General features: G+C 72.5%; 55 protein-coding genes and 2 riboswitches (2 of these 57 running past the window's edge). Of the genes, 36 read left to right on the top strand and 19 right to left on the bottom strand.

The window, feature by feature from the left end:
* Both IEX22_RS08710 and IEX22_RS08705 read right to left on the bottom strand, forming a co-directional pair.
* Positions 1-403, bottom strand: the 5' portion of a protein-coding gene (locus tag IEX22_RS08710) for a MarR family winged helix-turn-helix transcriptional regulator (RefSeq protein WP_188667944.1). 107 nt of this gene lie to the left of the window's left edge; only the first 403 of its 510 coding nucleotides appear in the window; the start codon lies at positions 401-403; the stop codon falls past the left edge of the window.
* The gene (locus IEX22_RS08705) at positions 369-2,207 is read right to left on the bottom strand and encodes an AMP-binding protein (RefSeq protein WP_188667943.1); all 1,839 of its coding nucleotides are present in this window, start codon (positions 2,205-2,207) and stop codon (positions 369-371) included. The genes IEX22_RS08710 and IEX22_RS08705 overlap by 35 nt, the downstream gene beginning before the upstream one ends.
* Positions 2,208-2,351: 144 nt before the next feature.
* Here IEX22_RS08705 and IEX22_RS08700 point away from each other — a divergent pair, with 144 nt between their 5' ends.
* A complete protein-coding gene (locus IEX22_RS08700) occupies positions 2,352-3,590 on the top strand; it encodes an acyl-CoA dehydrogenase family protein (RefSeq protein WP_438816612.1) in 1,239 nt (412 codons plus the stop codon).
* A 229-nt stretch (positions 3,591-3,819) separates the two neighbouring features.
* Positions 3,820-4,749: a phosphodiesterase gene (locus tag IEX22_RS08695; protein WP_188667941.1), complete on the top strand. Its 930-nt coding sequence runs from the start codon at positions 3,820-3,822 to the stop codon at positions 4,747-4,749.
* On the opposite strand, the gene IEX22_RS08690 is transcribed toward IEX22_RS08695, so the two are convergent.
* The gene (locus IEX22_RS08690) at positions 4,738-6,186 is read right to left on the bottom strand and encodes a stealth family protein (protein ID WP_306464436.1); all 1,449 of its coding nucleotides are present in this window, start codon (positions 6,184-6,186) and stop codon (positions 4,738-4,740) included. The two genes, IEX22_RS08695 and IEX22_RS08690, sit on opposite strands and share 12 nt — an antisense overlap.
* A gap of 284 nt (positions 6,187-6,470) precedes the next feature.
* Here IEX22_RS08690 and pyrE point away from each other — a divergent pair, with 284 nt between their 5' ends.
* Together pyrE and IEX22_RS08680 are read left to right on the top strand one after the other, a co-directional pair.
* Positions 6,471-7,043: an orotate phosphoribosyltransferase gene (gene pyrE / locus IEX22_RS08685; RefSeq protein ID WP_188667940.1), complete on the top strand. Its 573-nt coding sequence runs from the start codon at positions 6,471-6,473 to the stop codon at positions 7,041-7,043.
* A gap of 3 nt (positions 7,044-7,046) precedes the next feature.
* Entirely contained in the window at positions 7,047-8,072 is a 1,026-nt protein-coding gene (locus IEX22_RS08680) for an alpha/beta hydrolase (protein WP_188667939.1), read from the top strand.
* 30 nt (positions 8,073-8,102) lie between these two features.
* Here the strand turns inward: IEX22_RS08680 and IEX22_RS08675 are convergent, their stop codons facing one another.
* Positions 8,103-8,843, bottom strand: coding sequence for an HAD-IIA family hydrolase (locus tag IEX22_RS08675; RefSeq protein ID WP_229659893.1), 741 nt, complete (start codon positions 8,841-8,843; stop codon positions 8,103-8,105).
* Positions 8,844-9,028: 185 nt separating this feature from the next.
* Here IEX22_RS08675 and uxaC point away from each other — a divergent pair, with 185 nt between their 5' ends.
* From uxaC to IEX22_RS08620, 11 genes are all read left to right on the top strand, one after another.
* The gene (gene uxaC / locus IEX22_RS08670) at positions 9,029-10,438 is read left to right on the top strand and encodes a glucuronate isomerase (RefSeq protein ID WP_188667937.1); all 1,410 of its coding nucleotides are present in this window, start codon (positions 9,029-9,031) and stop codon (positions 10,436-10,438) included.
* Positions 10,435-11,856, top strand: a complete 1,422-nt coding sequence (locus IEX22_RS08665) for a mannitol dehydrogenase family protein (protein ID WP_188667936.1) — start codon at positions 10,435-10,437, stop codon at positions 11,854-11,856. Before uxaC ends, IEX22_RS08665 begins: the two co-directional genes overlap by 4 nt.
* Positions 11,857-11,987: 131 nt before the next feature.
* Positions 11,988-12,824, top strand: a complete 837-nt coding sequence (locus IEX22_RS08660; RefSeq protein WP_188667935.1) for a sugar phosphate isomerase/epimerase family protein — start codon at positions 11,988-11,990, stop codon at positions 12,822-12,824.
* Positions 12,817-13,881: a Gfo/Idh/MocA family protein gene (locus tag IEX22_RS08655; RefSeq protein WP_268236871.1), complete on the top strand. Its 1,065-nt coding sequence runs from the start codon at positions 12,817-12,819 to the stop codon at positions 13,879-13,881. Before IEX22_RS08660 ends, IEX22_RS08655 begins: the two co-directional genes overlap by 8 nt.
* Before the next feature lie 188 nt (positions 13,882-14,069).
* Positions 14,070-15,596 (top strand): ABC transporter substrate-binding protein, encoded by a 1,527-nt coding sequence (locus IEX22_RS08650; protein ID WP_188667934.1) that lies wholly within the window; start codon positions 14,070-14,072, stop codon positions 15,594-15,596.
* A 92-nt stretch (positions 15,597-15,688) separates the two neighbouring features.
* Positions 15,689-16,630: an ABC transporter permease gene (locus IEX22_RS08645; RefSeq protein ID WP_188667933.1), complete on the top strand. Its 942-nt coding sequence runs from the start codon at positions 15,689-15,691 to the stop codon at positions 16,628-16,630.
* Positions 16,627-18,492: a dipeptide/oligopeptide/nickel ABC transporter permease/ATP-binding protein gene (locus tag IEX22_RS08640; protein WP_188667932.1), complete on the top strand. Its 1,866-nt coding sequence runs from the start codon at positions 16,627-16,629 to the stop codon at positions 18,490-18,492. Before IEX22_RS08645 ends, IEX22_RS08640 begins: the two co-directional genes overlap by 4 nt.
* Positions 18,492-19,352, top strand: coding sequence for an ATP-binding cassette domain-containing protein (locus IEX22_RS08635; RefSeq protein ID WP_188667931.1), 861 nt, complete (start codon positions 18,492-18,494; stop codon positions 19,350-19,352). Before IEX22_RS08640 ends, IEX22_RS08635 begins: the two co-directional genes overlap by 1 nt.
* A gap of 47 nt (positions 19,353-19,399) precedes the next feature.
* A complete protein-coding gene (locus IEX22_RS08630; protein WP_229659883.1) occupies positions 19,400-20,284 on the top strand; it encodes a sugar phosphate isomerase/epimerase family protein in 885 nt (294 codons plus the stop codon).
* A gap of 27 nt (positions 20,285-20,311) precedes the next feature.
* A complete protein-coding gene (locus IEX22_RS08625; protein WP_188667930.1) occupies positions 20,312-21,517 on the top strand; it encodes a Gfo/Idh/MocA family protein in 1,206 nt (401 codons plus the stop codon).
* 104 nt (positions 21,518-21,621) lie between these two features.
* Positions 21,622-22,317 (top strand): TrmH family RNA methyltransferase, encoded by a 696-nt coding sequence (locus IEX22_RS08620; RefSeq protein ID WP_188667929.1) that lies wholly within the window; start codon positions 21,622-21,624, stop codon positions 22,315-22,317.
* A gap of 196 nt (positions 22,318-22,513) precedes the next feature.
* On the opposite strand, the gene IEX22_RS16020 is transcribed toward IEX22_RS08620, so the two are convergent.
* Entirely contained in the window at positions 22,514-22,636 is a 123-nt protein-coding gene (locus IEX22_RS16020; RefSeq protein ID WP_268236870.1) for a hypothetical protein, read from the bottom strand.
* A 281-nt stretch (positions 22,637-22,917) separates the two neighbouring features.
* Between IEX22_RS16020 and fbaA the strand changes: the two genes are divergently transcribed.
* The 4 genes from fbaA (at position 22,918) to ald (ending at position 26,039) form a co-directional block, all read left to right on the top strand.
* A complete protein-coding gene (fbaA, locus tag IEX22_RS08615; RefSeq protein WP_188667928.1) occupies positions 22,918-23,937 on the top strand; it encodes a class II fructose-bisphosphate aldolase in 1,020 nt (339 codons plus the stop codon).
* A gap of 101 nt (positions 23,938-24,038) precedes the next feature.
* On the top strand, positions 24,039-24,479 hold the full coding sequence (locus tag IEX22_RS08610) for a DUF3151 domain-containing protein (RefSeq protein ID WP_188667927.1): 441 nt from the start codon (positions 24,039-24,041) through the stop codon (positions 24,477-24,479).
* A 3-nt stretch (positions 24,480-24,482) separates the two neighbouring features.
* On the top strand, positions 24,483-24,797 hold the full coding sequence (locus IEX22_RS08605; protein WP_188667926.1) for a TfoX/Sxy family protein: 315 nt from the start codon (positions 24,483-24,485) through the stop codon (positions 24,795-24,797).
* A gap of 126 nt (positions 24,798-24,923) precedes the next feature.
* Positions 24,924-26,039: an alanine dehydrogenase gene (gene ald / locus IEX22_RS08600; RefSeq protein ID WP_188667925.1), complete on the top strand. Its 1,116-nt coding sequence runs from the start codon at positions 24,924-24,926 to the stop codon at positions 26,037-26,039.
* Here the strand turns inward: ald and IEX22_RS08595 are convergent.
* Positions 26,018-26,653 carry a MarR family winged helix-turn-helix transcriptional regulator gene (locus IEX22_RS08595; RefSeq protein WP_188667924.1) on the bottom strand — a complete coding sequence of 212 codons (636 nt, stop codon included), beginning with the start codon at positions 26,651-26,653 and terminating at the stop codon, positions 26,018-26,020. The genes ald and IEX22_RS08595 overlap by 22 nt on opposite strands.
* A 136-nt stretch (positions 26,654-26,789) precedes the next feature.
* On the opposite strand from IEX22_RS08595, the gene IEX22_RS08590 reads away from it, so the two are divergent.
* On the top strand, positions 26,790-27,470 hold the full coding sequence (locus IEX22_RS08590; protein ID WP_188667923.1) for a hypothetical protein: 681 nt from the start codon (positions 26,790-26,792) through the stop codon (positions 27,468-27,470).
* Between the two features lie 5 nt (positions 27,471-27,475).
* Here IEX22_RS08590 and IEX22_RS08585 read toward each other — a convergent pair whose 3' ends face one another.
* Entirely contained in the window at positions 27,476-28,357 is an 882-nt protein-coding gene (locus IEX22_RS08585) for an AraC family transcriptional regulator (RefSeq protein WP_188667922.1), read from the bottom strand.
* Between the two features lie 84 nt (positions 28,358-28,441).
* Between IEX22_RS08585 and IEX22_RS08580 the strand changes: the two genes are divergently transcribed.
* A complete protein-coding gene (locus IEX22_RS08580) occupies positions 28,442-28,987 on the top strand; it encodes a VOC family protein (RefSeq protein WP_188667921.1) in 546 nt (181 codons plus the stop codon).
* 149 nt (positions 28,988-29,136) lie between these two features.
* On the opposite strand, the gene IEX22_RS08575 is transcribed toward IEX22_RS08580, so the two are convergent.
* Positions 29,137-29,787, bottom strand: a complete 651-nt coding sequence (locus IEX22_RS08575) for a hypothetical protein (RefSeq protein ID WP_188667920.1) — start codon at positions 29,785-29,787, stop codon at positions 29,137-29,139.
* A gap of 58 nt (positions 29,788-29,845) precedes the next feature.
* On the opposite strand from IEX22_RS08575, the gene IEX22_RS08570 reads away from it, so the two are divergent.
* Positions 29,846-31,168, top strand: a complete 1,323-nt coding sequence (locus IEX22_RS08570; RefSeq protein WP_306464435.1) for a kynureninase — start codon at positions 29,846-29,848, stop codon at positions 31,166-31,168.
* 85 nt (positions 31,169-31,253) lie between these two features.
* On the opposite strand, the gene IEX22_RS08565 is transcribed toward IEX22_RS08570, so the two are convergent.
* The 3 genes from IEX22_RS08565 to IEX22_RS08555 are packed head-to-tail and all read right to left on the bottom strand — an operon-like array spanning position 31,254 to position 33,643.
* Positions 31,254-32,048 (bottom strand): alpha/beta hydrolase family protein, encoded by a 795-nt coding sequence (locus IEX22_RS08565; protein ID WP_229659882.1) that lies wholly within the window; start codon positions 32,046-32,048, stop codon positions 31,254-31,256.
* On the bottom strand, positions 32,045-32,707 hold the full coding sequence (locus IEX22_RS08560; protein WP_188667918.1) for an HAD family hydrolase: 663 nt from the start codon (positions 32,705-32,707) through the stop codon (positions 32,045-32,047). The genes IEX22_RS08565 and IEX22_RS08560 overlap by 4 nt, the downstream gene beginning before the upstream one ends.
* A 39-nt stretch (positions 32,708-32,746) precedes the next feature.
* The gene (locus IEX22_RS08555; RefSeq protein WP_188667917.1) at positions 32,747-33,643 is read right to left on the bottom strand and encodes a DUF72 domain-containing protein; all 897 of its coding nucleotides are present in this window, start codon (positions 33,641-33,643) and stop codon (positions 32,747-32,749) included.
* A 70-nt stretch (positions 33,644-33,713) separates the two neighbouring features.
* On the opposite strand from IEX22_RS08555, the gene IEX22_RS08550 reads away from it, so the two are divergent.
* The 6 genes from IEX22_RS08550 (at position 33,714) to IEX22_RS16015 (ending at position 39,875) form a co-directional block, all read left to right on the top strand.
* A complete protein-coding gene (locus tag IEX22_RS08550; RefSeq protein WP_188667916.1) occupies positions 33,714-34,343 on the top strand; it encodes a thymidine kinase in 630 nt (209 codons plus the stop codon).
* 174 nt (positions 34,344-34,517) lie between these two features.
* The gene (locus IEX22_RS08545; RefSeq protein ID WP_188667915.1) at positions 34,518-35,804 is read left to right on the top strand and encodes an adenylosuccinate synthase; all 1,287 of its coding nucleotides are present in this window, start codon (positions 34,518-34,520) and stop codon (positions 35,802-35,804) included.
* A gap of 264 nt (positions 35,805-36,068) precedes the next feature.
* The gene (locus IEX22_RS08540; RefSeq protein ID WP_188667914.1) at positions 36,069-36,803 is read left to right on the top strand and encodes a DUF5058 family protein; all 735 of its coding nucleotides are present in this window, start codon (positions 36,069-36,071) and stop codon (positions 36,801-36,803) included.
* A 56-nt stretch (positions 36,804-36,859) separates the two neighbouring features.
* Entirely contained in the window at positions 36,860-37,591 is a 732-nt protein-coding gene (locus IEX22_RS08535; protein ID WP_188667913.1) for a hypothetical protein, read from the top strand.
* A gap of 33 nt (positions 37,592-37,624) precedes the next feature.
* Positions 37,625-38,872, top strand: coding sequence for an amidohydrolase (locus tag IEX22_RS08530; protein WP_188667912.1), 1,248 nt, complete (start codon positions 37,625-37,627; stop codon positions 38,870-38,872).
* A gap of 4 nt (positions 38,873-38,876) precedes the next feature.
* On the top strand, positions 38,877-39,875 hold the full coding sequence (locus tag IEX22_RS16015) for an Lrp/AsnC family transcriptional regulator (RefSeq protein ID WP_188667911.1): 999 nt from the start codon (positions 38,877-38,879) through the stop codon (positions 39,873-39,875).
* Positions 39,876-39,933: 58 nt separating this feature from the next.
* Here the strand turns inward: IEX22_RS16015 and IEX22_RS08520 are convergent, their stop codons facing one another.
* Entirely contained in the window at positions 39,934-40,776 is an 843-nt protein-coding gene (locus tag IEX22_RS08520) for an aldo/keto reductase (protein WP_188667910.1), read from the bottom strand.
* 144 nt (positions 40,777-40,920) lie between these two features.
* Between IEX22_RS08520 and IEX22_RS08515 the strand changes: the two genes are divergently transcribed.
* A complete protein-coding gene (locus tag IEX22_RS08515) occupies positions 40,921-41,736 on the top strand; it encodes a carbon-nitrogen hydrolase family protein (protein WP_188667909.1) in 816 nt (271 codons plus the stop codon).
* A gap of 2 nt (positions 41,737-41,738) precedes the next feature.
* Positions 41,739-42,413 carry a DUF1990 domain-containing protein gene (locus IEX22_RS08510; RefSeq protein WP_229659881.1) on the top strand — a complete coding sequence of 225 codons (675 nt, stop codon included), beginning with the start codon at positions 41,739-41,741 and terminating at the stop codon, positions 42,411-42,413.
* A 2-nt stretch (positions 42,414-42,415) separates the two neighbouring features.
* Here IEX22_RS08510 and IEX22_RS08505 read toward each other — a convergent pair whose 3' ends face one another.
* Both IEX22_RS08505 and IEX22_RS08500 read right to left on the bottom strand, forming a co-directional pair.
* Positions 42,416-42,949: a GNAT family N-acetyltransferase gene (locus IEX22_RS08505; protein WP_188667908.1), complete on the bottom strand. Its 534-nt coding sequence runs from the start codon at positions 42,947-42,949 to the stop codon at positions 42,416-42,418.
* A 93-nt stretch (positions 42,950-43,042) separates the two neighbouring features.
* Complete coding sequence (locus tag IEX22_RS08500) at positions 43,043-44,458, bottom strand: MFS transporter (RefSeq protein WP_229659880.1); 1,416 nt, start codon at positions 44,456-44,458, stop codon at positions 43,043-43,045.
* On the opposite strand from IEX22_RS08500, the gene IEX22_RS15830 reads away from it, so the two are divergent.
* Positions 44,369-44,884 carry a helix-turn-helix domain-containing protein gene (locus IEX22_RS15830; RefSeq protein ID WP_368855331.1) on the top strand — a complete coding sequence of 172 codons (516 nt, stop codon included), beginning with the start codon at positions 44,369-44,371 and terminating at the stop codon, positions 44,882-44,884. The genes IEX22_RS08500 and IEX22_RS15830 overlap by 90 nt on opposite strands.
* 45 nt (positions 44,885-44,929) lie before the next feature.
* Here IEX22_RS15830 and IEX22_RS08490 read toward each other — a convergent pair whose 3' ends face one another.
* From IEX22_RS08490 to IEX22_RS08475, 4 genes are all read right to left on the bottom strand, one after another.
* Positions 44,930-45,439 (bottom strand): CoA-binding protein, encoded by a 510-nt coding sequence (locus IEX22_RS08490; protein ID WP_188667906.1) that lies wholly within the window; start codon positions 45,437-45,439, stop codon positions 44,930-44,932.
* Positions 45,436-46,827 (bottom strand): O-acetylhomoserine aminocarboxypropyltransferase/cysteine synthase family protein, encoded by a 1,392-nt coding sequence (locus tag IEX22_RS08485; protein WP_188667905.1) that lies wholly within the window; start codon positions 46,825-46,827, stop codon positions 45,436-45,438. Before IEX22_RS08485 ends, IEX22_RS08490 begins: the two co-directional genes overlap by 4 nt.
* A 3-nt stretch (positions 46,828-46,830) precedes the next feature.
* Positions 46,831-48,000, bottom strand: a complete 1,170-nt coding sequence (sfnG, locus tag IEX22_RS08480) for a dimethylsulfone monooxygenase SfnG (protein WP_188667904.1) — start codon at positions 47,998-48,000, stop codon at positions 46,831-46,833.
* Positions 48,001-48,102: 102 nt separating this feature from the next.
* A riboswitch (SAM riboswitch) is annotated at positions 48,103-48,203 on the bottom strand.
* A gap of 77 nt (positions 48,204-48,280) precedes the next feature.
* Positions 48,281-48,706 (bottom strand): CoA-binding protein, encoded by a 426-nt coding sequence (locus IEX22_RS08475; protein WP_188667903.1) that lies wholly within the window; start codon positions 48,704-48,706, stop codon positions 48,281-48,283.
* Between the two features lie 122 nt (positions 48,707-48,828).
* Positions 48,829-48,921, top strand: a riboswitch (SAM riboswitch).
* A gap of 9 nt (positions 48,922-48,930) precedes the next feature.
* Between IEX22_RS08475 and IEX22_RS08470 the strand changes: the two genes are divergently transcribed.
* From IEX22_RS08470 to IEX22_RS08455, 4 genes are all read left to right on the top strand, one after another.
* Positions 48,931-49,782, top strand: coding sequence for an ABC transporter ATP-binding protein (locus IEX22_RS08470; protein ID WP_188667902.1), 852 nt, complete (start codon positions 48,931-48,933; stop codon positions 49,780-49,782).
* A gap of 115 nt (positions 49,783-49,897) precedes the next feature.
* On the top strand, positions 49,898-50,965 hold the full coding sequence (locus IEX22_RS08465) for an aliphatic sulfonate ABC transporter substrate-binding protein (RefSeq protein ID WP_188667901.1): 1,068 nt from the start codon (positions 49,898-49,900) through the stop codon (positions 50,963-50,965).
* Entirely contained in the window at positions 50,962-51,813 is an 852-nt protein-coding gene (locus IEX22_RS08460) for an ABC transporter permease (RefSeq protein WP_188667900.1), read from the top strand. Before IEX22_RS08465 ends, IEX22_RS08460 begins: the two co-directional genes overlap by 4 nt.
* A gap of 17 nt (positions 51,814-51,830) precedes the next feature.
* Positions 51,831-53,993, top strand: coding sequence for an AMP-binding protein (locus tag IEX22_RS08455; protein WP_188667952.1), 2,163 nt, complete (start codon positions 51,831-51,833; stop codon positions 53,991-53,993).
* On the opposite strand, the gene cls is transcribed toward IEX22_RS08455, so the two are convergent.
* Entirely contained in the window at positions 53,974-55,446 is a 1,473-nt protein-coding gene (cls, locus tag IEX22_RS08450; protein ID WP_229659887.1) for a cardiolipin synthase, read from the bottom strand. The genes IEX22_RS08455 and cls overlap by 20 nt on opposite strands.
* A gap of 118 nt (positions 55,447-55,564) precedes the next feature.
* On the opposite strand from cls, the gene IEX22_RS08445 reads away from it, so the two are divergent.
* Positions 55,565-56,628, top strand: partial view of an alpha-amylase family glycosyl hydrolase gene (locus IEX22_RS08445; protein ID WP_229659878.1) — the 5' end (the start) only. It continues 1,432 nt past the right edge of the window; only the first 1,064 of its 2,496 coding nucleotides appear in the window; the start codon lies at positions 55,565-55,567; the stop codon falls past the right edge of the window.

Genomic DNA, 56,628 nt, shown 5'->3' with positions numbered 1-56,628 from the left:
TCAGTGCGTCGGTGGCGCGCCGGGCCAGGTCCCGGCCGTCGGGCGTCAGCCGTACCAGGGTCGTCCGCCGGTCCATCGGGTGCGGTGCCCGGTCCACCAGGCCCGCGGCCTGCAGCCGGTCGACGGCGTTGGTGACGGACGTCGGGTGCACCTGCAGCAGCGAACTGGCCCGGCTCATCGGCAGCTCCCCGCGCCGGGTGAACGCGAGCAGGGTCAACAGTTCGTACCGGGCGAAGGTCAGCGCGAACGGCCGCAGCACGCCCTCGATCCGCAGCATCAGCAGCTGCTGGGTCCGCATGATGGCGGTGACCGCGGCCATCGGTGCGGCCTGCTGCTCCCAGCCGCGCCGCTGCCAGTTGCGTTGCGCCTCAGCGATCGGATCCCGCGGCAGCGGCTGATCCATCCTCGCCCCCTCCGCCGGGCCCCGGGCCGCCGCCGGTGCCTCGACCGGCCCCGCGCAGGGACGGGAAGTCCGTGTCGGTGTACTCGATCCCCAGCCCCTCCGGCGGTGTCGCCCGGGCGCCGGGCCCGTGCCGCGCCACCTCGGCGTCCCGCAGCTCGACCCGCCGGATCTTGCCGGAGATCGTCTTGGGCAGCTCGGCGAACTCGAGCCGCCGGATCCGCTTGTACGGGGCCAGGTGCTCCCGGCAGTACCGCAGGATGTCCTCGGCCAGCTCGGGTCCGGGCTCCCGCCCCGCGACCAGGACGACGAAGGCCTTGGGCACCGAGAGCCGCAGCTCGTCGGGGGAGGGCACGACCGCCGCCTCCGCCACCGCCGGGTGCTCGATCAGCACGCTCTCCAGCTCGAAGGGGCTGAGCCGGTAGTCGCTGGACTTGAAGACGTCGTCGCTGCGGCCGACGTAGGTCAGCACCCCGCGCTCGTCCCGGGAGGCGATGTCCCCCGAGTGGTAGTAGCCGTCCCGGAACGCCTCGGCGGTGCGCTCGGGGTCGTCGTGGTAGCCGCGCATCAGCCCCACCGGCCGCGGATCCAGGCGCAGGCACAGCTCGCCCTCGTCGGCCTCCGCCCCGGTGGCCGGGTCCAGCAGGACGACGTCGTAGCCCGGCATCGGGCGTCCCATCGCGCCGATGGTCAGCCGCTGGCCGGGGGCGTTGGCCACCTGCACCGTCGTCTCGGTCTGGCCGAACCCGTCGCGGATGGTCTGCCCCCAGACGGCCGCCACCCGGTCGATCACCTCGGCGTTGAGCGGCTCCCCGGCGGAGACGAGCTTGCGCGGCGGGGTGGGCAGCCGACTCAGGTCGGCCTGGATGAGGTAGCGCCACACGGTGGGCGGTGCGCAGAAGCTCGTCACGCCGTGCCGTTCCATGCTGGCCATCAGGGCGGCCGGGTCGAACCGCGCGTAGTTGTGGACGAAGACGGTGGCCTCGGCGATCCACGGCGCGAACACGTTGGACCACGCGTGCTTCCCCCAGCCGGGCGAGGCCACGTTCAGGTGCACGTCCCCGGGCTCGAGCCCGATCCAGAACATGGTCGACAGATGCCCCACCGGGTAGGAGGTGTGGGTGTGTTCCACCAGCTTCGCCTGCGACGTCGTGCCGGAGGTGAAGTAGAGCAGCAGCAGCTCGTCGGCGTCCGTCGGCCCGTCGGGGGTGAAGACCTCGGGCGCGGAGCGGGCGTCCGCGTAGTCGAGGCGCCCGGGCGGCACCGCGCCGCCGACCTGGACCACACGGTAGTCCCCGGGCACGTCGTCGAACTTGTCCGCGTCCTGCTGCACGCCGCTGCCGACGGCGTCACCGGCGGCGACGGCCCACCGGGCGCCGCCCCGCTCCACCCGGTCCCGCAGGTCCGCCGGACCCATCTGCGTGGTCGTGGGGATGAGGACGACGCCGAGCTTGATGCCGGCGAGCATCAACTCCCACAGCTCGACCCGATTGCCGAGCATGAGGATCATCCGGTCCCCACGCCGCACGCCCTGCTCCCGCAGCCACGTCGCCACCTGCGCGGACCGCCGGGACAGGTCGGCCCACGTGTGCCGCGAGGCCGCGCCGTCCTCCTCGACCAGCACGAGCGCATCGGTGTCACCCCGGGGGCCGGCGGCGATCACGTCGAACCAGTCGAGTGCGAAGTTGAAGTGCTCGAACCGGGGCCACGTGAACTCCGCGACGGCGGCGTCCGCGTCCTCGCGCAGCTCGATGAGGCGATCCCGCGCGGCGCGGAAACGCGCGGCGACGTCGGGTTCTGAGGGCATCGCAACCTCCGACCGATGGGCACTCGTGATTCAGATCACATCGGACTATACTTGGACATCCAACCATGTGGAAGTCTCGATCAGACTCCCGCTGACGTGGCCGTACCCCCGTCTCCACACCGAGGAGCCCGCCCCGTGCGCCCGATCGCCTCCCCCGTCGTCCCCCCGTTCCCCGCCTCCGGCGCCGGATCCGCAGCCCCTCCCGCGGCCGGCCCGGTCCCGTCGGACGGGCTGCTGCCCCTGGACGTGCTCGACGTCGCCGGCGCGCTGCCCGCGGACGAGCAGGCGCGGCTGGCCGAGGCCACCGGCTGGCTGCAGGAGCGGGTGCGGCCGGCGAGCATCGGGCCGTGGCAGCGCGACGAGTTCCCCCGCGACCTGATCGCCGAGTTCGGGGAGCGCGGCTACGGGAACCTGGGCCTGCGGCCGGGCAGCCGCCTCTTCACCGGGCTGCTGCACGCGCAGCTGGCCCGCGCCGACGTCTCCCTCTCGTCCGTCGTCGGCATCCACAACGAGCTGATCGTCGGCATGATCGAGGCACTCGGATCCACCGAACAGAGGGAGCGGTTCCTCCCGGAGCTGTCGCGGTTCGCGACGTTCGGCTCCTTCGCGCTGACCGAGCCGGACCACGGCTCGGACATCGCCGGCGGCCTGGCCACGACGGCTCGGCGCGACGGCGACGACTGGGTGATCTCGGGCGCGAAGCGGTGGATCGGGCTCGGCACCGTCGCCGACATCATCCTCACCTGGGCCCGCGACGAGGCCGACGGCGTGATCAAGGCGTTCATCGTCGAGACCGACCGGCCCGGTTTCGCCGCCGCGAAGATCGAGCACAAGACCGGCCTGCGGATCATGCAGAACGCGGACCTGACGTTCGACGCCGTGCGGGTGCCGGAGGCGAACCGGCTGCCCGGGGCGCGGGGCTTCGCCGCCGCGAACCGGCTGCTGTGCGATTCCCGCGCCTGGGTCGGCTGGCAGGCCGTCGGCGCGCAGCTGGCCGCCGTCGACATCGCCCGCCGGTACGCCCTGGACCGGCAGCAGTTCGGCCGGCCCCTCGGCGGCTTCCAGCTCGTCCAGGCCGCGCTCGCGGAGATGTTCGGCAACCTCACGCTCAGCCTCGGCCTGATGACCCAGCTCGCCCGCACCCAGGAGGAGGGGCGGCTGACCATGCCGCAGGCGGCGCTGGCGAAATCGACTCTCACCCGGCTCGCGCGGCAGACCGTGTCCGCCGGCCGCACCCTGCTCGGCGGCAACGGGATCCTCAGCGACCACGAGCTGGCCAAGGTGGCCGCCGACGTCGAGGTGCTGCACACCTACGAGGGCACGTACGAGATCAACACGTTGATCGTGGGTCGGGCCGCGACCGGGTTGTCCGCGTTCGTCTGAGCCCCGCTCCGTTTCGAGCCGGCCCGGCCGCGGACCCGTCGGGCGCCGTCATGTCGTCTCATCCCTCACATCACGAGGCGTTCACTGGACATTCACGGCGCGGCCGCTTCAGACTTGTTGACTGGTGTCGTTACCGACCGGTCGGTCGCCCTCGTGTCACGATCATTCCGTCGGCCGGGTTCACCGACCCGGGCACACCAGGCATGCATTCTCACGAGAGAGCCGACCGATGACCACGATCCGGTCCGAACACCCCGACCCGTCCTACTTCCTGCTGCACGTCAGCGACACCCACCTGCGCGCCGAGGGCCGCGTCGGCGGCGTGCTCGACGCCGAGGAGCGCACTCGGGGGGTGTTCGAGCAGATCCGCACGGCCGGGGGTTCCCCCGACGCCATCGTGGTCACCGGCGACCTGGCCGACCACGGCGAGGCCGGCGCCTACACGGCGCTGCGGGAACTGGTGGATCCGGTCGCCACCAGCCTGGGTACCCGGATGATCTGGGTGATGGGCAACCACGACGACCGGGCCAACCTGCGGGAGCACCTGCGCGGCGAGCCCCGCACCGGGGACCCCCTCGACGAGGTGCACTGGATCGGCGGGCTGCGGATCATCGTGCTGGACACCACCGTGCCCGGCTACCACCACGGCGAGCTCTCCGACGCGCAGCTGACCTGGCTCGCCGACGAACTGACCGTGCCGGCGCCGGACGGCACCCTACTGGCCATGCATCACCCGCCGGTGCCGTGCGTGCAGGACCTCGCCGCCCTCGTCGAGCTGCGCGGGCAGTCGCGGCTCGCCGACGTCGTGCGCGGGACGGACATCGTCTCGATCCTCGCCGGGCACCTGCACTACTCGACCACCGCGACCTTCGCCGGCATCCCCGTCTCGGTGGCCTCCGCGACCTGCTACACGCAGGATCTCACCCGCCCGGTGGACACCGAGAGCGGCATCCGGCCGACGATGGGTCGGGACGCCGCCCAGAGCTACAACATGGTCCACGTCTACCCGGACACGGTGCTGCACACGGTGGTGCCCGCCGCCGGGGGCGACCTGGTCGGCGAGCGCGTGGACGCCGAGGAGGTGGCCCGCCGGCTCAGCGCCGCCGGGCACGAGGTCAGCACCACCCCCACGACGCGGCGGTTGGCCTCAGCTCTCTGAGGTCGGGTCCGACACCCGGGTCCGCTCCCACGGGGCCGGGATCGGGAAGTACCGGGTCAGGAAGTCGGTCACCCGCTCCTGCCGTTCGGCGGCGCTCACCTCCGGGAACGAGCCGTCGTTGAGGCAGAAGAAGTCCTGGTTGCGCTTGCGCAGCAGCTTGTCCAGCTTGTTCAGCCCGCTGGGCACCGTGGTGTCCACGTACTTGACCTTCGCGCCCACCTTCGTCACGGCCCGCCCGGTCAGCAGCGCGTAGTAGTGGTACAGCGAGTTGGTGACCGAGATGTTGTCCTTGGCCCGGAACCGGCTCGCCGCCGTCTCCGCGAACTCGGCGCTGAACTCGTGCTCCATCTCCCGCAGCACGCTCTTGCGTAGCGGTGCGGCCGTGTGTTCCAGGTGCCGGGTGGTGATCCGGCCGAACTTCTCGTAGAGCAGTCGCCGGTTCACCCGGGCGGCGTTCTCGAACCCCGAGCGGTCCAGGTGGTTGTCGCCGAGTCCGATCCGGGTGCTCGCCTCGATGAACTTCGTGATCCCGCCGGGGGAGAAGAACATGTCGGGGCTGACCGGCCGGCCGAAGAACATGTCGTCGTTGGAGTAGAGGAAGTGCTCGCTCAGCCCCTCGATGTTCTGCAGCTGCGCCTCGATCGCCTGCGAGTTGAACACCGGCAGCACCGAGGCGTCGGCGAAGTGGTCGGCGGCCCGGACGACGGTGATGTCCGGGTGCTCGGGGTCCAGCCAGTCCGGCAGCGCCGAGTCCGTGCACAGGAAGACGCGGCGGATCCACGGGGCGAACATGTGCACGGAGCGCAGCGCATACCGCAGCTCGTCGATCTGCCGGTACCGGGCCTCCGCGTCGTCGCCCTCGCCCATCACGACGCCGGGCAGGTAGGACGCCCGGCGGGCCAGCAACTCCGTGTCCGAGCCGTTCACCCAGGAGAAGACGATGTCGATCGGGAAGTCGATGTCCGTCGCGTGATCGGCGAACATGTTCTCGATCGTGGGCCACGTCCGGCCGAACCGTTCGACGGTGCCGCGGGTCGCCTCGTCGGCGGGCAGCGAGCGCCGGGTGACCGAGTTCTCGATCGGCAGCTGGAGGGTCTCGCCCTCCCACTTCCACAGTTCGATCTGGACGCCGGTCTCGTGGCCGTAGAGCAGGCCGCCGTGCAGGACGACGCGAGGCCGATAGAGCCGGAACATCCGGGCCCGGGTGCTCTCGGTCAGCTTGCCGTCCGCGACCAGCAGGGACCGGTTCTTGCGGGCGTCGACGGTCACCGAGTAGAAGGGCTCGTCCTCGCACGCCGCGACGAGGGCCGCGCGCAGCTTCCGCCGCTCCGTCCACGGCACCGCGATCACCGGCCGTGCGTCGTTGCCGCGCACGAGCAGGAACGAGATGCCCGCCCGGTCCAGGGCGTCCCGGACGAACAGCAGGTCCTCGACCATCGCCTCGTGGGGCGTCAGTCCCTCGTTGACCAGGGCGTACCCGCGGACGCTGTGCACGACGTCGGGACGATCGGACAGTCGCCGTCCCGCCGCCGCGGACGTCACCTCCTGGACCGCGGTCAGGAACGTCTCGTCCTCCGCGGTCGCATGGTAGACGTCGTTCGGGGTGACGGTGGGATTCACGGCTGCCTTTCCTGGACGGTCTCGCCGCCATGATAGGTCCTCCGGTCGCCTCCTGGCCGGGCGGGCCGGGCGGGACGGGGGCGCTGGCTAGACTGGCGTGCATGAGCGCTGCCCCTTCCCTCGACGACGCCCGCGCGCGCCTGCAGGAGCTGATCAGCGAGCTGGCCGTGGTGCGCGGCCGGGTGACGCTGGCCAGCGGGATGGAGGCCGACTACTACATCGACCTGCGCCGCGTCACCCTGCACCACGAGGCGTCGCCCCTGGTGGGCCGCGTACTGCTGGACCTGATGGACCGCAACGGGCTGGGCGACGTCGACGTCGTCGGCGGCCTGACCATGGGGGCGGACCCGGTGGCGACCGCCATCATGCACGTCGCCGCCGCGCAGGGCCGGCAGATCGACGCCTGCGTCGTGCGCAAGGCGCAGAAGTCGTACGGCATGAGCCGGCAGGTGGAGGGGCCCGACGTCGCCGGCCGCCGCGTCGTCGTCGTCGAGGACACCTCGACGACGGGCGGCTCCGCCCTGACGGCCGTCGAGGCGCTGACCGCCGCGGGGGCCGAGGTCGCCGCGGTGCTCGTGATCGTGGACCGGAACACGGGCGCCCGGGAGCGGATCGAGCACACGGCGCAGGTGCCGTGCCTGGCGGCCTTCAGCAAGGACGATCTCGGGTTGTAGGCCGTGGACGGTCTGCCGGACCTCACGCGGACCGCGGAGCAGCTGCGGTTCATCAGCCGGATGCGGACGACCACCCGGCGCTCCTTCCTGCGGGCCGCGGCCGTCGGCGCGGTGCTCGCCGCGGATCTCGGCATCACCGGGCGGATCGCCCACGAACGGTCGACCCACACCGTGCAGGGCGTCGGCGCACCCGACGCCGACGCGCTGCATCCCGAGACCAGCTGGCTCGTCCTGCCCGGCTTCAAGCTGAGCTGGGAGGAGAGCCAGTGGGTGTTGGCCTCCCTCGCCCCGGCGATGGTCCGTCGCGGACGGCTCGCGTGGGCCGGCTACTCCAACGAGGGGCTCGAGATCGCCGCCCTGACCCGCGCCACGCTCGCGTACGCCGACGAGCGGGGCATCACGTCCATGCTGCTCTACGGGCACAGCTTCGGGGGCATGGTCGCCGTCCAGCTCGCCGTCCGCCTGCGCCGCGCGGGGCTGACGGTGCCACTGATCGTGCTCGACTCGACACCGCACAGCCGGCTGGACGTGCTCAACGCCCGGTGGTTCGACGGGCTCGTCTACTCGTACGAGCTCGGGTACGCGATCCCGTCCACGGTGCGCGCGGCCATGGAGTTCGGGGAGCGGGTGGCGAACAAGAACGAACGCACCTGGCGGCAGATCGCGGACCAGACCGCCGCGCAGCTGAGCCCCACCGCGCCCTCGAGCATGCTGATCCAGTCCGAGTCCGCCTACATCTACAACTACGACGTCGGCGTCTTCGCCCACGACCTCGGCTCCACCGCGGTGGGGTACCTGGGCAACGCCGGCGACGACACCGTGGACGCGGTCAACGCGGCCGCCGGCTGGGCCGAGGCGCTCCCGCGGAATCTCGTGCCACCGCTGATCTCCACGGCCGGGGCACGACCGACGCACGCCAGCCCTCAGTGGAACCCCCTGCTCTACCAGCGGGCGCTGGACCGGCTGTGCTGGCAGTGCCTGCCCGTCCCGCGGGCGGTCGGCACGGCCGGCGGCCCGGCGCCGCCCTGAGGCGCGGCCCTGACCCGCCGCCGAGCCGGGTCAGAGGTCCGTCAGCAGCGTGGAGACGTCCTCGTAGACCAGGCTCGGGCGGAACGGGAAGGTGTTGATGTCGGCGCGGGTCGTGATGCCGCTGAGCACGAGGACGGTCAGCAGCCCGGCCTCCATGCCGGCGATGATGTCGGTGTCCATCCGATCGCCGATCATCGCCGTCGTCTCGGAGTGCGCCTCGATCCGGTTCATCGCCGACCGGAACATCATCGGATTCGGTTTGCCCACGATGTACGGCTGGCGGCCGGTGGCCTGGGAGATCAGCGCCGCCACCGAGCCCGTCGCCGGCAGTACCCCCTGCGGGGAGGGGCCGGTGACGTCCGGGTTCGTGGCGATGAACTTCGCGCCGTCCATGATCAGCCGGATCGCCGAGGTGATCGCCTCGAACGAATAGGTGCGGGTCTCGCCGAGCACCACGTAGTCCGGGTCGCTGTCGGTGAGGATGAAACCGGCCTCGTGCAACGCCGTCGTCAGCCCCGCCTCGCCGATCACGAACGCCCGTCCGCCCGGGGCCTGGTTGGCGAGGAACTGGGCGGTCGCCAGGGCCGAGGTCCAGATGTTCTCCTCCGGCACGGCCAGGCCCGACCACGACAGCCGGGCCGCGAGGTCCCGCGGTGTGAAGATGGAGTTGTTCGTCAGCACGAGGAACCGGCGAGACGTGTCGACCCACCGTTCGATCAGCTCGGCGGCACCCGGGATCGCCTGGTTCTCGTGCACCAGCACGCCGTCCATGTCGGTGAGCCAGCACTCGATGTCCTGGGGTCTTCTGATGGCGACCTCCTGGCGGTGATCGGAGCGGTGACAAGGGCGGACATGCCGATCCTCCCACCGATCGCCCGGGCTGGCGAGGGCCGCCGATGTGATGCAACTCATGGCAACAGGTTGCCGCCGCGTCGGGCCGCTCGGACGATGATGGCATGCCCTCCTCCATCGCGAACCACCCCGACCGGCTGTTCCCGGCGGACCCCGGTGTCCGCGAGGTGGCTCGTCGCCTCCACGCCGCGGTGGAGTCGCTGCCCGTCATCTCGCCGCACGGCCACGTGGAGGCCGCCGTCATCGCCGACGACGCCGCCTTCCCGGACCCGACCGCCATGCTGATCAGCCCCGACCACTACGTCACCCGCCTGCTGCACGCCGCCGGTGTGCCGCTGGATCAGCTGCGCGTGGGCGGCACCGACGCCGCCGGCCCGCGCGAGGCGTGGCGCATCTTCTGCCGGCACTGGCCGCTGTTCGACGGCACCGCGTCGGGCTACTGGCTGCGGCAGGAGTTCGTCGACGTGTTCGGCGTGGACGATCTCGACCTGCGCGAGGAGACGGCCGACGCCGTCTACGACGCCATCGCCGCGACGATCAGCGGCCCCGGGTTCCGGCCCCGCGCCCTGATGGACCAGTTCGGCATCGAGGTCCTCGCCACCACCGACGACCCGCTCGCCGACCTGGCCGCTCACGACCGACTCGCCGCCGACCCGTCGTTCACCCCCCGGGTGCTGCCGACGTTCCGGCCCGACGCCTACACCAAGTTCTGGGCCGACGGGTTCGCCGCCAACGCGGACCGACTGATCCAGGCCGCCGGCGACGGCGCCACCGGGTACGCCGGCTACCGGGCGTCGCTGGCGAACCGCCGCCGCTACTTCGCCGAGCACGGCGCCGTCTCCTCCGACCACGGCACCCATACCGCCGACACCCTGAAACTGGGCGACGCCGAGGCGGCCGCCCTGTTCGCCAAGGGTATGGCGGGAACGGCCACGCGGGCCGAGGCGCTCGCCTTCGAGGCCCACATGATCTACCAGCAGGCCGCGATGGCCGTCGACGACGGCCTGGTGATGACCCTGCACGCCGGGGTGCACCGCAACACGCACCCGGCCACGCTCGCCCGGTTCGGCCCCGACACCGGGCACGACATCCCGTTCGCGGTCGACTTCGCCACCGGCCTGCAGCCGCTGCTCGCCGACTTCGGCACGGCCGAGGGCTTCCACGTCATCCCGTTCACCATCGACGAGACCGTGTTCTCCCGCGAGATCGCGCCGCTGGCCGGGTTCTACCCGGCGGTGTTCATCGGCGCCCCGTGGTGGTTCCTCGACGCCCCCGACGCCATGCTGCGGTTCCGGTCCGCGGTGACCGAGACGGCGGGCTTCTCCCGCTCGTCCGGCTTCATCGACGACACCCGGGCCTTCTGCTCCATCCCGGCCCGGCACGACGCGTCCCGGCGGGTCGAGGCCGCCTTCCTGGCCCGGCTCGTCGCCGAGCACCGGGTCACCGAGGAGCGGGCGCTCGAGATCATCGTCGACCTGGTCGACGCGTCCCCGCGACGGGCGTTCAAGCTGTGAGCGCCGCCGACGCGCGGCCCCGCCCCCTGACCGCCGCCACCGCCGGCGTCGGGCCCCGGCCGCCCGTTCGCCTCGTCCACCTCGGGCTCGGTGCGTTCCACCGCGCCCACCAGGCCTGGTACACGGAGCAGGCCGCCGACGAGTGGGGCATCGCGGCGTTCACCGGTCGCAGCCCCGAGGCCGCCGAGCAGCTCACCTCCCAGGACGGTCTCTACACCCTGGTCGAGCGCGCCGCCGACGGAGACCGGCACCAGCTGATCACCGCCCTCGTCGAGGCTCACGACGGTGCGGATCTGCGGACCCTCACCGGCCTGCTCGCGAGCCCCGACGTCGCCGTCGTCACCCTGACCATCACCGAGGCCGGCTACCGGCTCGCCCGCGCGGGCGACGATCCGCTCCTGAACGCCGAGGACCCGGTCGTCGCGGCGGACGTCGCCGCCCTGCGCGCGGGGGTGGCCCGGCCCGAGGAGATCGACGGCAGCCGCGTGCTGACGGCGGCCGGGCGGCTCGTCGCCGTGCTCGCCGCCCGGCGGGCCGCCGGCGGTGGACCGCTGGCCGTCGTCTCCTGCGACAACCTGCCGGCCAACGACGCCGCGGCGCGGGCCGCGCTGCTCGGCACGGCGCGCCGGGTCGACGAGGACCTCGCCGACTGGATCGAGCGGACCGTCGCGTTCGTGGGCACCTCCATCGACCGGATCACCCCGCGCACCACCGACGCCGATCGGGAGGCCGTCGCGGCCGCCACCGGGTTCGCCGACGTCTCCCCGGTGATCACCGAGCCGTTCTCCTCGTGGATCCTCGCCGGTGACTTCCCGGCCGGGCGGCCCGCCTGGGAGCGGGCCGGGGCCGTGTTCGTCGAGGACCTGGAGCCGTTCGAGCGGCGCAAGCTCTGGCTGCTCAACGGCGCGCACACGCTGATGGCCTACGCCGGGCCGCTGCGCGGACACGCGACGGTGGCGCAGGCGCTAGCCGACCCGACGGTCGCCGGCTGGGTCGAGGAGTTCTGGGACGCGGCGGCGCGGCATCTGACGACGCCCGGACTGGACGTCCCCGCGTACCGCCAGGCCCTGCGGGACCGGTTCGCCAACCCGCGGATCGCCCACCACCTGGCCCAGATCGGCAACGACGGGTCCCTCAAGCTGGCCGCCCGCGCCCTGCCGGTGTACCGGGCCGAGCGCGACGCCGGCCGGGACGGGACGGCCGCGCTCCGGCCGGTCGCCGCCTGGATGGACCGGATGACCGCACAGCTGGCGGACGGCACCCCGATCACCGATCCGGCGGCCGACCGGATCACCGCGGCGGCCGGGACCGGGGGGGAAGACACGGCGGCCCTGCTCGCCGTCGTCGACGCGACCCTCGCCCGGGACGCCGATGCGGTGGCCGCTGTCGCCGCTCTGCGCGGGACACTCACCGCCTGACCCCCCGCGGACCCCTCCCGCCAGGTCGTCAATAGATGTTCCATCCGGGCCCGAATCGGCCCGTTCGTGTGCATCTATTGACGACCTGGCGGTGGGGACCCGCGCACACCCCCGTCAGAAAGGCAGGACCCATGACCACCACCTGGACGCTCACGGGATTCGGGGACGAGGTCGACCCCGACCCGCGGCTGCAGGCCGCCGTGCTGCTCGCCCTCGGCGCGAGCCACCTCGAGGTCCGCTCCGCCTGGGGGACCAACGTCGCCGACTTCGACGAGGAGACCACCGCCCGGCTGAGGACGATCCTCGACGAGCAGGGCCTCGCGGTCTCCGCCGTCGCCTCACCCATCGGCAAGGTGCCGGCCGCCGCCCCCGCCGCGGACGAACTCGACCGGCTGCGCCGCGTCATCCGCACCACCCGCGCCCTCGGCGCCCGGTACATCCGGATCTTCTCCTTCTACCCCGCCGACGGGCAGCCGCCCGCGGACATCCGCGACGCCGTCGTGGAGCGGCTGGCGCTCTTCGCCGCGGAGGCGGAGGCCGCGGGCGTCGTGCTGGTGCACGAGAACGAGAAGGGCATCTTCGGCGACGTGCCGGAGCGGATCGCCGACATCATGAGCACCGTCGACTCGCCCGCTCTGCGGGTCGCCTGGGACAACGCGAACTTCGTGCAGGTGGGGGTACGCCCGTTCACCGACGGGTATGCGCTGCTGCGGCCCTGGCTCGAGTACCTGCAGGTCAAGGACGCCGTGGCCGAGTCCGGCACGGTGGTGCCCGCCGGCGAGGGCGACGGCGAGCTGGCCGCGACCATCGAGGCGCTCGCCGCCGACGGGTACACCGGCTTCGCCTCCCTCGAGCCCCACCTGGCGGAGGGGCACGAGTTCGGCGGCTTCTCCGGACCGGCCGCCTACGGGCAGGCGGCTCGCGCCTTCCGCCGGATCGCCGAGGGCGCGGGCGTGCGCCTTGTCTGACCCCGGACGGTCTGACCCCGGACGGTCTGACCCCGGACCGAGCCGCCGCACCGCCGTCGTCGGCTGCGGCGACGTCTCCGCCGTCCACCTCGACGCGCTCGCGGCCATGCCCGACGTCGAGCTCACCGCGGTCGTCGACGTCGACGCCCGCCGGGCCCGGGCGGTCGCCGACGCCTGGCCCCATGGCCGGCCGGCGGTCGTGACCGACCTGGCGCGTCTGTTCGACGGGCCGGATCCCGCCCCCGACGTCGTGCACATCACCACCCCGCACGCCGATCACGTCCCGCTCGCGCTGACCGCGCTCGCGGCCGGCGTCGACGTGCTGCTGGAGAAGCCGCTCGCGAGCACCCTCGCCGACGGGGAACGGCTGGCCGCGGCCGCGGACGCCTCCACCGCCCGGCTCGGGATCTGCTTCCAGAACCGCTACAACGCCACCTCCCGGGCCATGCGGGCCGTGCTCGACGCCGGGGACCTCGGCGAGGTGATCGGCGCCGGGGCGACCGTGCGCTGGCACCGCGACGCCGCCTACTACGCGTCCCGGCCCTGGCGCGGCACGTGGGCCGGCTCCGGCGGCGGCGTCCTGATGAACCAGGCCATCCACACCCTGGACCTGCTGCTCTGGTTGCTCGGTGACGCGGAGGAGGTCACGGGATCCGCGGGGCAACGCGCGCTCGGCGGCGTGATCGAGGTCGAGGACACCGCCGACCTGAACCTCCGCCACGCCGGCGGCGTGCGATCCACCCTGTTCGCCACCAATGCCGCCTCCCTGAACCACCCCGTGAGCCTGGAGGTCCAGGGCACCCGCGGTCGGATGGTCCTGAACGGCGACCTGACCGTGCTGCCCGACGACGGCGACCCGGTGACCGTCACCGAGACCCTGCCCGGCGACGTCGGACGCAGCTACTGGGGCGCCTCCCACGCGGCCCTGATCCGCGACTTCCACGCCGGGCACGGCTCGGGCGAGCCGTTCTGGATCGACGCCGCCGAGGCCCTCAAGCCGCTGCGCGCGATCACGGCGGTGTATGCCCAGACGTACCCCGCCGGCGCCTGGGTCTGACCGGCGGCACCGCCGATCGAGCGCGGCGGCGGCGGTTGCGTTCACGAGTGAAGGCAACTGCTGGCAACCGATAGGTGCACCACGGTTGCGGCCGTAGCTTCGATTTCAACCTGCACATGTGCCCCAGCTCACAACGGGGTGACGGGCGCGACGGCAGGCCCCATCACCGTTCGAGGGAGACAAAGATGATGAGGTTTCGTCGACGCGCCGCCGTGGCGGCCGCGGTCACGGCCGGCGCCCTGGCGCTGAGCGCCTGCGGCGGAGGCAGCAACGCCTCCACCGCCGCGGGGGGAGCGAAGACCCTGACGATCGGGTCGTACACCGACGCCACGCCGTGGGACCCGGCCATGGCCCACGTCGGCCACTTCCTGCCGCTGTACCAGGCCGCGTACGACACGCTGATCCGGCGTGACCCGGACGGCAAGCTCCAGCCGATGCTGGCGACCGACTGGGCGTGGAGCAAGGGCAACACCGTCCTGACCCTGAACCTGCGCAAGGGCGTCACCTTCAAGGACGGCGCCGCGTTCGACGGCGCCGCGGTCAAGGCGAACTTCGACCACTTCAAGAAGGCCAACGGCCCGCAGGGCGCCACCGTGAAGAACGTGGGCTCCGTGGCCGTCGTCGACGCCGACACCGTCGAGTACCGGCTCACCGCGCCGGACCCGGCCCTGCCGATCTACCTGAGCAACGCCGCCGGCCTGATGGGCAGCCCCCAGGCCCTGGGCACCGACGCGATCACGTCCGAGCCGGACGGCACCGGGCCGTACGTGATGGACAAGGCCGCGACCGTCACCGGCTCGCAGTACACCTTCAAGAAGCGCGAGGGCTACTGGGCTCCCGAGCTGCAGAAGTTCGACACGGTCACCTTCAAGTACATGCCGGACACGACGGCGCGCCTGAACGCCCTCGTCTCCGGCCAGGTCGACGCCGCACTGCTGGACCCCAAGTCCGAGGCGCAGGCCAAGTCCGCCAACCTGGTCGAGACCAGCAAGCAGGTCGACTGGCAGGGCCTGCTCCTGCTGGACAAGGCCGGCAAGCAGGTGAAGGCGCTCGCGGAACCGAAGGTGCGGCAGGCGATGAACTACGCCATCGACCGCAAGGGCCTGCTCGACGCCATGCTGCTCGGTCGCGGCACGGTCACCAGCCAGGTGTTCGGCGCGTCCACCGCGGCCTACGACAAGGACCTCGACGGGTACTACACCTACGACCCGGCGAAGGCGAAGAAGCTGCTCGCCGAGGCGGGCTACCCGAACGGCTTCTCCCTCTCCATGCCGGTCAGCTCCGCGTTCGACCCGGTGGTGTTCTCCACCATCACCCAGCAGCTGGGCGAGGTGGGCATCACCGTCAAGCAGGAGAGCGTCCAGGACAGCGACTACCGCAACAAGGTGCTCGCCGGTCAGTTCCCGATGGCGTTCTACGGCATCTTCCAGCCCGAGCCCTGGATCGCGATCAACCACCACGTCGGCCCCAACGCCGCCTTCAACCCGGGCAAGTACACCGACGCGACCGCCCAGGCGCTGATCGGCCGGGTGCAGAAGGGCGGAGCCGACGGCGACGCCGCGGCCAAGGAACTCGACCGGTACGTGACCGAGCAGGCCTGGTTCGTGCCGTTCTTCCGGGTGGACCAGGTGTACTTCAACCGCCCGACGATCACGGTCCAGCAGCAGATCCAGCAGGCCGTGCCGTCGCTCTACAACTACGCGCCGGCCAGCTGACGCCGACCCGTGCTGTCCGTGGCCGTGGCGGCCCCCGTTCCCCCCGGGGAGCAGCGGGGCCGCCACGGACCCCGACCGTGAGGTAACCACCCATGCTCACCTTCATCCTGCGACGGCTCGCGGCCGGTCTGGTCCTGCTGCTGACCATCACCACGCTGACCTACGTGCTGCTGTACATCTCGGGCACGAACATCGCCCGCAACATCCTGGGCGAGTTCGCCACTCCCGAGCAGATCGCGGCGAAGCAGGCCGAGCTCGGCCTCGACCAGCCGCTGATCACCCGCTACCTGGACTGGCTGGGCGGCGCCTTCTCCGGCGACCTCGGCCGCTCCTGGTTCACCGGCGAACCCGTGCTGCAGGCCCTGTCCAACCGGCTGCCCGTGACCCTGACGATCGTCTTCGTGGCGCTGGTCGTCGCGGCCGTCATCGCCGCCGCGCTCGGCATCGCCGCGGCGGTGTACCGCGGCTGGGTGGACCGATTCGTCCAGTTCCTCTCCCTCGCGGGGGACGCCCTGCCCAGCTTCGTCGTCGCGATCGTGCTCGTCACGACCCTCGCCATCCAGGCGAAGCTCTTCCCGGCCACGGGCTTCGTCCCGTTCGCCACCAACCCCGGCCTGTGGCTCGCCTCGATCGCCCTGCCGGTGGCCGCCCTCGTCTTCCAGCTGACGGCGTCCGCGGCCCAGCAGTTCCGCAGCGCAATCATCGACGTCCGGCGCCGCGACTTCGTCCGCACCCTGCGCAGCCGGGGCCTCGGCGAGCGCGAGGTGCTCACCCGCCACGTCCTGCGCAGCGCCGCACCGCCGGCGCTGACGATCCTGTCCCTGAACTTCGTGGCGCTGCTGGGCGGCTCCATCACCATCGAGCAGATCTTCGCGCTGCCGGGCATCGGGCCCCTGGCGATCGGCTCCACCACGCAGGGCGACATCCCCATGGTGATGGGCGTCGTCGTCTACACGGTGATCATGGTCATCCTCGTGAACATCGTCGTTGACCTGCTCAACGGCTGGCTCAACCCCAAGGTGCGTGTGTCATGACGCAGATCCCCTCCCTTCCCGCCGCGACGACGGCGGTGGCGGTCAAGCGGTCCGGCACCGTCAAGCGTCTGGCCGCCAACCCGCTGGCCGTGATCGCCGCACTCGTGCTCGCCGTCGTCGTCCTCGCCTGCGTCGCCGCCCCGCTGCTGACCCCGTTCGACCCGAATACCGGCAGCCTCGGCTCGGTGCTGCAGAAACCCGGCGGCGAGCACCTGCTCGGCACCGACAGCGCCGGTCGGGACGTGCTCACCCGTCTCCTGTTCGCCGGTCGCACCACGCTCGCCGCGGGCTTGCTGGCCGCCGTCGTCGCCATCGCCATCGGCACCCCGGCCGGCATCGCCGCCGGCTACTACGGGGGACGCCTGGACGGCGCGTTCTCCTGGATCGCCAACATGCTGATGTCGCTGCCCGGCATCATCGTCCTGCTGGCCGTCCGCGCGGCGCTCGGCCCGAACGTGTGGCTCTCGATGATCGTGTTCGGCGTGCTGCTCGCGCCCGCGTTCTTCCGGCTCACCCGGACCGCCGTGCAGTCCGTGCGGAACGAGTTGTACGTCGACGCCGCCCGGGTCTCCGGCCTGAGCGACGGGCGGATCATGACGCGGCACGTGTTCTCCGTGGTCCGCGCGCCGATCATCATCCAGACCGCGATGGTGGCCGGGATCGCGATCGCCATCCAGTCCGTCCTGGAGTTCCTCGGCCTCGGCAACCCGCTGGTGCCGACCTGGGGCGTCATGATGTCGGACGCGTTCCGCAACGTCTACCTGCAGCCGCTGCTGCTGGTGTGGCCCGGCATCGCCATCGCCTCCGTGACCGTCAGCCTCGCCCTGCTGGGCAACGCCCTCCGGGACGCCCTCGAGGACGGGCAGAAGGCGGCGAAGGCGCCGCGGCAGCCCCGCCGGCCCCGCACCGGGCGGACGGGCACCGGCGTGCTCCCGGCCGTCGCTCACCCGACGGACACCGGGCAGCCGCACCTGCTGACCGTCAGCGGCCTGCGCGTCGGGTACCCGCAGCACGGCGGCACGGTCAAGACCGTCGTCGAGAACGTCACCCTGCACGTCGACGCCGGGGAGGTCCTGGGCATCGTGGGGGAGTCCGGGTCCGGCAAGACGCAGACGGCGTTCTCCATCCTCGGGCTGCTGCCCGAGACGGCGCGGATCACCGCGGGCACCATCACGTTCGACGGTGAGCCGCTGCTCGTCGCCGGGGAGGACGCCCGCAACCGGGCGCGCATCGCGAAACTGCGCGGCCGGGGCATCGCGTACATCCCGCAGGAGCCGATGAGCAACCTCGACCCGTCCTTCACCGTGGGCCACCAGCTGGTGCGGCCGATGGTCAAGGTGATGGGCCTGTCCCGCTCGCAGGCCCGCGCCCGGGCGCTGGAGCTGCTCGCGCTGGTCGGCATCGTCGACCCGCAGCGCACGTTCGAGGCCTACCCGCACCAGATCTCCGGTGGCATGGCCCAGCGTGTCCTGATCGCCGGGGCCGTCTCCTGCGAACCGCGGCTGCTGATCGCCGACGAGCCCACGACGGCGCTGGACGTGACCGTGCAGGCCGAGGTGCTGGACCTGCTCCGCGACCTGCAGGGACGACTCGGCATGGGCCTGGTCCTCGTCACCCACAACTTCGGCGTGGTCTCCGACCTGTGCGACCGGGTGGTGGTGATGCGGCAGGGCGCCCTGGTGGAGGAGGGCGACGTGCGCAGCCTGCTGCGCTCGCCGCAGCACCCCTACACGCGACAGCTGCTGGCGGCCACGCTCGAGGGCAAGGAACCCATGACCCTGCTCACCGCCGGCGCCACCGCCGTGCCCACCGGGGTCATGCCGGCCGCGGCCGCCCCCGGCACCCTGGAAGGACGCCTCTGATGGAGACCACTCTCGAACCCGCCGCGGAATCCCTGCTGTCGGTCCGCGACCTGACCGTCACCTACCCCGGGAGGGGCTTCCGGTCCCCGGGCTTCACCGTCCTGCACGGGGTGGACGCGGAGCTCGGCGGGGGCCGGACGCTCGGCCTGGTCGGCGAGTCCGGCTCCGGCAAGTCGACGCTGGGGCGGGCCATCCTCGGCCTGGCCCCGGTCAGCGGGGGGACCATCACGTTCGACGGCCGCGACATCTCGCACGCCACCCGCGCCGACCGGCGCCGCCTCAGCCGGGACCTGCAGGTGGTCTTCCAGGACCCCTACAGCTCCCTGAACCCGGCCCTGACGGTCGGCGACATCCTCGCCGAGCCGCTCTCGGTCCAGGGCATCGGGGTCCGGCAGGCACAGGGCCGGATCGCGGAGCTGCTCGACCACGTCGGCCTGCCCGCGGACGCGGTGGACCGGCTGCCCCGCGAGTTCTCCGGCGGACAGCGCCAGCGCGTCGCCATCGCACGGGCCCTGGCCCTGCGACCCAAGCTCATCGTCTGCGATGAGCCCGTCTCCGCGCTGGACCTCTCCACGCAGGCCCGCGTCCTGGACCTGCTGCTGAACATCCAGCAGGAGACCGGCGTCTCCTACCTGTTCGTCTCCCACGACCTCGACGTCGTCCGCCACATCAGCCACGACATCGCCGTCATGACCGGCGGCAGGATCGTCGAACACGGGCCGGCCCGCCAGGTCACGGGCGACCCGCAGCACCCCTACACCCGCCGGCTGCTGATGGCCTCCCCGGTCATCGACCCGGACCAGCAGGCCGCACGGCGCGAGGAGCGCCGTCGCGCCCGCGACGACGAACGGGCCGCCTGACCGGCCTCGTCCCCGTCCCCGTCCCGAACCCCAACGGAAGGAACCCCATGGCACGCATCGGCGTCCAGGCCATGATGCTCAAGGAGAGCGTCGCCGAGATCGGGGCGTACGCGACCCTCGCCCGTATCGCCGAGATCGGCTACCGCGCCGTCGAGGTGTCCCAGATCCCGATGACCCCGGAGAACACGGCCGAACTCGAGCGGGCCCGGGACGAGCTCGGCGTGCAGATCGCCGCGCTCTCGGTCAACGTCACCGCGCCCGGCGGCGTCCCGGTCGACGCGCTCGACACCGACTTCGCCAAGATCGTCGACGACGCTCACCGGCTCGGCGCCCGGCACCTGCGGATCGGCATGCTCCCGTTGCCCGCGATGGGCTCCCTCGACGCGGTGCTCGACTTCGCCCGCACCGCCGAGGAGTACGCGCAGCGGCTCGCCGCCGAGGGGCTGAGCCTCTACTACCACAACCACCATGTCGAGTTCGCGAGGATCGACGGGGCGCACCTGCTCGACCACATCGTCGAGGCCTCTCCGACCATGGGCCTCGAGATCGACGTGCACTGGGTGGCGCGCGGCGGACTCGACCCCGTCCGCACGCTGCGGAAGTACGCGGGGAACACCGCGATGGTGCACCTGAAGGACTACCGCATCGGGATGCTGCCGCCGAGCGCGTTCGAGCACCTGTCCGCCGGGGACCACGCCGCCTTCATGCGCGACTTCCGCGACGTCGTCCAGTTCGCCGAGGTGGGGGAGGGCAACCTCGACTTCGCGTCGATCGTCCCCGCCGCCGTCGACGGCGGCGCCGAGTTCCTGCTCGTCGAGCAGGACGAGCTGTACGGCCGCACCGTGTGGGAGGCGCTGCAGACCTCTCACGACAACCTGGTGGCCCTCGGCTTCGGCGACCTGATCGCCGGCACCGCCGCCACCACCGCCTGAGACCCCCGACCTGTGAGGAGTACCGCCATGACCACCCCCAGCACCTCCGGAGTCGTCCGGCTCGGCATCATCGGCTACGGCGCCCAGGGCGGGATGTACGCCCGCTTCATCGCCGACGGCCTGGTGCCCAGCATGGTCGTCGGCGCGATCGCCGACATCGACCCGGGCAAGCGGGAGAAGGCCGTGGCCGAGCACGCCGACGTGCCCGTGTTCGAGACCGCCGAGGCCCTGATGGACAGCGACGACGTCGACGCCGTCGTCACCACCGTCCCCCACTACCTGCACCCCGCGATGGGCATCGCCGCCCTCGAGCGCGGCATCCCGGTGATGGTGGAGAAACCCGCCGGGGTCTACACGGCGCAGGTCGAGGACCTGCTGAACGCCGCGAAGACCTATCCGGACACCCCGTTCGCCATCATGTTCAACCAGCGCAACAACCCGCTGTACCAGCGGATCAAGGAGATCGTCGACGCCGGGGAGATCGGCGCGATCCGGCGCAGCAACTGGATCATCACGACGTGGTGGCGGCCGCAGGGCTACTACGACCAGTCCGCGTGGCGCGCCACCTGGGGCGGCGAGGGCGGCGGCGTCCTGGTCAACCAGGCCCCGCACCAGCTGGACCTCTGGCAGTGGATCTGCGGGGTGCCGCGGTCCGTGTACGCGAAGGTCGCCTACGGCTTCCGCCGGGACATCGCCGTGGAGGACGAGGTCACCGCCGTCGTCGACCACGGCAACGGGGTGACCGGCACCTTCGTCACCGCGACCCACGACCTGGTCGGCACCGACCGGTTCGAGATCCTCGGCGACGCCGGCAAGATCGTGGTCGAGGACTCGAAGCGCGTCACCATCACCCGCCTGGTCAAACCCGAGCGCGAGCTCAGCGACGCCATGGGCCCGGACGACGTGGCCCGCCTCTTCCGCGGTCAGATCGACCCGACGGAGCTGTACACCCAGGAGACCCTCGAGTTCACGTCGGAGTGGGGGCAGCAGCACTCCGGGGTGCTGGAGAACTTCGTCCGCCACATCCTCGACGGCACGCCGCTGCTGGCCCAGGGCGCGGACGGCATCGACGGCGTCCGGCTGGCCAACGCCATCCACCTCTCGAGCTGGCTGGGCCGGGAGGTCCCGCTGGACTTCGACCCCGAGCAGTACCTGGCGGAGCTGAACCGGCGGATCGCGGACGAGGGGCTCTTCCCGCAGCGCGAAGCGACGGGAGAGCGCACCCGCGCCTGAGTCCGTCGCCAGCTCGTCAATAGATGCACGAAGCCGGGTCCTGAAGGGCCTTCGGTGTGCATCTATTGACGAGCTGGCGGTCTGACGGCCACTACGGTGGGACGGTGACCTCCCCGCCCGAACCCGGTGCTCCGCCCGCCGCGTCGTCTCCGCCGGCGGCGTCGTCACCGTCCGCCGGCGAGCCGAGCCCGGCCGTCGGGGTGGGGCCGTGGGTGGGGTCGTGGCCGGCGGGGGAGCAGTGGGATCCGCAACTGCTGCGCGAGGGCGACGCCCGCAACGTCGTGGACGCGTACCGCTACTGGCGGCACGAGGCGATCGTCGCGGACCTGGACCGGCGGCGGCACCCGTTCCATGTCGCCATCGAGAACTGGCAGCACGACGCCAACATCGGGTCCATCGTGCGCACCGCCAACGCCTTCCTCGCCGCCGAGGTGCACATCATCGGCCGCCGCCGCTGGAATCGGCGCGGCGCCATGGTCACCGACCGGTACCAGCACATCCGCCACCACGAGACGCTCGCCGACTTCCTCGCCTGGGCACACGATGCCGGCCTGGCCGTGCTCGCGATCGACAACGGCCCCGGCTCGGTACCGCTGGAGACGGCCGACCTGCCTGCGGCGTGCGTCCTGGTGTTCGGGCAGGAGGGCCCGGGCCTGACGGACGCGGCGCACGACGCGGCCGCGGCCACGCTCTCGATCGCCCAGTTCGGCTCCACCCGGTCGATCAACGCGGCAGCGGCGGCGGCGATCGCCATGCACGCCTGGGTGCGCCGGCATCGCTTCGGCCAGCCCGCAGGCTGAGCCCGGCGGATCGACGGGTCCACCCGGTCACGGGCCCGGACATGAAGCGGCTGGCATCGGCACCCGGGGGGACGAGGTCGACACCAGCCACTCTTCACCTCGACCGAGCGGGGGAGGGGGGACTGCCGCCGCTCGGGAGATGCCATCAGCATAGCGCATCATCTCGAAAATCGAGATAAGCCACGAGGCGTCGTCGTCAGCCGGCGACCGGTTCGGCGGTCAGTCGGGCGACCTCGGCCACGCGGGAGAGGTCGTTGTCCCACGTGTCGCGGGCGCCGTCCGGCTGACCGCCCGGGCCGCCGCCGGCTGCACGTCCCACGTGTCGCGCGCCATGCCCGTCGTCCCCCTCGTCGTCGTTCTCCGGCATCGACCCGGGGGTCTGCGCCGTGGCCGCGCGATGGGGAGAACCGCCCGTGCCGCCGCGCGGTGGGGGCACCCGCGGCCGGGGTCGCGTCGCACGGTCGCCCGGACCGGTCCGCCGGGGCACGGGATGGCTACGATGGAGCGGGACAGCCCGCGCGGTGGTCGCCCGTGGCGCACCGGCCCGCTGGTGCGTGTTCTCGCCGGTGCCGCGACCCCGACTCGACCAAGGAGACGACCATGCCCGTTGTATCGCCCGAGAAGTACGTCGAGATGATCGATCGCGCGAAGGAGGGCGGTTTCGCCTACCCCGCGGTCAACGTGACGTCGTCGCAGACCCTCAACGCCGCGCTGCAGGGGTTCGCGGACGCCGGCTCGGACGGCATCGTCCAGGTCTCCACCGGCGGTGCCGCCTACTGGTCCGGCGCCTCGGTCAAGGACATGGTGGCCGGCTCCCTCGGCTTCGCCGCGTTCGCCCGCGAGGTCGCGAAGAAGTACCCCGTGAACATCGCGCTGCACACGGACCACTGCCCCAAAGACAAGCTGGACGGCTTCGTGCTGCCGCTGCTCGCCGAGTCCGAGGCCGCCGTCAAGCGTGGCGACGGGCCGATCTTCAACTCCCACATGTGGGACGGCTCCGCCGAGACGCTCGAGGAGAACCTGCGGATCGCCGAGGAGCTGCTGGCGCGCACGTCGGCCGCGAAGATGATCCTCGAGGTTGAGATCGGCACGGTCGGCGGCGAGGAGGACGGCGTCGCCAACGAGATCAACGACAAGCTGTACACCACGGCGGCCGACGGACTGAAGACCATCGAGGCGCTCGGTGCGGGGGAGAAGGGCCGATACATCACGGCACTGACCTTCGGCAACGTGCACGGCGTCTACAAGCCGGGCAACGTCAAGCTGCGGCCCGAGATCCTCCAGCAGATCCAGACCGAGGTCGGGGAGAAGATCGGCAAGGACCGGCCCTTCGACCTGGTGTTCCACGGCGGCTCCGGTTCCTCCGAGCAGGAGATCGCCGACGCCGTCTCCTACGGCGTGATCAAGATGAACATCGACACCGACACCCAGTACGCGTTCACGCGGCCGGTGGTCGGCCACATGTTCAGCAACTACGACGGCGTGCTCAAGGTCGACGGCGAGGTCGGCAACAAGAAGCAGTACGACCCCCGCGTGTGGGGCGCCGCCGCGGAGAAGGGCATGGCCGCGCGGGTGGCCGAGGCCGCGCAGCACCTCGGCTCCGCCGGCCACACGTTCTGAGCCGCTCCGCGGTCACCGTCACCAGCAACGCCACGACGCCGGGCCCGCACCGCGACCTGAAGCGGCGCGGGCCCGGCGTCTGCCCGTCCCGAGAGGAACCCGTGAGCGAGAACCCGCACCGCAATCTGCTCGAGCCCGAGCCGACCCTGCTGCCCGCCCAGCCCGAGCTCGACGCCCGGATCGAGGCCGGGGACGAGGCCGAGGATCTGGCCCGCCAGTTCCCGGCGGCCTCCCTGCCGTGGGCGCTCCTGGCCGAGGACGCCCTCGCTGACGGCCGCACGATCGAGGGTTACGCCTACGCCCGGGTCGGCTACCACCGGGGCCTGGACGCCCTCCGGCGGGCCGGCTGGCGGGGCGCCGGGCCGGTGCCCTGGCGACACGAGCCCAACCGCGGCTTCCTGCGCTCTCTCGCCGCCCTCGGCTCGGCGGCCGCGCAGATCGCCGAGCTCGAGGAGGCGGAGCGGGTCACCGTGTTCCTGCGCGACTCGGATCCGACCGCCGTGGACGCGATGCGCGACGCCGGCCTGGGCGCGGCGGGCTGAGCGGTGGACGTCGAGGCACTGTTCACCCAGCTGGCCGTCGACCTGCAGGACGAGGGGGTGACGCCCGGGCGCCTGTACGGCGGATCGGGTCTGTTCGTCGACGGGGTGCCGTTCGCGTGCCTGAAGCGGGACACCATGGCGTTCCGGCTCGGTCAGGGCACCGACGCGGCGCGGGAGGCGCTGCGGATCGAGGGGGCGGGGGACTTCTCGCCCGCCGGCGACGGAACCGTCGAGCCGGGCTGGGTCGCCGTCCCCGTCGAGCAGGTCTCCGAGTGGAACCGGCTCGCCGAGACCGCGCTGAACGCCGCGCGCGGCTGACGCCACCGGGAGCTCTGGACTTTCCGACCCGGTCCCACCACGCTGGGGGGACCGGCGCGCCCAACCCGTGACGCCGGCGATCGCGTCGGCGAGATCCGTCGGCGCCCACCGGAGGGACGGAGCGTCATGCGCGTCGGAGTCGTCAAGGAGATCAAACCAGCGGAGCGGCGCGTGGGGCTGGACCCCTCGGGCGCGAAGGCGCTGGCCGGAGAGGGACACCGGATCCTCGTGGAGACGGGGGCCGGCGCCGGCGCCGGCCACCGCGACGCGGACTACGAGGCCGCCGGCGCCGTGGTCGCCGCCGCGGACCGGGTCTGGGCGGAGTCCGAACTGCTGGTCAAGGTGAAGGAACCCGTCGCCGAGGAGTACCCGTACCTGCACGCGGGGCAGACCCTCTTCACCTACCTGCACCTGGCCGCCGACCGCCCGCTGACCGAGGCGCTGCTGCGTTCGGGAACCACCGCCATCGCCTACGAGACGGTGCAGGACCACACCGGTCTGCCGCTGCTGGCACCGATGAGCGAGGTGGCCGGCCGGCTCGCCGGGCAGGCCGCCGCCATGTACCTGCAGGCCCCCTTCGGTGGGGCCGGCATCCTGATGGGCGGCGTGCCCGGGGTGCGGCCCGCCCGCGTCGTCGTCATCGGCGGCGGCGTCGTCGGCACGCAGGCCGCGCTGATGTCCCTCGGGCTGCGCGCGGAGGTCACCGTGCTGGACACCAGCCCGTCCCGCATCCGTCAGCTCGAGGAGTTGTTCTCCGGCCGGGTCCGGGTGCTGATGAACGACCCGCACACCCTCGAGGCCGAGCTCGCCGACGCGGACGCCGTCATCGGCGCCGTCCTGGTGCCCGGCGCCGCCGCCCCGAAGGTGATCCGCCGCGAGCACCTGCGCCTGCTCAAGCCCCACTCCCTGCTCGTCGACGTCGCCATCGACCAGGGTGGCTGCTTCGAGACGTCCCACCCGACCACCTACGACGACCCGGTGTTCGAGGTCGACGGCATCCAGCACTACTGCGTCGCCAACATGCCCGGCGCCGTGCCGTGGACGTCGACCAAGGCGCTGATCAACGCCACCCTGCCCTACGTGCAGCGGCTCGCGCGGCTCGGCACGGACGAGGCGTTGCGCAGTGATGCGGCCCTGGCCCGGGGGCTGAACGTGGCCGACGGGCGCATCGCCCACCCCGGGGTGGCGGCGGCGTTCCGCGACCTGCCGGCGTCCCTGCGTCAGCTCTCCGCGGCCGGCTGATCCGGCGGGCGGGGTCCGCCGGGTGCGGGCGGAGCGAGCCGGCTCTCCACCGCGTCGTCGGCGCCGTCCAGCGGCGCGGCCACCTGCGCGGCCATCGCGGTGAGGAAGGCGGCGACCGTCTCCGCCTGCTCCGGATCCAGCGATCGGGCCACGTCCAGCATCCGCTCGTGCATGCCGCCGAGGGTGGAGCGGACCTCGCCGTCGGTGTCCGCCGTCGGCAGCACGACGAGCGCGCGCCGGTCCGTCGGGTGCGGTGCCCTGCGCACGTGGCCGCTGCGGGTCAACCGGTCGAGCAGGGTGGTGGTCGACGCCGTCGAGATGCCGAGGCGCCGGGCGAGATCGCCCGGCGTCAGCAGGGTACCGGCACGGTCGGCCTCGAGCAGGTAGCGCAGGGCCAGCAGGTCCTTCTCGCCCATGCCCATGGCGTCCCGGGAACGACGGCGCATCCCGGCCTCCGCGGCGCGGTAGTCACGCAGCGCGTTCAGCACGCGCACCGCCGGCTCGTCTTCGGCCGCGGGCTCCGCCGGTCGCGGCCGCGCGTCCGGGCTGGCGGCCGACGTCGCGGCCGGCGGACCGTACCAGTAGCCGGAGGAGCCGCCGCTGTGCCGCTGCATGAGCCACATCCTACGGCCGTCAGGTAGTAAGCCTGACAGATAACTAGACAAACTAACGGTCCGTCGTGTTGAGTGGCAGCAGACAACGCGGTCCGACCACGTCCGGCCGCCTCACTGCGGCGGAAGGGCTCAGCACATGCAGCACGGACGGACGGCGGCGCCGGTGCGGAACGACGGCGCCCTCGGCGACCTGGTCGCCTTTCCCGCGGCCGGAACCGCCGCTGCGGTGGTGCCGACGCACTGCGGGCAGCCCATGCGACAGCGGCGCCTCGACTTCACGGCGACGCACGACGGCGCGAATCAGGTGATCGCCCAGGCCGCGCTCGAGGGTCGGCGGGTGCTCGCCTGCGACTGCGGCTTCCTGCTCGAGCTGCCCGTGGCCGGGGAAGCGGTCCTCGTGCCGGACGACACCGACCCCGCGCTGTTCGCCTCCTTCTTCGGCCGGCGGGTGCTGGCGGCGGCCGGCCACGCCGAGGCGGCCGAGTGGGACCTGGACCGCAGCCGCGACGGAGGGGCCGGGTCGGGGCACGGCGCCGTCGAGGGCATGCTCGTCGCCCACCTGCGCCACGCGACGCACGTCCTCGAGGCGGAGCTCCTGCTGGCGCTGGCCAATCGCGTGCCCCTCGACGCCATCGCCCGGGAGGCCGGCATCGACGAGACCGAGATCCGCGTGCTCCTCGAACGCCACGGGGTCACCGGGATCGAGGCCGCCCACGCGACGGAGGCCACCACCGCACCCGCCCGAGGGGACGTGCCGGCGTCGGACCCGCGTGCCGACGGCTGCTGCCCGCCGATGAGCGGAGCCGTCCCGGCCTGAGGCCGTCAGGATTCCCGGGCCTCACCGGAGACCTCCCGCCGGTAGCCGCTGGGCGTGAGCCCGAGTACCCGGCGGAATTCGTTGGTCAGGTGCGCGTGGTCCGCATACCCGAGGTCGGCGGCGAGCTCCGCGAGGGACACCGACGGGTCGTCCCGCAGGCGTTGCGCGGCCTCCTGCAGCCTGCGCCGGCGGATCATGGCGGCCGGGGAGAGACCGACGTGCGTGGCGGCCAGGCGCTGGAGCGTGCGGCTCGAGACGCCGAGCCGGTCCGCGGCGTCCTCGATGCGGCGGACGGTGGGATCGGTCTCGATCAGGTCGGCCAGGGCGTTGGCCGTGCGGCCGGCGGCGGTCGGCGCCGGTATCCGCTCCATCAGCCAGGCCGTGAAGACGGCGACCGCCCGCTCGCGGCGCGCGCCAGCGTCCGGCCCGGCCGCGGTCATCGTCTCCGTCACCGCCCGGTACAGGTCACCGGCGTACAGGTCACCGGCGTGCAGATCACCGGCGTGCAGATCCGCGGGGTACCGACCAGGGGGATCCGGCGGGGCGGTGTGCAGCTGCCGGTAGGCATCCCGCAACGCGGCGGGGTCGTCGACGAACGCGGGCACCGCCGCCGGGCGCAGCAGCGCGCCGACCGCCCAGCCGCGGCCACGCAGGTCCCGATGGGAACGGCGCGTCGTCGGGCCGGCGAAACCGACGCCGTCGGCCTCCACGACCAGGTTGGACGCCGGGTACGCCACCACGTGCTGGCGGGAGGACCGGCCCGGGGCGATGTCCCACTCGGGGATCCAGAACCAGCGTACGAGGGCGGAGACCGGCTCCGGGGCGGGGATCCGGTGCAGCGAAGGCAACCGCGCCGGGTAGAGCACGCCGCGCGTCGTCGCCGTCATGGAGCCACCCTAGCCGCGTGCCTGCGCGCACGGTTGACGGGAATCTCCAAGCGCACGGCCGTCGCACGGGCCTACGGTCGGGGCATGAGCGAACAGACCAGCACCACCAGCGCCCCGGCATCCACCCCCGCTGCCGGCCCGACCCACGGCGTCACCGGGGAGCACACCACCCGCGGGGTCCCCCACGGGGTCACCAGCCTCACCCCGTTCCTCGCCGTGCCCCGCGCCGCGGAGGCGATCGACTTCTACCGTGAGGTCTTCGGCGCCCGCGTCGTCGGCGTGACCGAGATGGACGGCGTCGTGGTCCACGCCGAACTGGACTTCGGGCAGGGTCACCTGCAACTCGGCGAGCCGATGCCGGACTACCACCTCGTCCCGTCTCCCGAGGGGGAGGACGACTGCTACTCCCTCGGCCTCTACGTGGAGGACGCCGACGCGGTGACCCGTCGCGCCGAGACGGCCGGGGCCACGATCCGGGAACCCCTGTCCACCTTCGTCTCCGGCGACCGGTTCGCCAGCATCCGCGACCCGTTCGGAGTGCGCTGGTCGATCATGAGCCGAGTCGAGGACCTGTCGGAGGAGGAGAGCGCCCGCCGGGTCGACGCGTGGGCGGCCGAGCAGCAGTCCTGATTCCCCTTCCCCCCGCGCTCGCGCTATTGCCAGGTCGTCAATAGTTGCTGCATCCGGGTCCGATTCGGGCCCCGATCGAACATCTATTGACGACCTGGCAGGACCTGGCAGGAGGTGGCGGGAGGTGGCGGCAGGTGGCAGGGGTGGGCTCAGCGGATGATCGTCGTCGTCACCCGCGCCAGTGACGGCGCGGCGGGAGCCGAGGAGAAGCCGAAGGTGACGGGAGGATGCAGCGGGGTCAGCCCGCCGAGGTCGGTGCCGTCGTCCTCGCCGACGACCGAGACGACGGCGTGCAGGTCCCGTACCCCGTAGTACTCGCGTCGGCCCGCGCCCGCGGTGCCCGCCGTGTGGACCCCCCGCACGAGCCGGCCCGCGACCGGATCGATCAGGCGCAGCCACGCGGGCGCCGCCGCGAGGGGGCCGGGCACCAGGTGCAGCAACCGTCCCCACCCGGTGCGCCGGCCGATGCCGACGGTGACGTCCAGGCCGTCGGCGGCGAGGTCGAGGGTGGCGGTGAGGGCGCCGTCGCCCGTGTTGCGGTCGGTGGGGATCACCGGGGCAATGCCACAGGACACCGCCGCGATCCGCACCTCGTCGAACCGGTAGGTCGCCCCGACGTAGTCGGCGATCGCGGCGTCGGGAGCGACGAGCGTGCGGGTGCCGTCCTGCCCCTGCAGCATGACGTCGGTGAACGCGCCGAACGGGGAGGTCCGCCAGTGGCCGACAACGACGCGCAGGCCGACGCCCGTGCCGAAGCCGGCGATGTAGCCGTCGAATCGATCGCGGACCGGTGCAGACACGGTTTCTCCTCGCGGTGTCGGTGGCACGGGCGGCCCCGACTGTCGCAGGATGGTCCCTGTGACCTCCCGCACCCCTGAGCCTGCCATCGAGCGCGCCCCGAGCGGTACCCACCCCGCCGGCGCCGACCTCACCACGGCCGACGGCGTGCGCGACGCCGCGGCCGCGCTCGACGCCGCCGACGCCCTCGCCGGCTGCCGGGACCTGTTCGTCCCCGCGGATGCGCCGGCAGCCGGTGTCCCCGTCACGGCGTACCTGGACGGCAACTCGCTCGGCCGGCCGCTGCGCGCGACCGAGGCACGGCTGCACGACCTGGTGCGCGGCGCCTGGGGCACCGGGCTGATCCGGTCCTGGGACGACCAGTGGATGGCGCTGCCGTACCGGCTGGGGGACCGGCTCGGTGCCGTCTGCCTCGGCGCGGCCGCGGGGCAGACCGTGATCGGCGACTCGACCACCGTCATGCTCTACAAGCTGCTGCACGCCGCCCTGACGCGCCAGCGGACGGCCAGCGACGGGCGCCGCGTCGAACTCGTGCTCGACCGGGAGAACTTCCCCACGGACCGGTACGTCGCCGCGACCCTCGCCGACGCCCTCGGTGCCGAGCTGGTGTGGATCGACCCGGATCCCGCCGCGGGGGTGACCGTGGAGCAGGTGCGCGCCGCGGTGGGGGACCGGACCGCGGTCGTGCTGCTCTCCCACGTGGCGTACAAGTCGGCGTGGCTGGCGGACCTGCCGGCGATCACCGCGGCCGTGCACGACGCCGGCGCCCTGGTGCTGTGGGACCTCTGCCACTCCGCGGGCGTGGTCGAGGAGGACCTGGACGAGCACGACGTCGACCTGGCGGTGGGCTGCTCCTACAAGTTCCTCAACGGGGGGCCCGGCGCCCCCGCGTTCGGCTACGTCGCCGCCCGGCTGCAGCGCGAGCTCACCTCGCCGATCACCGGTTGGATGGGGCATGCCGAGCCGTTCACCATGGGCCCGGACTATGCCGCCGGACACGGGATGCGCCGTTTCGTCTCCGGGACGCCGGCGGTGCTCGGCATGGCCGGCATCGAGGACGCCGTGGACCTGATCGACGACGTCGGCCTGGCCGCGGTGCGGGCGAAGGCGAGGTCGCTCGGGGAGTTCGTGGTCGCCGCCGTCGACGGCCTGCTGTCGCGGCACGGGGTGCGGGTGGTCAGCCCGCGGGACCCCGCGCTGCGCGGCGCCCATGTGACGATCGGTCATCCCCGGTCCCGCGACCTGTACCGGCAGCTGTGGGGTGAGGGCATCGTGCCGGACTTCCGCGAGCCCGACGGCATCCGCCTGGGTCTGGCGCCGCTGAGCACGTCGTACGCCGAGGTGGCCGTGGCGCTGACCCGCATCGACGAGCTCCTCGGCTGAGGTTGTGCCGTGCGTCGCGTGAATCAGCGGGTTCCGCCCGAGTGCTGGGCTCGTCGAGTACGGGTTTCGGGCGGAACCGGCGAACTCAGCGGCCCGTGAGGGCACGCAGCGTGTCCAGCACGGTCGGCCACGCCGCGCTCGCCGGATCGATGAGGTCGAGGTGGTGGCGACCGGGAAGCAGCCGCACCGTGATGGCCGGGTGCGGTGGCAGGCCCCGGCTCAGCGCGACCGGGACGGCGACGTCCGCCTCCCCGTGCACCACGGCCACGGGTTCGCTGGGTGCGCGGCCGGCCTCGAGCAGCGCCCGCGGATCCAGCCGGGCGTACGCGTCGGGCCGTTCGGTCGGGGATCCGCCGATCCAGTCGCGGACGGCGTCGGACCCGAGCCGCTGCGCGTACGCGACCTGAAGGTCCGCCACCGGGGCGAGAGCCAGCACGGACACCGGAGCCAGATCGACGGCCAGCGCCCGCAGCAGGACGAGGGCCCCGCCGGCCGAGTGGCCGACCCAGGCGGCCGCCGGCCGCGGCAGCGCGGCGTCGAGCAGCCGCAGATCCTCGACGGTGTCCTGCGGCGAGCCGGGCACCCGCCGGTACTCGGCCAGCACGACCCGATAGCCGGCCTCCGCCAGGGCGCGGGCCTGCGGCCGGGCGTGCGACCGGTCGGTGCCGGGCCGGAAGTAGCCGCCGTGGACCACGACGACGAGGGGTCCGTCGTCGGGCCCGAACAGCTCGGCGATCTGATCCGGGTCCGACCCGTAGGGCCAGGACGAGCCGACCGGCCCGGAGTCGTCCTGCAGCGCCGTCAGGGCGCGCTGCTCGTCCGCGGCTGCCGCGCCGGCCGACCGGGTCGCCGTGCCGTGGTCGTCGTCGCCGGCGCTCACCGGCCGGGCCGGGCCAGGGGCGTGTCGTCCAGTCCGTCCCGCAGGTCGGTGAGGGACTCGACGACGGCGATCGCCCCGGCCTCGGTCAGTTCCTCCGCGGAGAACCCGCCGGTGCGCACGGCGATGGTGGGGATGCCGGCCCTGCCGGCGGCGACGGCGTCCCAGGTGGAGTCGCCGATCATGACGGCGTCCTTGCCCTCGACCTTCTCCAGGGCCACCTGCACGAGGTCCGGCGCCGGCTTCGAGGCCTCCGCGTCCTCGGAGGTGGTCCACGCGTCGGCGATGTCCTTCCCGCCGACCAGGTCGAGGAAGCGGTCCACGTGCTTGGCCTTCCCCGAGCTGGCGAGCACCAGCCGGAAGCCGCGGTCCTTGACCTCGGCGAGCAGCTCGCGGGCGCCCTCGAACGGGGCGACGGAGTCGATCATGCCGTCGAACTCCTCCTCCCAGGCCTGCCGGAGGTCCTCACCGAGGCGCTGCTCGACGTCGTCCCCGGCGACGTGGGGAACGAGCTGATCCCCGCCCATGCCGATCGCCCGGTGCAGGCGCCACACCGGCAGGGTGATGTCGAACCGTCGGAACGCCTGATACCAGGCGAGCGCGTGCTGGTAGTTGGTGTCGACCAGGGTGCCGTCGACGTCGAAGATCGCGGTGTCCGCCATGGTGCGCCTTCCCTCGGGGATGCTTCTCTCCGGTGCACGCTACTCGTCGTCGGTGGCGACGGCGGGGCCGGGACCGGCGCCCAGGCGTCTGGCCAGGCCCATCGCGTCGACCGGCGCCCGGACCTTGACGTCGTTGTCGAAGTACACGAACACGTCGCGGCCGACGCCGTCGGGGCAGCCGCGGCCGGTCCGCCAGCGGTCCACGGTCGCCGCCCACCGGTCCAGCTCGGCGCCGGTGTACCCCGAGGTGTAGAGCTCCTCGGCCCCGTGCAGCCGCACGTACACGAAGTCCGCGGTGACGTGCCGCAGGTCGGGCCAGCGCCCCGCGGTGTCCGCGACGACGAGGGCGACCTCGTGGCGGCGCAGCTGCTCGACGAAGGCCGGTGTGTCGTAGCTGACGTGGCGGATCTCGAGGGCGTGGCGCAGTGGCCGGTCCGCGGCGATGTCGGTCCAGGTGCGGTCCTCGGGCAGCTTCTCGTCGTGCTCGGCCGCCAGCCGCGCGGCGGCGCCGGTGGTGTGCGGCAGCTGGGCGAGGAACCGTTCGAGCAGCTCGGCGTCGTACTCGACCCGCTCCGGCAGCTGCCACAGCACGGGACCGAGTTTGTCCGCCAGCGCCAGGACGCCGGAGGCGAAGAAGTTGGCCAGCGCGGTGTGCACGTTCCGCAGCCGTAGCAGGTGGGTGATGTACCGGCCGCCCTTGACGGAGAAGACGAAGTCCTCCGGGGTGTCCACGTACCACTGCCGGTAGCTGGAGGGGCGCTGGAGCGAGTAGAAGGAGCCGTTGATCTCGATCGTGCGCAGGTGTGAGGACGCGAACGCGAGCTCGCGCCGCTGGGGCAGGCCCGTCGGGTAGAACGAGCCGCGCCACGGGGCGTATCGCCAACCGGAGATGCCGACCCGGGCCGTCCCGGTGCTCGTGACCTCGCCCGTCGTCATGCCCGCACGCTACCGGCCGTCCGGCCCGCTCGTCAGCCGGTGGGGCGGCCCGCGGATACGATGATCCATCGTGGCCAAGCTGTATTTCCGCTACGGGGCGATGAACTCCGGCAAGTCGACCGGTCTGCTGCAGGCGGCGTTCAACTACGAGGAACGGGGCCAGCGGGTGCTGCTGGCCAAGCCGCAGGTCGACGTCAAGGGGGAGGACCGGATCCTCTCCCGGCTCGGCGTCGCCCGGTCCGTGGACTTCCTCGTTCCCGCCGGCGCCGACGTCGCCGAGCTCTTCCACCGGCATGCCGTCGGTGACGACCCGGCCGCGCTGCTGCAGCACGTGGACGCCGTGATCAAACCCGTCGCGTGCCTGCTCGTCGACGAGGCTCAGTTCCTCGAGCCGGCCCAGGTCGACGACCTGCTCCGCATCGCCGTCGTGCAGAACGTGCCGGTGATGGCCTACGGCATCCGCACCGACTTCCGCACCCGCTCCTTCCCGGGCTCGGCCCGGTTGCTGGAGCTGGCGCACGCCCTCGAGGAGCTCAAGACCATCTGCCGGTGCGGCCGGAAGGCGATGTTCAACGCCCGCCGCGTCGGCGACCGGTTCGTCTTCGAGGGGGACCAGGTGGCCATCGACGGCGTCGCGGTCACCTACGAGTCGCTGTGCGGCGACTGCTATCTGACGGAGTCCGGAGGACGGCTGAGCTGACCGAGTCCGGCGGCCGGCGGAGCCGACCGGCCGGGAGGCGCCGAGGACCGGTCCGGTAGACTCGGCACCGAAGCGCCCCTGGTCTGCGGTTCCCGCAGTGCTCGAGGGGCTTTCTCATGTGTGGCCGCCGAGCGGCATCGGCGTCACCCGCATCGCAACGAATGGAGTGATCCGATGCCAGCGATCGTCGTGGTCGGGGCCCAGTGGGGCGACGAGGGCAAGGGCAAGGCCGTCGACCTGCTCGGCGGACGCGTCGACTACGTGGTCAAGCCCAACGGCGGCAACAACGCCGGGCACACGGTGGTCGTCGGCGGCGAGAAGTACGAGCTGAAGCTCCTTCCCGCCGGCATCCTCTCCCCGAACGTCGTCCCCGTGATCGGCAACGGCGTCGTCATCAACCTCGAGGCCCTGTTCGAGGAGATCGACGGGCTCACCAGCCGCGGCGCCGACACCTCGCGCCTGCTCATCTCCGCCAACGCGCACCTGGTGGCCCCGTTCCACCAGACCATGGACAAGGTCACCGAGCGGTTCCTCGGCAAGCGCGCGATCGGCACCACCGGCCGCGGCATCGGGCCCGCCTACATGGACAAGATCGGCCGTCTGGGCATCCGCGTGCAGGACGTGTTCGACGAGTCGATCCTGCGGCAGAAGGTCGAGGGGTCGCTGCGGCAGAAGAACGAGCTCCTGGTCAAGCTGTACAACCGGCGCAGCGTCGACATCGACGAGACCGTGGCCTACTTCCGGTCCTTCGCCGAGCGGCTCCAGCCGATGATGGTCGACAGCACGCACGTGCTCAACAACGCGCTCGACGCCGGCAAGGTGGTGCTGATGGAGGGCGGCCAGGCCACGTTCCTCGACGTCGACCACGGCACCTACCCGTTCGTCACCTCGTCCAACCCGACCGCTGGGGGCGCCTCCGTCGGCTCGGGCGTCGGCCCCACCCGGATCAGCCGCGTCGTCGGCATCATCAAGGCGTACACCACCCGCGTGGGCGCCGGACCGTTCCCCACGGAGCTGTTCGACGAGTGGGGCACCTATCTGCAGAAGACCGGCGGCGAGTTCGGCGTCAACACCGGCCGGCCCCGGCGCTGCGGCTGGTACGACGCCGTGCTGGCGCGCCAGGCCTCCCGCATCAACGGGTTCACCGACTTCTTCCTCACCAAGCTGGACGTGCTCACCGGCATCGAGCGGATCCCCGTGTGCGTGGCCTACGACGTCGACGGCGTCCGGCACGACGAGATGCCCGTGACCCAGACCGAGTTCCACCACGCCAGGCCCGTGTTCGAGTACTTCGACGGGTGGACCGAGGACATCTCCGGCGCCCGTTCGCTGGAGGACCTGCCCGCCAACGCCCGGGCCTACGTGACGGCGCTCGAGTCGATGAGCGGCACCCGGTTCTCCGCCATCGGCGTCGGCCCGGACCGTGAGCAGACGATCGTCGTCCACGACCTGATCGGCTGACCGGCTCGTCCCCGGCGCCACGACGGCCGGCTCCCCTCGGGGGAGCCGGCCGTCGGCATGTCCGGGTGCTGTCCGACCGTGCCCGGACGACGGCGGGACCCGGGGGGCACGACACGGTTGTGTGACGCTGACGAACCGGTGGGGTATTGACTATTCGACACTTCTTGCGCTCTCATTGGAACAATCCGTCATGATCTAGCTCACACTGAATCGTCTCGGTCATTGCGGCCGTCCCGGCCATCCCCGTCACCTGCCAGGAGTGTCATGTTCCCCACCGCCGTCGATCCCCGGTCGACCGACATCGCCCCCGTGGCCATGCACCCCGTGCTGTGGGTGTGCGCCGCGGGCGTCTTCGCGGTCATCATCGCGCAGTCCGTGATCTACCTGCGGGCCATCCGGAAGGCTGCCCCGGCCGCCGACCTGACCGACGGGCAGGTGACCTCGTCCGTCCGATCGGGTGCCGTGGCCGCGATCGGTCCGTCCCTGGCCGTCGCCCTGGTCGCGATCTCGCTGCTGCCGCTGTTCGCCACCCCCGCCGTCCTGACCCGGATCGGCCTGGTGGGTTCGGCGGCGTTCGACGTCGCCGCAGCGGGTCTGGCCGCCGGCACGCAGGGCGCGCAGCTGGGCGGGCCCACCTACACGCAGAAGATCTTCGCCATCGGCTTCGCCGCCATGACGCTGGGCGGTCTCGCCTGGATGCTGATGGCCCTCGTCCTCACCCCGCTGCTGTCCAAGGGCGACAAGACCCTGCGCCGGGTCAACCCCGCCATCATGACCGTGGTCCCCGCCGCCGCCATGCTCGCCGCGTTCTTCACCCTGGCGTTCACCGAATCGGTCAAGTCCCCGGTGCACCTGCTGACCCTGCTGGTCTCCGCGGCCACGATGGGGCTCTGCCTGACCGGCGCGAAGCTCCTGCGCAAGCCCTGGCTGCGGGAGTGGGGGCTCGGCATCGCCATCCTCGTCGCCCTCGCCGTCGCCTTCCTGGTCACCGCGAAGTGACCCCCCGACCTCACGCGAACCCGCCCACGACCAGCCCAGCTCCCCGGGAGACCACCATGACCGCTCCGGCCACCACCCGCTCCACCGACGGGCTCGCCCAGTTCGACCGCACGACGGCGCTCTGGGGGCCGATCACGCTGGGCACCGGCCTGCTGATCTCGCTCGCCGCCGCACTCTTCGCCGCCTTCGGCACCGGCACCGGCGTCACCGGCCCCGAACTGTGGGCCGCCGTCGGCATCGTGGTCGCCACCTTCGGGGTCATCGCCGTGATCGAGCCGATCGCCTACTACCCGATCCTCGGGCGCAGCGCCATGTACCAGGCGTTCATGATCGGCAACATCGCCAACAAGCTACTGCCGGCCGCCGTCATCGCCCAGACCAACCTCGGGGAGAAGCCCGGCACCCGACGCGGCGAGCTGATCGCCGGCAGCGCCATCATCGGCGCCGTGCTCGTGCACATCGTCACGCTGATCCTGCTCGTGGGCGTGCTCGGCACCTGGCTCGTCGGCGTCCTCCCGCCCGGCCTGATCGCCGTCACCCGGCTCTACATCCTCCCCGCCGTCTTCGGTGCGGTCACCGTGCAGGCCGTCGTGGCCACGAAGAACCCGCGGCCCACCATCGTCGCCGCCGCCGTCGCCGCGCTCATGATCTTCGTCGTCGTGCCGCTCGTGCCGGCCCTGGCGAACTTCGCGACGGCGCTCGCGGTCGTCATCACCATCGTCATCGGCTGGTTCGTCCGCCGGCGCGATACGGTTCCGGCAGGCCCGCCCGCCTCCGCCGGCCACTGATCGACCCGCTCCCACCCGGAAGGACTCCGCCCCATGACGCCGTCGCCCGCCACGACCACCCTCGCCGCCGGGATCGAGGTGCCCACGGCCTTCGTCGACGAGCACGTCGACCGGTACCGGGACTTCCACCGCGCGCCCGAGCTCTCCTCCCAGGAGCACGCCACCGCCGCCGCCATCGAGACCCGGCTCGGCGAGCTCGGCGTGGAATCGTTCCGCAGTGGCGGCACCGGCGTCGTCGGCCTGCTGCGCAACGGGGACGGGCCGGTCGTCGCCTTCCGCGCCGACACGGACGGCCTGCCGATCGCCGAGGACACCGGGCTCGACTACGCCAGCACCGCCACGGGCACCCTGCCGAACGGCGACCAGGCCCCGGCGATGCACGGCTGCGGGCACGACACCCACATCGTCGCCGCACTCGGCGCCACCGCCTGGCTCGCCGAGCACCGGGACGCCTGGCACGGCACGCTCGTCCTGCTGTTCCAGCCGGGGGAGGAGACGGCATGGGGCGCGAAGGCCATGGTCGACGACGGTCTGTGGGACCGGGCGCCGCGGCCGGAGGTGGTCCTCGCCCAGCACGTGATGCCGGTCGAGGCCGGCCGGTTCTGGCTGCGGGAGGGCAACATGGCCAGCCTCGCCGACTCCTGGCGGATCACCGTCCGAGGCCGGCAGGCGCACGGCTCCCAGCCGGAGAAGTCCCTCGACCCGATCGTGGCCGCGGCCGCGATGGTGCTCCGGTTGCAGACCATCGTCTCGCGCGAACTCGCGCCCACCACGCCGGCGGTCGTCACCGTCGGCACCTTCCACGCCGGGTTGAAGGAGAACATCATCCCCGACGTCGCGGAGTTCAGCGTCAACGTGCGGACCCCGGACGAGGAGGTGCGGGCCCGCGTGCTCGGCGCCATCCGGCGCATCGTCGCCGGTGAGGCCGCCGCGTCCGGCCTGGACGAGCCGGAGATCACCGAGATCAACCGGTTCCCCCGGCTGGTCAACGACGCCGATCACACCGCCCGCGCCTCGGCCGCGCTGATCCGCGGCTTCGGCGAGGACGCCGTCGTCGCCGCCCCGCTCGGCATGGGATCGGAGGACGCCGGCTGGCTGGCCGACGCGATCGGCGTGCCCGGGGTGTTCTGGGCCTTCGGCGCCTTCCCGCCCGAGGCGTTCGCGGACGGCGCCGCTCCGGCCGGCAACCACTCGCCGCAGTTCGCCCCGGACGCCGAGCTCGCCGTCGTGCACGGCACCGGTGCCGCCCTGTCCGTGCTGCTCGAGTACCTGGGGGTCTGAGCCCGTGCCGGCCGCCGAGCTGGACGAGACCGACCGGCAGATTGCGGCCGCCCTGATCCGGGACGGCCGCGCCTCGTGGCGGGCGATCGCGGAGGTGCTCGGCCAGCAGGAGCGCACCGTCGCCCGGCGCGGCAAGCGGCTCTTCGCCACCGGGGCGGTGCGGATCCACGCCCTCGCCAACCCGTCCGTCCTCAACGACGCCGACGCCTACCTGCTGCGGGTCGACGCCCGGCCGGCCGACGTCCGGGCGATCGGCCGCTGGCTCGCCGAGCGGGAGCAGACCCTCTGGGTGAGCGCGCTGGCCGGCTCCAGTTCCTGCGTCGCCGAGATCTTCCTGCCGCGCGGGACCCTCGGGGCGACGCTGTACGACGACGTCGCCGGGCTGGAGGGGGTCCGCGACGTGGCGCTCCGTCCCCTGGTGCGCCACCACCGGACGGTCTCCGGCTGGCGACCCGACGTGCTCTCCGCCGAGCAGTACCTGGCCCTGAGCCCCGACGAGGACGCGAGCCGGGCCACCCTGCGGCCCCCGGGCGGCGAGCCCCTGGACGAGGGCAACCGGGCGCTCGTGGACCTGTTGCGCCGGCACGGCCGGGCCACGCTCGAGGAACTGGCCGCCGGCACCGGCCTGGCCAAGGCGACGGTCAGCCGCCGGCTGGACGGCCTCACCGCCTCGGGAGCCCTGTTCATCCGCGCCGTGCTGGACCCGGCGACCCTCGGTTACCCGGTCGAGGCCCTGGTGGAACTGGAGTGCCGGATCGGCGCGCTGGACGATGTCGGCCGGGCGGTGGCGGAGCTGCCGAGCACTCGCTGGGCGGCGTCCACCGGGGAGCGCATCGTCGTCCAGAGCGCGCTCGCCGGCGTCACCGACCTGGAGCGGACGCTCGCCCGCCTGGGCGGTCTCGACGGCGTCACCGCCGTCCGGTCCTCCCTCTACGCCGAGATCTTCAAGCGCAGCAGCACGGTGTACGTCGACGGGGTGCTGCCGCCCGCGGTGTCCGCGTGACCGGCCGGCCGCCGGGTGGCTCCCGCTAGCGGCCGCCCGCCGTCACTGAGCTGGGCCGTCACTCATCCGTCCAGTCCGGGGCCAGCTGCTGGGGGTCGAGGTAGCGCTCGTTCCGCTGCGAGAGCTCTGTCAGCCTCGCGGTCTGCTCGGCGCTGAGCTCCACCTCGAGTGCGCCGAGGTTCTCCCGACGCCGGTCCGGGTCGGTGGAGCGCGGCAGGACGGTGACGCTCTCCTGGCCGGCCAGCCAGGCGAGGGCCACCTGGGCCGGCGTCGCGTTCGCCTCGGACGCGATCTGCGTGATCACCGGGTCCTCGATCAACCCCCGGCCGTTGGCAAGGGGGGAGTACGCGGTGATCATCAGGTCCCGGGCGCGGGCGGTGTTCAGCAGGGCGTCCTGACTCAGGTGCGCGTGGTACTCGACCTGGTCGGCGAAGATGTCCGGATCGTGCTCGAACAGGCGGCGCAGCATGCCGGCCGGGACGTTGGAGACGCCGTACTCGCGCACCAGGCCATCCGCCTTCGCGGTGGCGAGCGCGTCGAGCGCCCTGCGGACGGTGTCCTCCCCGCCGGTCGGCCAGTGCAGCAGCATCAGGTCGAGGTGGTCGACGCCGAGCAGGCGAAGCGACCTCTCGGTGCTCGTGCGCAGCGCCTCGGGCGCGAAGGAGTCGATCCACACCTTGCTGGTCAGCCAGAACGCGTCGCGGGCGACGCCGGACTTCTTCAGCCCCGTCCCGACCTGCTCCTCGTTGCCGTACGCCTGCGCGGTGTCGATGTGCCGGTAACCGGCGGCCAGGCCGTCCGTCACGGCGTCGACGACGTGCTGGCCGGCCACCTCCCAGGTGCCGATCCCGAAGGTCGGCACCGACACGCCACGGAAGGTCTTGGTGGATGCGATCGTCATCTCGACAGCCTACTGGTGATGCGGGGGTCGCCCCGTCGTCGACGCTGTCGGCGGAACCCGCGCCCACCGGGGGCGACGCCGGCCTCGGCGGCCTCGCGGCCATGCCCTACTGTGGAGGCACGACGCGGGCTCGAGGAGGAGATCATGCTGGTCAGTGTGGGTCAGTTCGACCCGACGGGATCGCCGGACGCCAATCTCGCGGTGATGCGCGACCTGGCCGAGCAGGCCCGGCGCGACGGCGCCCAGCTCGTCATCTTCCCCGAGGAGTCGATGTTCAGCATCGGCAAGGTGGAAGGCGACTTCGCCGCCGCGGTCGCCGCCCACTGGTCCACCTTCGTCCGCGACCTCACCCTCCTCGCCCGTCAGCTGTCGATCGCCGTCATCGCCGGCGGCTACGAACCGTCCACCGATCACCGGCCCTACAACACGCTCGTGGTCATCGACGCCGAGGGACGGGTGGTGGAGACGTACCGCAAGCTGCACCTGTACGACGCGTTCTCCTACCGGGAGTCCCAGCGCATCGCCGCGGGCGACGAGGGCCCGAAGAACGTCAATCTCGGTGGCCTGAACATCGGCGTGATGACCTGCTACGACCTGCGGTTCCCCGAGATGGCGCGGGTGCTCGCGGAGGAGGGCGCGGACCTGATCGCGGTGCCCTCCGCCTGGTTCAAGGGCGACCACAAGGTCGACCACTGGGAGACCCTGCTCAAGGCGCGGGCCATCGAGAACACCTGCTGGGTGGCCGCAGCGGGCACGTCCGGCGGGCACACCATCGGCCACTCCGCGATCATCGACCCGATGGGGGTGCCGCAGGACTTCCTCGAGGACGAGCGGCAGGGCCTGGTCACCGTCGACGTGACCCGGCGCCGGATCGACGAGGTCCGCGAGTTCCTCCCGGTGCTGCGCAACCGGCGGCTGACATCCTCCCGCACGCTGGTGCCCGCCCCGAACGGGGACTGACCGTGCCGGCGCCGCGCCCGGAGCCGACCCGCGGGCTGACCTACCGGCAGGTGGGCTGGACGGCGACGGGCTGGTGGCCGCCGGGGTGGTACGCGGTGCGGGAACGGCATGTCGTCGGGCACGGTCCCGCCGCGTTCGCCGCGCTGGCGCAGGCCATCGGGCGCTGGGGCATTCTCGAGGGGGCGGGCCTGACGGTGGACGCCGACGAGGACGTCGCCCGGCCCGGCGTCCGGGTGCGCAGCACCGTCGGCATGCGCACCCTGCTCCCTCCCGGCGCCCGCCTCGGCCGCGCGCCGGGCGCCCTGGACCGGTTGCTGCGGGCCGGGCCGACGGCGCCGTGCCGCGTCGTGTGGGTCGCCGGCACGGCCGACGGGGTACCGGTGGCGCCCCTGGACGGGCGGATCCCCGTGGCGACCGCCGGCTTCGCCTACGGCACCCTGCCCGGCCACCCGGAACGCGGGGAGGAGGCCTTTCTGGCGCACCGGTACGAGGACGGCGAGGTCGCGTTCGAGGTGCGGGCGTTCAGCACCCCGGCGACGCGGTTCCTCGCGCTCGGCGCACCGGTCAGCCGTCGCCTGCAGCGGCTGATCACGGACCGGTACGCTGACGCGGCGCGGGCCGCCGTCACCCGCCGGCAGGACACTCGGCCACGCCCGGCGCACCCCGGGGGCGGGTGAGCTCAGACGGTCGCCGGGCGCTCCCGGCGGTAGCCGCGCTCGAACGTCTCGTCGGCGTCGTCGTCCTCCGCGGTGAACCCGCACTTGAGCAGGACGCGCTGCGCCGCCTCGTCGTCCCACGGCGTGCTGGCCTGCACGGCGCCGATCTCGGGGAAGGAGAAGGCGAAGTCGACCAGGGCGGTCGTGGCCTCCGTGGCGTACCCCTGGTTGCGGCGGGACGGGCAGACGCTGCAGATGAGCTCGCCCACGCCGTCGATCGGCGGCCCCTCGAAACCGATCAGGCCGACCACGAGGCCGGACTGACGCTCCACGATGGCCAGCTGGCCGAAGGCGGTGGAGACGTCGAACGCACCGCCGCCGTACTCGAGCATCCGTGCGGTGTCCACGTCGGACGGCTGCGGGAAGTCCTCGGCCCACTCGACCGGATGCGCGCCTGCGAGCAGGGCCGCGACGTCGCTCGCGGTCATCGGGCGGAGGATCAGACGTTCGGTGCCCACGCCGATGGTCGGATCGAGGTCCCCGGGGCTGATCTGCATGCCCCCATTATGGGGCTGATGCGGGGGTGTGCCCCACCCGGCCGAGCGCCGTCGGCGCAACATCCTGGCGCGGCGGCGGTGCCGGCCGACCCGTCAGCGCCGATCCGACCGGGCGGCGTGGTCCGGCCACCGCGCCGCGACCGGCAGGCTCCGCAGGCCGCGATGGGTGATCGCGAGGACGGCGGCGACCCCGCACAGGCCCGCGCACGCGCCCAGGACGCCGGACCAGCCCCACGCGGTGTAGCTGAACCCGGCGAGCAGTGGGGCCAGCGGGACGGCACCCAGCGCCAGCACGTCGAGCGCACTGCTGGCCCGGCCGAGCAACCGGGACGGCACGGCGACCAGTAAATACCCGAGCAGTCCGGCGTTGATCACGGGGGCCGCGGCCATGCTCACCGCGAGGACGGCGCACACCGCGGGCAGGGAGCCGGCGACCGGCAGGAACGCCGTCGCCCCCGCCATCGTCAGCAGGCCGACGCCGCTGAGCAGCCCCGTGGGCACCCGCTGCACCAGCACCGTGGCGACCAGCGACCCGGCCAGCAGCCCGAGCCCGACCGACGCCGAGACCAGGCCGATGGCCGACGGCGCCTCGCCGCGCTGCTGCAGGCCGAACACCACCGCGGTGATCGCCGCGTTGATGCCGAGGTTGAGGATGGTCGAGACGGCCATCAGGCCCCGCAGCTCGGGGCGGTGCGCCAGCCACGCGAAGCCGGCCCACGCCTCGCGGAGCAGCCCGGTCGCCTCCGTCGGCGCGCCGGCTCCGGGGCCCCCACCGTCCTCGGGGGCCGGGCGCAGGTCCGCCCGGATGCGCAGGGCGGCCACGGCGCTGAGCACGTGCAGCACCGCGGTCCCCAGGAACGGCACGACGTGGCCGATGCCCATCAGGACGCCGCCGACGGGCCCGCCCGCCAGGGAGACGACGGCGTCGCGACCCTGGTTGGCGGCGACGGCCGAGCCCCGCCGCTCGGACTCGACCACCGCGGGCAGGGCGGCGTTCGGCACCGCGTCGAACAGGCCGCTGCGCACGTTCATCAGCAGGTTCAGGGCGACGAGGAGCCAGAAGTCGAGGACCCCGGCGAGCTGGACGGCGGCGAGCGCGACGGCGAGCAGGGTGCCCAGGGTGGCGCCGAGCAGGATCAGCCGGCGCCGGTCGTGTCGGTCGGTCAGCACGCCGCCCGGGATGGTCGCCAGCACGCGGCCGGTGGCGCCGACCGCCCCGACGACGCCGGCCTGGCCCGGGCTGCCCGTGACGTAGAGGGCGAGCAGGGGGACGGCGAGCCCGAGCAGCGCCCGGCCGAACGCCGTCGACGTGTCGGTGGTCAGCCACCACCGGTAGTCCGCTCTGCGCCACAGGCCGGGTGCGCGGACCGGCGTCGCCGGCTGCGCGGGGGAGCGGGTGCCCCGACCGTACGCCGCCGCATCGTCTCGATCCTGGGCGCCGTCGACCATGCCCGCGCCACCGACCTCGCCCGGCAGCTGGACGTCCCCGCGAACGCGGTGAGCTTTCACCTGCGCACGCTGGCGCGGGCCGGCTTCGTGCAGGAGGCGCCGGAATTCGCCCGCGACCGCCGGGCCCGGGTGTGGAAGGCGGTGAACCAGTCCTGGAAGGCGGGGGACCGCGAGTCGCCGCTCGGCCCGGACGACGAGGCGCCGCTGGCCGCCTACCTGGACCAGGTGACGAGGGATCAGCAGGACATGCTGACCCGGCTGCTCGGCTGGGCGAGGCGACGCGCCGCCGGCCGCGACCGGGAGTTCCGGGGCGAGGTCAGCATCGGCTCGCTGCGGCTCACCCCGGACGAGGCGCGGGCGGTGTTCGCCGAGGTCGGCGCGGTGCTGGACCGAGCCCGGTCCCTGCACCACGAGAGCACGGACGCCGACGCCGCGGGCGTCCGGACCTGGGACTACACGGTCCTGGCCGCCCGCGACGACCTCTGAGGGCCGGCCGGCCCCGGTCGATGGACGCCGCCGGAGCGGCACCGGTCAGGCGCGCACCTGACGCTTCGAGGAGATGACGCCGGTGTCGAATCCGGCCAGGTGCAGCCCGCCGTGGAATCGCGCGTGCTCGATCTTCACGCACCGGTCCATCACGACGTTCAGCCCGGCGGCCTCCGCGTCGGCGGCCACGCCCTCGTGCCACGAGCCCAGCTGCAGCCAGATCGTGCCGGCCCCGGCATCGATCGCCTCGGACAGCACCCCGGGCAGGTCGTCGTGCTTGCGGAACACGTCGACGATGTCCGGCTTCTCCGGCAGGTCCGCCAGCGAGGCGTACACCGGCTGCCCGAGGATCTCCTTGGCGACCGGGTTGACGAAGTACACCCGGTACGGCGAGGAGGAGAGCAGGTAGGTGGCGACGAAGTAGGACGCCCGGGACGGCTTGTCCGACGCCCCGACGATGGCGATCGTCTTGGCCTCACGGAGGATGGCCAGCCGCTCGGGGGCGGTGGGCCCGACCCAGGTGCGGCTCTGCTGGTCGGTGGACGTGGTGCTCATGCGCGGGCTCCGATCTCGCAGGACGCCCCGCCGTCGGCGGCTCCGGTCTCGGGCGTGACGAACGTGTCGTCGTTGTCCGCCAGTTCCCCGGTCTCGGCGGCGGCCTCCTGGGCGGCGGTGAGCGCCTGGTCGAGGTCCCACAGGATGTCCTCGACGTCCTCCAGGCCCACCGAGATGCGGATGAGGTCCTCGTTCACGCCGCCCGCGGCGAGCTGCTCCGCGGTCAGCTGGCGGTGGGTGGTCGACCCCGGGTGCAGGACGAGCGTGCGGGAGTCGCCGACGTTGGCCAGGTGGCTGGCCAGCTGCAGCGCCTCGATGAAGCGCTCGCCGGCCGCGCGGCCGCCGCGCACGCCGAAGCTGAACACCGAGCCCGGGCCGAGCGGCAGGTAGCGCTCCGCCCGCTCGTGGTGCGGATGGGAGGGCAGTCCCGCCCAGTTGACGTAGGAGACCCGCTCGTCGGCATCGAGCCACTCGGCGACGGCCCGGGCGTTGGCCAGGTGCGCGTCCATCCGCTGCGGCAGCGTCTCGACGCCCTGCAGCAGCTGGAACGCCGACTGGGCGGACAGGGACGGGCCGATGTCGCGCAGCTGCTCGGAGCGCAGCTTGGTCAGGAACCCGTACTCGCCGAAGTTGCCCCACCAGGACACGTTGCCGTACGAGGGCACCGGTTCGGTCATGGTCGGGAACCTCCCGTTGCCCCAGTCGAACCGGCCGCTCTCGACGACGACGCCGCCGAGCGTGGTGCCGTGGCCGCCGAGGAACTTCGTGGCCGAGTGGATGACGATGTCCGCGCCGTGCTCGATCGGCCGGATCAGGTACGGCGTCGAGAGGGTCGCGTCGACCACCAGCGGCACCCCGGCCTCGTGCGCCACCGCGGCGAGCCCGGCCAGGTCGGCCACCTCGCCGGAGGGATTGGCGACGATCTCCGTGTAGACGGCCTTCGTCTCCGGGCGGATCGCCGCGGCGAAGTCGGCCGGGTCGGTGCCGGGAACGAACGTCGTCTCCACCCCGAACCGGCGCAGCGTCACGTCCAGCTGGGTGACGGTGCCGCCGTACAGCTGCGAGGAGGCGACGAGGTGGTCGCCGGCCCCGGTCAGCGCCGCGAAGACGATGAACTCGGCGGCCATGCCCGAGGAGGTGGCGACGGCGCCGATGCCGCCCTCCAGGGACGCGATCCGCTCCTCGAAGGCGGCGACCGTGGGGTTGCCGATCCGTGAGTAGATGGTGCCGTACTTCTGCAGGGCGAACAGGTTGGCGGCGTCGGCGGTGTCCTGGAACACGAACGACGTCGACTGGTAGATCGGCACGGCCCGGGCGCCGTGCTCGGCGTCGGGCGTGCCCCCGGCGTGCAGCGCGCGGGTGCGGAAGCCGAAGCGGTGGTCCGCCATGGGTCAGCGTGCTCCTGTCGTGGCGGCCAGCTCGGGATCGCCGAGCTCGACGCCGTGCTTGCGGGCCAGGTCGGCCTCCAGCTCCCGCACGATCGGCAGGATGTCCCGGCCGAACCCGGCGACCTCCTCCTGGAAGTGCAGGTAGCAGGTGAGAAGCAGGTTCACGCCCCGCTGCTTGTAGGCCACGATCCGCTCGGCGATCTGCTCCGGCGTGCCGATCAGCTGGGTGCGGAACCCGTCGTTGTACTGGACCAGGTCCTCGAACGAGGAATCGGCCCACATGCCCTTGCCGTCCTTCGTCGAGGAGCCGGCCTCCTGGACGGCGTCGCGGAAGCCCTCGACCGCGGGCCGGTGTGCCTTCTGGACGATCTCCCGCAGCGTGTCCCGGGCCTCCTTCTCGGAGTCCCGGGCGATGACGAAGCCGTTGAGCCCGAACCGCGGGGCCGTCCGGCCGATCGCGGCGGCCGAGGCGTGCACGTCGTTGAACTGCTCCTCGAACCCGTCGAAGTCCTTGCCGTTGGAGAAGTACCAGTCGGCGACGTGGCCGGCGGCGATCCGGGCGGCGGTGGAGTTGCCGCCGAAGAAGATGTCCGGGTGGGCGCGGCCGGGCACGTCCACCGGGGCGGGGGAGAGGGTGAAGTCGGAGATGTCGTAGTACTTCCCGTGGAACGAGAAGTCCTGCTCGGTCCACAGGCCGCGCAGGACCGAGATGAACTCCTCGGTGCGGGCGTACCGCTCGTCGTGCTCGAGCCAGGGCAGCCCGAAACCGTCGAACTCGGCGCGCAGCCAGCCGGAGACGATGTTCACGGCGGCCCGGCCGTTCGAGATGTGGTCGGCCGTGATGATGTACTTCGCCAGCACGCCGGGGTGCCACATGCCCGGGTGGACGGCGGCGATCACCTTCAGCTTCTCCGTCGCGGCGAGCAGGGCGAGGGAGAACGACGTCGCCTCGTGCTGCTTGTCGGCGCCGTAGCTGGCGGCGTACCGGGTCTGGGACAGGGCGTACTCGAAGCCGGCGTCCTCGGCGATCCGGGCCAGCTTCTTGTTGTAGTCGAAGTCCCAGCTGGTGCGCTGCTCGATCGTGGAGACGACGAGGCCGCCGGAGACGTTGGGCACCCAGTAGGCGAACTTCAGGGGCTCGGCGAGATTGACTCGCGGGTCGATGCTGCTCATCGGGACGCTTTCCTTCTGCTGGACGGACCGCTGCGGTTCCCGGCAATGTGCGCATCCGGGCAGGGAACGGCCTGCTCGATGCTCAAGATTGCTGTGCGCTCTCTTCCATCGCTTCTGGCGGTAGCACCGTGTGGTCAGCGGTTCTTCGACCACGGTTGCTGCGGCGTCATCGATCCAGATCTCTCGGCCGCTCGGGATGGCGCTGCCATTGTGCGATGCCCGGCCCGCGTGGATCAACCCGGGTCCGCCATGCGGCGTCATGGGTGCCGGCGGCGCCACGTCACAACCCGAAGCGCGGCGCCTCGATCGCGGGGCAGGTGTCCATCACGACGTCGAGCCCGGCCGCGGCCGCGCGGGCCGCGGCCGCCTCGTCGATCACGCCGAGCTGCAGCCACACGGCGCCGGCTCCCACGGCGATCGCCTGGTCCACGACGGCGCCGACCCTCGTCGAGTTGACGAAGCAGTCCACGACGTCGAGGCGGCCCTCGGCCCGTGCGGCGTCGGCGAGCGTGCGGTACCCCGGTTCTCCGAGGGCCGGCTCGCCGCGCGGGTTGACCGGCACGATCGCCATGCCGAGCCGGTCCCGCAGCATCGCGGCGATCCGGGGGGCGACCCGGCGGGGGTTGTCGCTCAAGCCGACGACCGCCCACCGGCCCGGCGTCGTGAGCAGGCGGCGGATCGTCTCGGGATCGTTCCGGTGGCTCATGAGCCCATTCTCCGCCCCCACCTTTCTGCCTGGCGTTCGGGCGGCGGGCGTGTGACGGTTCGTGGCGGGGGCGGCCGCGGGCGAGTTGCCCCCGCCTCCCGTCGTGCCGCTACAGTGGCCGCATACCATCCCGAGCGGCCGAGAGATCTGGCTCAGCGACGCCGCAGCAACCCACCGATCCGTCGGAAGGGTGCTACCGCCAGGATCGATGGAGTTGATCTGACGTGTCCCTGTTCTCTCCCGCGCGCAGCGCTGCCTCCGGCGTCGCCGACCCGGCGGACGCCCCGGACTTCTGGAGCGGCGCCGACGCCGGCATCACCCTGCGCGGCGTCGGTCGCCGCTTCGGTCCCCACGACGTCCTCGTCGACGTCGACCTCCACGTCGAGCCGGGCGAGGTGATCGCCGTGCTCGGGCCCAGCGGCTGCGGCAAGTCCACCCTGCTGCGCCTCGCCGCGGGCCTGGACGCCCCGACCACCGGCTCCGTCGCCATCGGCGACGTCGCCGTCCGGCCCTTCGACCCGCGCTGCGCCGTCGCGTTCCAGGAGCCGCGGCTGCTACCGTGGCGCACCCTGCGCGAGAACGTCGCCCTCGGCCTGCCCCGCACGCACCGCCGGCGCACGGCCGCCGAGGACGCCCGCATCGACGAGCTGCTCGCGCTGGTCGGCCTCTCCGAGTTCGCCGGTCACCGGCCCCGTGCCGTCTCCGGCGGCATGGCGCAGCGCGCGTCCCTGGCCCGGGCGCTGGCCCGCGACCCGCACGTGCTGTTGCTCGACGAGCCGTTCGGCGCGCTCGACGCCCTGACCCGGTTGAAGATGCAGGACCTGCTGCTCTCGGTGCACGCCGCCTCCCCGGCCACCATCCTGCTCGTCACGCACGACGTCGACGAGGCCCTCCAGCTCGCCGACCGGATCGTGCTGCTCGGCCCCGCCGACGGCGACACCGGATCCTCCGCCGCACCGGCGGGCGTCCGGTCCGTGCACGTGGTGCCCGGCGACCGGCCGCGCGACCGCGGCTCGGCCGACCTGGCCCGCATGCGGGCCGATCTGTTCACCGCCCTCGGCGTCGACACCCACTGACCGGTCCCGCACCGGACGCCGCCGTCCGCCGTAGCTCGTCCGTGCCGGCCGTCGTCCGCTCCACCCCGTTCTGCCCGTTCTGCGCTCACCGTCCACTGCCATCGACAGGATCACCATGACCCGCCGTGCCGTTCGTCCCGTTCGTCTCGTCCGCTCCGCCCTCACCGCCGTCGCCGTCGTCACCGCCGCGACCCTCACCCTCACCCTCACCGGCTGCGCGGGTGAGGGCTCCGGCACCTCGACCGCCGCGGCCGCGGGTGGCGCCGGGGGCAGCGCGAAGACCCTGACCATCGACTTCGCCACCTACAACCCGCTCTCCCTGGTGATCAAGCAGAAGGGCTGGCTCGAGGACGCGCTGAAGAAGCAGGGCGTGAGCGTGACCTGGGTGCAGTCGGCCGGCTCGAACAAGGCCAACGAGGCCCTGCGCTCGGGCGCCATCGACGTCGGCTCCACCGCCGGCTCGGCCGCCCTGCTGGCCCGCGCCAACGGCTCCCCGATCCGCACCGTCGACATCTACTCCCAGCCCGAGTGGTCCGCACTGGTGACGACGAGGGACTCCGGCATCACCTCGGTGGCCGACCTGAAGGGCAAGTCCGTGGCCGCGACGAAGGGCACCGACCCCTACTTCTTCCTGCTGCAGTCCCTCGCCGCGAACGGCCTGAAGGCCTCCGACGTCACCGTGCAGAACCTGCAGCACGCCGACGGCCGCACCGCGCTCGACAACGGCTCCGTCCAGGCGTGGGCCGGGCTCGACCCGATCATGGCCGCCGCCGAGAAGGACGGCGACAAACTCTTCTCCCGCAACGTCGCGTTCAACACCTACGGGTTCCTCAACGCCCGCGAGGACTTCCTCAAGAACCAGCCCGAGATCGCCCAGACCGTCGTGAACACGTACGAGGCGGCCAGGGCGTGGGCCAAGGCGCACCCGGCGGAGACCGCCGGCATCCTCGCCGAGACCGCCGGCATCGACCAGGCCGTCGCCACGAAGGTCATCGCCCGCACGAACCTCGGCGTGGACCCGGCCCCGGGCGCGAAGCAGCGCGCCGTGCTGGAGAAGGTCGGCACGATCATCGTCGACTCCGGGGACGTCAAGGACGCCGCCACCGTCGACTCCGCGCTGAACGCCCTGCTCGACGACGACCTCGTCGAGGCGGCCGACCCGTCGGCGGTGACCACCAAGTGAGCACCCCTGCCCCCGGCGCCCGGGTCGACGCCCCCACGGCGGTCCCGGCACCGCCACGCCACCTGTCGCCCGTGGTGCCGGGACGTCGCCGGGTCCTGCCGCGCGGCATCCGCTGGGCCGCCGGCCTCGTCGTCCCCCTGCTCCTGCTCGCCCTGTGGCAGGCGGTCACGGCGCTCGGCGTGTTCACACCCGTGCAGCTGCCCCCGCCCGGCGACGTCCTCGCCGCCGGGGCCGACCTGCTCCGGCGCGGCCAGCTCGGCACCCACATCGGGATCTCCACGCAGCGGGTGCTGCTCGGCTTCGTCCTCGGCGCCGCGGCCGGCCTGGCCGCCGGCGCGCTGATCGGGCTTTCCCGCGTCTCCTCGCTGCTGTTCGCCCCGACGATCGGCGCCTTCCGGGCGGTCCCCTCGCTGGCCTGGGTGCCGCTGCTGCTGCTGTGGATCGGCATCGGGGAGAACTCCAAGGTCCTGCTCATCGCCATCGGCGCGTTCTTCCCCGTCTACACGACGGTCGCGACGGCGCTGCGGCACGTCGACCCGCACCTGGTCGAGGCCGGCCGGGCCTTCGGCTACCGGGGCGTGCGGCTGCTGGGCGCGGTCCAGCTGCCGGCCATCCTGCCCGCCGTCGTCTCCGGTCTGCGGCTGGCGCTGGCCCAGGCCTGGCTGTTCCTCGTCGCGGCCGAGTTGCTCGCCTCCTCGATGGGCCTGGGCTTCCTGCTCATCGATTCGCAGAACAATGGACGGACGGACCGGCTGCTGCTCGCGATCGTGCTGCTCGCCGTCATCGGGAAGGTCACCGACGCGCTGCTGGGCCTGGCGCAGCGCGCCGCGGAACGGAGATGGGCATGACGCAGGGAGCGATCGAGATGGACGACGCGCAGGTGAACGCCCTGACCGTCGCGGACGAGCGGCGCGGGGACGTCGTCAATCCGGCGCACGCCGGCGACGACGCGCGGGTCGCATTCTGGGAGCGGCAGGCGCAGCGCCTCGACTGGGCGCAGCCCTGGCACACCGCGCACCGGTTCGAGCCGGCCGTGGCGCTTCCCGGGCAGGTCACCGATGACGGCGAGCCCGTGTTCGCACCGCCGGTGATCGAGTGGTTCGCCGGCGGGACGCTGAACGTGGCGTACAACTGCGTGGACCGGCACGTCGAGGCCGGCCGCGGCGGCCACGTGGCCCTGCACTTCGAGGGCGAACCCGGCGACCGGCACACCTACACGTACGCGGACCTGCAGCGGGAGGTCAGCCGCGCCGCCAACGCGCTGGAGACGCTCGGCGTCGTGGCGGGGGACCGGGTGGTCGTCTACCTGCCCGTCATCCCCGAGACCGTCATCATCACCCTCGCCTGCGCCCGGATCGGTGCCGTCCACTCCCTCGTGTTCGGCGGCTTCTCCGCCGAGGCGCTGCGCTTCCGGGTCGAGGACACCGGCGCGAAGGTCCTCGTCACCTCCGACGGGCAGTACCGCCGTGGCGCGGCCGTGCCGGTGAAGCAGAACGCGGACCAGGCCGTCAGCGGCACCAACAGCATCGAGCACGTCGTCGTCGTGCGCCGCACCGCCAAGCCCGGCGCCGCGAGCGCGCGCCCCGGCGTCGTCCCGGTCGGCGCCCGTGGCGCCAGGTCCACCGCCGAGAGCGCGGTGCCCTGGACCGAGGGCCGGGACGTGTGGTGGCACGAGCTGCTCGCCACCGTCCCGGACACGCACACCCCGGTCGCGTTCGACGCCGAGTCGCCCCTGTTCCTCATGTACACGTCCGGCACCACCGGCCGGCCCAAGGGGCTCGTGCACACGATGGGCGGCTACCTGGTGCAGACCGCGTACACGCACGCGCTGCTGTTCGACCTGCTGCCCGAGGCGGCCGGCGCAGCCGGGGAGAGGAAGGTCGACGAGCTCTCCACCGCCGTGGACCCGGCCCGCCGGGACGCCACCGTGCACTGGTGCACCGCGGACCTGGCGTGGGTCACCGCCCACACCTACGAGATCTACGGCCCGCTCGTCAACGGCGTCACCGAGGTGATCTACGAGGGCACGCCGAACACCCCGCACTTCGGCCGGCACCCGGAGATCATCGAACGCTACGGCGTCACCACCTACTACACGGCGCCGACCCTGGTCCGCTCCCTGATGGGCGCGTTCCCGGACGGCATCCCGGCCACCTACAACCTCGACTCGATCCGCCTGATCGGCACCGTCGGGGAGGCGACCAACCCCGAGGCGTGGCGCTGGTTCCGGCAGCATATCGGCGGCGGCGCGGCATCCGTGATCGACACGTGGTGGCAGTCCGAGACCGGGTCCACCATCCTCTCGCCCCGCCCGCACGACGCCGCGTTCGACCGCGAGGACGGCGAGCCGGGCGGCCCGAAGCCGGGCTGCGCGACGCGGGCTCTGCCCGGCGTGAACGCGTCCGTCGTCGACGAGGAGGGGAACCGGACCGCGCCCGGCGCGCAGGGCTTCGTCGTCGTCGACGCCATCGGCCCCTCGATCGCGCGCACCGTGTGGAAGGACCCGCAGCGCTACGCCGACTCCTACTGGCGCCAGTACGCCGAGCAGGGCTGGTTCTTCGCCGGCGACGGCGGCCGGTACGACGAGGACGGTGACATCTGGATCCTCGGCCGGGTGGACGACGTCATCAACATCTCCGGGCACCGGCTCTCGACGATCGAGATCGAGTCGGCGCTCGTGACCCACCCGGACGTGATCGAGGCCGGCTGCGCGCCGGTCGGCGACCCGCTCACGGGCCACGCCGTCGCCGCCTTCGTGGTGCTGCGCCCGGGATCCACGGTGTCCGCGGACGAGCTGCGCGCCCACGTCGGCGCGGTGATCGGCCCGATCGCCAAGCCGAAGGTGCTCGTCCCGGTGCCGGACCTGCCCAAGACCCGGTCCGGGAAGATCATGCGGCGCCTCCTCACCCAGCTGTGGGAGGGCACGACGCTCGGGGACACCACGAGCCTGCAGGACGAGTCGTCGGTCGACGGCATCGCGCGCGCGGTGGCGGCCCGGCGAGGGCCCGTCACATCAGGGCGCTGGTGAGGCGGCAGACGTTGTCGAGGAACTTCACGCCGAGGGGACGCTGGCGCCACTGATCGAGTTCGAGCACGGCGCTGTTCGCCCGGTAGCGGGCCACGACGCGGTCGAGGTCGGTGACGAAGGCGCCGCCGTGCACGAGGGTGGACACCTCGAGGTTGAGGGCGAACGAGCGCATGTCCATGTTGGAGGACCCGACGACGGCGACCTCCTGGTCGATCAGGATCGCCTTGGTGTGCAGGATGGTCGGCGAGCGGTACAGGTAGATGGTCACGCCGGCCTCCATCAGCTCCTCGTAGTAGGAGCGCTGCGCGTGGTAGACGAAGAACTGGTCGCTGATCTCGCTGACGTAGAGGTTGATCCGCACGCCGCGCTGGGCCGCGCTGGTGACGGCGGACAGGGACGACTCGTCCGGGACGAAGTAGGGGCTGACGATGTCCACCCGCTCCTGGGCGTGGTAGAGCACCGTGTTGATCATCCGCAGGTTGTTCTCGTTCTCGAAGCCGGGTCCGGACGGGACAACCTGGCACATCAGGCCGCCGGACGCCTCTGCCGGCAGCTCGTCCTGCGCCTCGTGCACGAGCAGCTCGTCCGTCTCGGAATACCAGTCGGTGACGAAGAGGGCGTTCAGCGCGTCCACGACGGGCCCCGTGGCGTGCACCCACAGGTCCTCCCACCGCAGGCCCCGGCGCCGGTTGCGCCGCTTGTTGTAGGACCGGTCGATGCAGTTCTGCGACCCCGTGAACGCGACGTCGCCGTCGATGACGACGATCTTGCGGTGGTTGCGCAGGTCCGGCCGCGTGTACTCCAGCTTCCACGGCCGGAAGGGCAGCATGCGGGCCCACTGCACCCCCGACGCGTCGAGCCGCCGCACCAGCTCCGGGTAGCCCGGGTACCCGGCCGAGCCGAGGTGGTCGAGCAGGAACCGGACGGTGACCCCGCGGGCGACGGCGTCGTCGAGGGCGTCCAGCAGCGGCGCCGTCGCCGGGTCCTCCGCGGCGATGTAGAACTCGACGTGCACGTAGCGCCGGGCCGCGCGGACCGCCTCCACCATCGCCGTGTAGGCGGTGTCGTAGCCGTCCAGCAGGGTCAGGTCGTTGCCGGCGGTCATGGGCAGCGCCCCCAGCCGGTCGTTCATCACCGCGGTCGAGCGCACCCAGATCGGCAACGGCCGGTCGTCGCCGATCACGGCGTCGGGCGGGGAGTTCTCCCGGATCAGCCGGTTCATCTCCACCTGCTTCTCCCGCCGGGCCCGGGGCAGCCTGTGGCTGCCCAGCAGCAGGAACAGGATCAACCCGACGAAGGGGATCAGGTAGATCGCCAGCAGCCAGCCCAGCGCCACGGAGGGGCGCCGCTTGTGCGGGACGATGCCCAGCACCACGAGCCGGATCACGAACTCGGTCGCGGCCACCGCGATCGCCCACCCCAGCGGCAGTGCACTGAGGTTGACGATGGACAGATCCACTGTCGCAGTGTATCGACGCGCTCCTCACCCTCGCGCCGCGGTTGACACCCCGATGTGAGACAGGTCACGCTGAGGCATCATCACCCGGGCCTTTCTCCTGCGGAGGTACACCGTGCGCCCTCGACGCTTCTCTCGCGCTGCCCTGGCCGCCGTGCTGACGGCGGCCCTGACGACGACACTGCTGGGGGCGGGTGGTCCCGCGCAGGCCCGGCCGCGCCCGCACCCCTCGCCGCCGTCGTCCGCCGCCGTCGCGGGCCACTCCCTGCGGGCGCCCGTGACCAACGAGAACTTCTACTTCGTGATGGCGGACCGGTTCGCCAACGGCTCGACCGCCAACGACACGGGCAACCTGGGCGCGGACCCGGACGTCTCCGGCTTCGACCCGACGAATCGCGGCTACTACAACGGCGGCGACCTGAAGGGCCTGACCTCCAAGGTCGACTACATCAAGGGGCTGGGCACGACGGCGATCTGGCTGACCCCCAGCTTCACCAACAAGGCGGTCCAGCAGGAGGACGGTCCGTCGGCGGGGTACCACGGGTACTGGATCACCGACTTCACGAAGATCGACCCGCACTTGGGCACCAATGACGAGCTGAAGACCCTCATCGCCGCCGCGCACCGGCGCGGCATGAAGGTGTACTTCGACATCATCACCAACCACACCGCCGACGTCATCGGCTACACCCAGGGCGACCGGACGAACTACATCACCAAGGCGCTGTTCCCCTACAAGGCCGCCGACGGCACCCCGTTCGACGACCGGGACTACGCCGGCACCTCCACCTTCCCGCCGCTGGATCCGGCGGTCTCCTTCCCGTACACCCCGGTGCTCGACCCGGCCGAGAAGACGCTCAAGGTCCCGGCCTGGCTCAACGACGTCACGAACTACCACAACCGCGGCAACACGACCTATCAGGGCGAGAACTCCACGTACGGCGACTTCGCCGGCCTGGACGACCTGTTCACCGAGAAGCCGCAGGTGGTCGACGGCATGATCGACATCTACGAGACCTGGATCAAGGACTTCGGCATCGACGGCTTCCGCATCGACACGATGAAGCACGTCAACGACGAGTTCTGGCAGAAGTTCGGGCCGCAGGTGCTGCAGTTCGCGCACGACGTGGGCAAGAGCCAGTTCTTCATGTTCGGGGAGGTGTACGACACCACGCGGGA

Source organism: Tersicoccus solisilvae (assembly GCF_014643255.1).
GTDB classification, from domain to species: Bacteria; Actinomycetota; Actinomycetes; order Actinomycetales; family Micrococcaceae; genus Tersicoccus; species Tersicoccus solisilvae.
This window is presented reverse-complemented; position numbering and strand designations above follow the sequence as displayed.

Bases quoted from the DNA above. Each gene is read 5' to 3' on its own strand.
- IEX22_RS08690 (WP_306464436.1), bottom strand. From the start codon at position 6,186: ATGGTCGAGGACCTGCTGTTCGTCCGGGACGCCCTGGACCGGGCGGGC.
- IEX22_RS08465 (WP_188667901.1), top strand. From the start codon at position 49,898: ATGACCCGCCGTGCCGTTCGTCCCGTTCGTCTCGTCCGCTCCGCCCTC.
- IEX22_RS08630 (WP_229659883.1), top strand. From the start codon at position 19,400: ATGGCACGCATCGGCGTCCAGGCCATGATGCTCAAGGAGAGCGTCGCC.
- uxaC (WP_188667937.1), top strand. From the start codon at position 9,029: ATGCCCTCCTCCATCGCGAACCACCCCGACCGGCTGTTCCCGGCGGAC.
- IEX22_RS08560 (WP_188667918.1), bottom strand. From the start codon at position 32,707: ATGGCGGACACCGCGATCTTCGACGTCGACGGCACCCTGGTCGACACC.
- IEX22_RS08595 (WP_188667924.1), bottom strand. From the start codon at position 26,653: ATGCAGCGGCACAGCGGCGGCTCCTCCGGCTACTGGTACGGTCCGCCG.
- IEX22_RS08515 (WP_188667909.1), top strand. From the start codon at position 40,921: ATGCTGGTCAGTGTGGGTCAGTTCGACCCGACGGGATCGCCGGACGCC.
- IEX22_RS08490 (WP_188667906.1), bottom strand. From the start codon at position 45,439: ATGAGCACCACGTCCACCGACCAGCAGAGCCGCACCTGGGTCGGGCCC.
- IEX22_RS08695 (WP_188667941.1), top strand. From the start codon at position 3,820: ATGACCACGATCCGGTCCGAACACCCCGACCCGTCCTACTTCCTGCTG.
- IEX22_RS08530 (WP_188667912.1), top strand. From the start codon at position 37,625: ATGACGCCGTCGCCCGCCACGACCACCCTCGCCGCCGGGATCGAGGTG.
- IEX22_RS08585 (WP_188667922.1), bottom strand. From the start codon at position 28,357: ATGACGGCGACGACGCGCGGCGTGCTCTACCCGGCGCGGTTGCCTTCG.
- IEX22_RS08640 (WP_188667932.1), top strand. From the start codon at position 16,627: ATGACGCAGATCCCCTCCCTTCCCGCCGCGACGACGGCGGTGGCGGTC.
- IEX22_RS08455 (WP_188667952.1), top strand. From the start codon at position 51,831: ATGGACGACGCGCAGGTGAACGCCCTGACCGTCGCGGACGAGCGGCGC.
- IEX22_RS08625 (WP_188667930.1), top strand. From the start codon at position 20,312: ATGACCACCCCCAGCACCTCCGGAGTCGTCCGGCTCGGCATCATCGGC.
- IEX22_RS08555 (WP_188667917.1), bottom strand. From the start codon at position 33,643: ATGACGACGGGCGAGGTCACGAGCACCGGGACGGCCCGGGTCGGCATC.
- IEX22_RS08545 (WP_188667915.1), top strand. From the start codon at position 34,518: ATGCCAGCGATCGTCGTGGTCGGGGCCCAGTGGGGCGACGAGGGCAAG.
- IEX22_RS08590 (WP_188667923.1), top strand. From the start codon at position 26,790: ATGCAGCACGGACGGACGGCGGCGCCGGTGCGGAACGACGGCGCCCTC.
- ald (WP_188667925.1), top strand. From the start codon at position 24,924: ATGCGCGTCGGAGTCGTCAAGGAGATCAAACCAGCGGAGCGGCGCGTG.
- pyrE (WP_188667940.1), top strand. From the start codon at position 6,471: ATGAGCGCTGCCCCTTCCCTCGACGACGCCCGCGCGCGCCTGCAGGAG.
- IEX22_RS08675 (WP_229659893.1), bottom strand. From the start codon at position 8,843: ATGGACGGCGTGCTGGTGCACGAGAACCAGGCGATCCCGGGTGCCGCC.
- IEX22_RS08650 (WP_188667934.1), top strand. From the start codon at position 14,070: ATGAGGTTTCGTCGACGCGCCGCCGTGGCGGCCGCGGTCACGGCCGGC.
- IEX22_RS08635 (WP_188667931.1), top strand. From the start codon at position 18,492: ATGGAGACCACTCTCGAACCCGCCGCGGAATCCCTGCTGTCGGTCCGC.
- sfnG (WP_188667904.1), bottom strand. From the start codon at position 48,000: ATGAGCAGCATCGACCCGCGAGTCAATCTCGCCGAGCCCCTGAAGTTC.
- IEX22_RS08580 (WP_188667921.1), top strand. From the start codon at position 28,442: ATGAGCGAACAGACCAGCACCACCAGCGCCCCGGCATCCACCCCCGCT.
- IEX22_RS08535 (WP_188667913.1), top strand. From the start codon at position 36,860: ATGACCGCTCCGGCCACCACCCGCTCCACCGACGGGCTCGCCCAGTTC.
- IEX22_RS08705 (WP_188667943.1), bottom strand. From the start codon at position 2,207: ATGCCCTCAGAACCCGACGTCGCCGCGCGTTTCCGCGCCGCGCGGGAT.
- IEX22_RS08660 (WP_188667935.1), top strand. From the start codon at position 11,988: ATGACCACCACCTGGACGCTCACGGGATTCGGGGACGAGGTCGACCCC.
- IEX22_RS08505 (WP_188667908.1), bottom strand. From the start codon at position 42,949: ATGCAGATCAGCCCCGGGGACCTCGATCCGACCATCGGCGTGGGCACC.
- IEX22_RS08540 (WP_188667914.1), top strand. From the start codon at position 36,069: ATGTTCCCCACCGCCGTCGATCCCCGGTCGACCGACATCGCCCCCGTG.
- fbaA (WP_188667928.1), top strand. From the start codon at position 22,918: ATGCCCGTTGTATCGCCCGAGAAGTACGTCGAGATGATCGATCGCGCG.
- IEX22_RS08520 (WP_188667910.1), bottom strand. From the start codon at position 40,776: ATGACGATCGCATCCACCAAGACCTTCCGTGGCGTGTCGGTGCCGACC.
- IEX22_RS08475 (WP_188667903.1), bottom strand. From the start codon at position 48,706: ATGAGCCACCGGAACGATCCCGAGACGATCCGCCGCCTGCTCACGACG.
- IEX22_RS08645 (WP_188667933.1), top strand. From the start codon at position 15,689: ATGCTCACCTTCATCCTGCGACGGCTCGCGGCCGGTCTGGTCCTGCTG.
- IEX22_RS08485 (WP_188667905.1), bottom strand. From the start codon at position 46,827: ATGGCGGACCACCGCTTCGGCTTCCGCACCCGCGCGCTGCACGCCGGG.